General features: G+C 70.1%; 59 protein-coding genes, 1 tRNA gene, 1 pseudogene and 1 riboswitch (1 of these 62 running past the window's edge). Of the genes and pseudogenes, 16 read left to right on the top strand and 45 right to left on the bottom strand.

Features of this window, described 5'->3' with window-relative positions; translation table 11 throughout:
* On the top strand, positions 1-380 hold the end of the coding sequence (locus Q0Q47_RS22020; protein ID WP_293864863.1) for an MATE family efflux transporter. 970 nt of this gene lie to the left of the window's left edge; the window shows 380 of its 1,350 coding nt (coding positions 971-1,350); its start codon lies beyond the left edge, outside the window; its stop codon occupies positions 378-380.
* Here the strand turns inward: Q0Q47_RS22020 and Q0Q47_RS22015 are convergent.
* Entirely contained in the window at positions 368-1,462 is a 1,095-nt protein-coding gene (locus Q0Q47_RS22015; RefSeq protein WP_293864926.1) for a quinone-dependent dihydroorotate dehydrogenase, read from the bottom strand. The genes Q0Q47_RS22020 and Q0Q47_RS22015 overlap by 13 nt on opposite strands.
* A gap of 2 nt (positions 1,463-1,464) precedes the next feature.
* On the bottom strand, positions 1,465-1,809 hold the full coding sequence (locus Q0Q47_RS22010; RefSeq protein WP_293864861.1) for a DUF952 domain-containing protein: 345 nt from the start codon (positions 1,807-1,809) through the stop codon (positions 1,465-1,467).
* A gap of 166 nt (positions 1,810-1,975) precedes the next feature.
* Here Q0Q47_RS22010 and Q0Q47_RS22005 point away from each other — a divergent pair, with 166 nt between their 5' ends.
* Positions 1,976-2,605 (top strand): helix-turn-helix transcriptional regulator, encoded by a 630-nt coding sequence (locus Q0Q47_RS22005; protein ID WP_293864860.1) that lies wholly within the window; start codon positions 1,976-1,978, stop codon positions 2,603-2,605.
* 44 nt (positions 2,606-2,649) lie between these two features.
* On the opposite strand, the gene Q0Q47_RS22000 is transcribed toward Q0Q47_RS22005, so the two are convergent.
* Together Q0Q47_RS22000 and Q0Q47_RS21995 are read right to left on the bottom strand one after the other, a co-directional pair.
* Complete coding sequence (locus Q0Q47_RS22000; protein ID WP_293864859.1) at positions 2,650-4,353, bottom strand: lysine--tRNA ligase; 1,704 nt, start codon at positions 4,351-4,353, stop codon at positions 2,650-2,652.
* A gap of 113 nt (positions 4,354-4,466) precedes the next feature.
* Positions 4,467-5,300 (bottom strand): transporter substrate-binding domain-containing protein, encoded by an 834-nt coding sequence (locus Q0Q47_RS21995; RefSeq protein ID WP_293864858.1) that lies wholly within the window; start codon positions 5,298-5,300, stop codon positions 4,467-4,469.
* Between the two features lie 144 nt (positions 5,301-5,444).
* On the opposite strand from Q0Q47_RS21995, the gene Q0Q47_RS21990 reads away from it, so the two are divergent.
* Entirely contained in the window at positions 5,445-7,331 is a 1,887-nt protein-coding gene (locus tag Q0Q47_RS21990; protein WP_293864857.1) for a glycosyltransferase, read from the top strand.
* On the top strand, positions 7,318-7,896 hold the full coding sequence (locus tag Q0Q47_RS21985) for a hypothetical protein (RefSeq protein WP_293864856.1): 579 nt from the start codon (positions 7,318-7,320) through the stop codon (positions 7,894-7,896). Before Q0Q47_RS21990 ends, Q0Q47_RS21985 begins: the two co-directional genes overlap by 14 nt.
* Here Q0Q47_RS21985 and Q0Q47_RS21980 read toward each other — a convergent pair.
* The 15 genes from Q0Q47_RS21980 to Q0Q47_RS21915 form a co-directional block, all read right to left on the bottom strand.
* Positions 7,871-8,131 carry a hypothetical protein gene (locus Q0Q47_RS21980; RefSeq protein ID WP_293864855.1) on the bottom strand — a complete coding sequence of 87 codons (261 nt, stop codon included), beginning with the start codon at positions 8,129-8,131 and terminating at the stop codon, positions 7,871-7,873. The genes Q0Q47_RS21985 and Q0Q47_RS21980 overlap by 26 nt on opposite strands.
* 134 nt (positions 8,132-8,265) lie before the next feature.
* Positions 8,266-8,721 carry a hypothetical protein gene (locus Q0Q47_RS21975; protein ID WP_293864854.1) on the bottom strand — a complete coding sequence of 152 codons (456 nt, stop codon included), beginning with the start codon at positions 8,719-8,721 and terminating at the stop codon, positions 8,266-8,268.
* A gap of 62 nt (positions 8,722-8,783) precedes the next feature.
* A complete protein-coding gene (locus Q0Q47_RS21970; RefSeq protein WP_293864853.1) occupies positions 8,784-9,029 on the bottom strand; it encodes a hypothetical protein in 246 nt (81 codons plus the stop codon).
* 126 nt (positions 9,030-9,155) lie between these two features.
* Positions 9,156-9,362: a hypothetical protein gene (locus Q0Q47_RS21965; RefSeq protein WP_293864852.1), complete on the bottom strand. Its 207-nt coding sequence runs from the start codon at positions 9,360-9,362 to the stop codon at positions 9,156-9,158.
* A 298-nt stretch (positions 9,363-9,660) separates the two neighbouring features.
* Entirely contained in the window at positions 9,661-12,126 is a 2,466-nt protein-coding gene (locus Q0Q47_RS21960) for a phage tail tape measure protein (RefSeq protein WP_293864851.1), read from the bottom strand.
* A gap of 284 nt (positions 12,127-12,410) precedes the next feature.
* Entirely contained in the window at positions 12,411-12,797 is a 387-nt protein-coding gene (locus Q0Q47_RS21955; RefSeq protein WP_293864850.1) for a hypothetical protein, read from the bottom strand.
* Positions 12,798-12,858: 61 nt separating this feature from the next.
* The gene (locus Q0Q47_RS21950) at positions 12,859-13,251 is read right to left on the bottom strand and encodes a hypothetical protein (RefSeq protein ID WP_293864849.1); all 393 of its coding nucleotides are present in this window, start codon (positions 13,249-13,251) and stop codon (positions 12,859-12,861) included.
* Positions 13,252-13,262: 11 nt separating this feature from the next.
* The gene (locus Q0Q47_RS21945; protein WP_293864846.1) at positions 13,263-13,520 is read right to left on the bottom strand and encodes a hypothetical protein; all 258 of its coding nucleotides are present in this window, start codon (positions 13,518-13,520) and stop codon (positions 13,263-13,265) included.
* A 63-nt stretch (positions 13,521-13,583) separates the two neighbouring features.
* Positions 13,584-14,171, bottom strand: coding sequence for a hypothetical protein (locus tag Q0Q47_RS21940; RefSeq protein ID WP_293864843.1), 588 nt, complete (start codon positions 14,169-14,171; stop codon positions 13,584-13,586).
* 249 nt (positions 14,172-14,420) lie between these two features.
* On the bottom strand, positions 14,421-15,140 hold the full coding sequence (locus tag Q0Q47_RS31195; protein WP_367278288.1) for a helix-turn-helix domain-containing protein: 720 nt from the start codon (positions 15,138-15,140) through the stop codon (positions 14,421-14,423).
* A gap of 178 nt (positions 15,141-15,318) precedes the next feature.
* Entirely contained in the window at positions 15,319-15,954 is a 636-nt protein-coding gene (locus Q0Q47_RS21935; protein WP_293864840.1) for a hypothetical protein, read from the bottom strand.
* Positions 15,954-16,235, bottom strand: coding sequence for a hypothetical protein (locus Q0Q47_RS21930; RefSeq protein WP_293864837.1), 282 nt, complete (start codon positions 16,233-16,235; stop codon positions 15,954-15,956). The genes Q0Q47_RS21935 and Q0Q47_RS21930 overlap by 1 nt, the downstream gene beginning before the upstream one ends.
* Positions 16,236-16,237: 2 nt before the next feature.
* Positions 16,238-16,477 (bottom strand): helix-turn-helix domain-containing protein, encoded by a 240-nt coding sequence (locus Q0Q47_RS21925; RefSeq protein WP_293864834.1) that lies wholly within the window; start codon positions 16,475-16,477, stop codon positions 16,238-16,240.
* Positions 16,478-16,650: 173 nt separating this feature from the next.
* A complete protein-coding gene (locus Q0Q47_RS21920) occupies positions 16,651-17,271 on the bottom strand; it encodes a hypothetical protein (RefSeq protein WP_293864831.1) in 621 nt (206 codons plus the stop codon).
* Entirely contained in the window at positions 17,268-18,539 is a 1,272-nt protein-coding gene (locus tag Q0Q47_RS21915) for a tyrosine-type recombinase/integrase (RefSeq protein WP_293864828.1), read from the bottom strand. Before Q0Q47_RS21915 ends, Q0Q47_RS21920 begins: the two co-directional genes overlap by 4 nt.
* A 168-nt stretch (positions 18,540-18,707) precedes the next feature.
* Here Q0Q47_RS21915 and Q0Q47_RS21910 point away from each other — a divergent pair, with 168 nt between their 5' ends.
* Positions 18,708-19,139: a hypothetical protein gene (locus Q0Q47_RS21910; RefSeq protein WP_293864825.1), complete on the top strand. Its 432-nt coding sequence runs from the start codon at positions 18,708-18,710 to the stop codon at positions 19,137-19,139.
* On the opposite strand, the gene Q0Q47_RS21905 is transcribed toward Q0Q47_RS21910, so the two are convergent.
* The 6 genes from Q0Q47_RS21905 to Q0Q47_RS21880 form a co-directional block, all read right to left on the bottom strand.
* Positions 19,130-19,756: an SCO family protein gene (locus tag Q0Q47_RS21905; RefSeq protein WP_293864822.1), complete on the bottom strand. Its 627-nt coding sequence runs from the start codon at positions 19,754-19,756 to the stop codon at positions 19,130-19,132. The two genes, Q0Q47_RS21910 and Q0Q47_RS21905, sit on opposite strands and share 10 nt — an antisense overlap.
* Positions 19,757-19,773: 17 nt before the next feature.
* Positions 19,774-19,971, bottom strand: coding sequence for a hypothetical protein (locus Q0Q47_RS21900; protein ID WP_293864819.1), 198 nt, complete (start codon positions 19,969-19,971; stop codon positions 19,774-19,776).
* A gap of 129 nt (positions 19,972-20,100) precedes the next feature.
* Entirely contained in the window at positions 20,101-20,487 is a 387-nt protein-coding gene (locus Q0Q47_RS21895) for a hypothetical protein (protein WP_293864816.1), read from the bottom strand.
* Positions 20,488-20,642: 155 nt separating this feature from the next.
* The gene (locus Q0Q47_RS21890; protein ID WP_293864813.1) at positions 20,643-21,179 is read right to left on the bottom strand and encodes a hypothetical protein; all 537 of its coding nucleotides are present in this window, start codon (positions 21,177-21,179) and stop codon (positions 20,643-20,645) included.
* A gap of 137 nt (positions 21,180-21,316) precedes the next feature.
* Entirely contained in the window at positions 21,317-22,786 is a 1,470-nt protein-coding gene (locus Q0Q47_RS21885; protein WP_293864810.1) for a cell wall metabolism sensor histidine kinase WalK, read from the bottom strand.
* Positions 22,783-23,403 (bottom strand): response regulator, encoded by a 621-nt coding sequence (locus Q0Q47_RS21880; protein WP_367278287.1) that lies wholly within the window; start codon positions 23,401-23,403, stop codon positions 22,783-22,785. Before Q0Q47_RS21880 ends, Q0Q47_RS21885 begins: the two co-directional genes overlap by 4 nt.
* 304 nt (positions 23,404-23,707) lie before the next feature.
* On the opposite strand from Q0Q47_RS21880, the gene Q0Q47_RS21875 reads away from it, so the two are divergent.
* Both Q0Q47_RS21875 and Q0Q47_RS21870 read left to right on the top strand, forming a co-directional pair.
* On the top strand, positions 23,708-24,259 hold the full coding sequence (locus tag Q0Q47_RS21875) for a Spy/CpxP family protein refolding chaperone (protein ID WP_293864807.1): 552 nt from the start codon (positions 23,708-23,710) through the stop codon (positions 24,257-24,259).
* Between the two features lie 28 nt (positions 24,260-24,287).
* Positions 24,288-24,713, top strand: a complete 426-nt coding sequence (locus tag Q0Q47_RS21870) for a hypothetical protein (RefSeq protein ID WP_293864804.1) — start codon at positions 24,288-24,290, stop codon at positions 24,711-24,713.
* Positions 24,714-24,736: 23 nt separating this feature from the next.
* On the opposite strand, the gene Q0Q47_RS21865 is transcribed toward Q0Q47_RS21870, so the two are convergent.
* The 4 genes from Q0Q47_RS21865 to Q0Q47_RS21850 all read right to left on the bottom strand — a co-directional run bounded on the left by Q0Q47_RS21865 (position 24,737) and on the right by Q0Q47_RS21850 (position 29,171).
* Positions 24,737-25,453, bottom strand: a complete 717-nt coding sequence (locus Q0Q47_RS21865; RefSeq protein ID WP_367278286.1) for a substrate-binding domain-containing protein — start codon at positions 25,451-25,453, stop codon at positions 24,737-24,739.
* Positions 25,454-25,480: 27 nt separating this feature from the next.
* The gene (gene katG, locus Q0Q47_RS21860) at positions 25,481-27,694 is read right to left on the bottom strand and encodes a catalase/peroxidase HPI (RefSeq protein ID WP_293864798.1); all 2,214 of its coding nucleotides are present in this window, start codon (positions 27,692-27,694) and stop codon (positions 25,481-25,483) included.
* A gap of 169 nt (positions 27,695-27,863) precedes the next feature.
* Positions 27,864-27,938: transfer RNA gene (locus Q0Q47_RS21855), tRNA-Gly, on the bottom strand.
* A 147-nt stretch (positions 27,939-28,085) separates the two neighbouring features.
* Positions 28,086-29,171, bottom strand: coding sequence for a 2'-deoxycytidine 5'-triphosphate deaminase (locus Q0Q47_RS21850; protein ID WP_293864923.1), 1,086 nt, complete (start codon positions 29,169-29,171; stop codon positions 28,086-28,088).
* A gap of 89 nt (positions 29,172-29,260) precedes the next feature.
* A riboswitch (SAM riboswitch) is annotated at positions 29,261-29,340 on the top strand.
* A 57-nt stretch (positions 29,341-29,397) separates the two neighbouring features.
* On the opposite strand from Q0Q47_RS21850, the gene Q0Q47_RS21845 reads away from it, so the two are divergent.
* Positions 29,398-30,591 carry an O-succinylhomoserine sulfhydrylase gene (locus Q0Q47_RS21845; protein ID WP_293864795.1) on the top strand — a complete coding sequence of 398 codons (1,194 nt, stop codon included), beginning with the start codon at positions 29,398-29,400 and terminating at the stop codon, positions 30,589-30,591.
* A gap of 9 nt (positions 30,592-30,600) precedes the next feature.
* Here Q0Q47_RS21845 and Q0Q47_RS21840 read toward each other — a convergent pair whose 3' ends face one another.
* The 6 genes from Q0Q47_RS21840 to Q0Q47_RS21815 are packed head-to-tail and all read right to left on the bottom strand — an operon-like array spanning position 30,601 to position 36,129.
* On the bottom strand, positions 30,601-31,446 hold the full coding sequence (locus Q0Q47_RS21840; protein ID WP_293864793.1) for an amidohydrolase family protein: 846 nt from the start codon (positions 31,444-31,446) through the stop codon (positions 30,601-30,603).
* Positions 31,443-32,438, bottom strand: coding sequence for an NAD(P)-dependent oxidoreductase (locus Q0Q47_RS21835; RefSeq protein WP_293864791.1), 996 nt, complete (start codon positions 32,436-32,438; stop codon positions 31,443-31,445). Before Q0Q47_RS21835 ends, Q0Q47_RS21840 begins: the two co-directional genes overlap by 4 nt.
* Before the next feature lie 7 nt (positions 32,439-32,445).
* Positions 32,446-33,462 (bottom strand): hydroxyacid dehydrogenase, encoded by a 1,017-nt coding sequence (locus tag Q0Q47_RS21830; protein ID WP_293864789.1) that lies wholly within the window; start codon positions 33,460-33,462, stop codon positions 32,446-32,448.
* 35 nt (positions 33,463-33,497) lie between these two features.
* On the bottom strand, positions 33,498-34,229 hold the full coding sequence (locus Q0Q47_RS21825; RefSeq protein WP_293864786.1) for an SDR family oxidoreductase: 732 nt from the start codon (positions 34,227-34,229) through the stop codon (positions 33,498-33,500).
* A gap of 3 nt (positions 34,230-34,232) precedes the next feature.
* A complete protein-coding gene (locus Q0Q47_RS21820; protein ID WP_293864783.1) occupies positions 34,233-35,039 on the bottom strand; it encodes a sugar phosphate isomerase/epimerase in 807 nt (268 codons plus the stop codon).
* A 37-nt stretch (positions 35,040-35,076) separates the two neighbouring features.
* Complete coding sequence (locus tag Q0Q47_RS21815; protein ID WP_293864780.1) at positions 35,077-36,129, bottom strand: LacI family DNA-binding transcriptional regulator; 1,053 nt, start codon at positions 36,127-36,129, stop codon at positions 35,077-35,079.
* Positions 36,130-36,316: 187 nt separating this feature from the next.
* Here Q0Q47_RS21815 and Q0Q47_RS21810 point away from each other — a divergent pair, with 187 nt between their 5' ends.
* The 3 genes from Q0Q47_RS21810 to Q0Q47_RS21800 all read left to right on the top strand — a co-directional run bounded on the left by Q0Q47_RS21810 (position 36,317) and on the right by Q0Q47_RS21800 (position 39,492).
* Positions 36,317-37,606 carry an ABC transporter substrate-binding protein gene (locus Q0Q47_RS21810; protein ID WP_293864776.1) on the top strand — a complete coding sequence of 430 codons (1,290 nt, stop codon included), beginning with the start codon at positions 36,317-36,319 and terminating at the stop codon, positions 37,604-37,606.
* 97 nt (positions 37,607-37,703) lie between these two features.
* On the top strand, positions 37,704-38,618 hold the full coding sequence (locus Q0Q47_RS21805) for a carbohydrate ABC transporter permease (protein ID WP_293864920.1): 915 nt from the start codon (positions 37,704-37,706) through the stop codon (positions 38,616-38,618).
* Positions 38,605-39,492, top strand: coding sequence for a carbohydrate ABC transporter permease (locus tag Q0Q47_RS21800; RefSeq protein WP_293864773.1), 888 nt, complete (start codon positions 38,605-38,607; stop codon positions 39,490-39,492). The genes Q0Q47_RS21805 and Q0Q47_RS21800 overlap by 14 nt, the downstream gene beginning before the upstream one ends.
* A 12-nt stretch (positions 39,493-39,504) precedes the next feature.
* Here Q0Q47_RS21800 and Q0Q47_RS21795 read toward each other — a convergent pair whose 3' ends face one another.
* On the bottom strand, positions 39,505-40,122 hold the full coding sequence (locus Q0Q47_RS21795) for a CDP-alcohol phosphatidyltransferase family protein (RefSeq protein WP_293864770.1): 618 nt from the start codon (positions 40,120-40,122) through the stop codon (positions 39,505-39,507).
* 116 nt (positions 40,123-40,238) lie between these two features.
* On the opposite strand from Q0Q47_RS21795, the gene apaG reads away from it, so the two are divergent.
* Both apaG and argE read left to right on the top strand, forming a co-directional pair.
* Complete coding sequence (gene apaG / locus Q0Q47_RS21790; RefSeq protein WP_293864767.1) at positions 40,239-40,631, top strand: Co2+/Mg2+ efflux protein ApaG; 393 nt, start codon at positions 40,239-40,241, stop codon at positions 40,629-40,631.
* A gap of 31 nt (positions 40,632-40,662) precedes the next feature.
* Positions 40,663-41,817 carry an acetylornithine deacetylase gene (gene argE, locus Q0Q47_RS21785; protein ID WP_293864764.1) on the top strand — a complete coding sequence of 385 codons (1,155 nt, stop codon included), beginning with the start codon at positions 40,663-40,665 and terminating at the stop codon, positions 41,815-41,817.
* 3 nt (positions 41,818-41,820) lie between these two features.
* On the opposite strand, the gene Q0Q47_RS21780 is transcribed toward argE, so the two are convergent.
* The 4 genes from Q0Q47_RS21780 to Q0Q47_RS21765 all read right to left on the bottom strand — a co-directional run bounded on the left by Q0Q47_RS21780 (position 41,821) and on the right by Q0Q47_RS21765 (position 45,359).
* On the bottom strand, positions 41,821-42,126 hold the full coding sequence (locus tag Q0Q47_RS21780; RefSeq protein ID WP_293864761.1) for a hypothetical protein: 306 nt from the start codon (positions 42,124-42,126) through the stop codon (positions 41,821-41,823).
* A 42-nt stretch (positions 42,127-42,168) separates the two neighbouring features.
* Positions 42,169-43,839 (bottom strand): cisplatin damage response ATP-dependent DNA ligase, encoded by a 1,671-nt coding sequence (locus tag Q0Q47_RS21775; RefSeq protein ID WP_293864758.1) that lies wholly within the window; start codon positions 43,837-43,839, stop codon positions 42,169-42,171.
* Positions 43,836-44,894 (bottom strand): ligase-associated DNA damage response exonuclease, encoded by a 1,059-nt coding sequence (locus Q0Q47_RS21770; protein ID WP_367278285.1) that lies wholly within the window; start codon positions 44,892-44,894, stop codon positions 43,836-43,838. Before Q0Q47_RS21770 ends, Q0Q47_RS21775 begins: the two co-directional genes overlap by 4 nt.
* Positions 44,895-45,029: 135 nt before the next feature.
* Positions 45,030-45,359, bottom strand: coding sequence for a hypothetical protein (locus tag Q0Q47_RS21765; protein ID WP_293864752.1), 330 nt, complete (start codon positions 45,357-45,359; stop codon positions 45,030-45,032).
* 154 nt (positions 45,360-45,513) lie between these two features.
* Between Q0Q47_RS21765 and Q0Q47_RS21760 the strand changes: the two genes are divergently transcribed.
* From Q0Q47_RS21760 to pdeM, 3 genes are all read left to right on the top strand, one after another.
* The gene (locus Q0Q47_RS21760; RefSeq protein WP_293864749.1) at positions 45,514-46,461 is read left to right on the top strand and encodes a methyltransferase; all 948 of its coding nucleotides are present in this window, start codon (positions 45,514-45,516) and stop codon (positions 46,459-46,461) included.
* A 128-nt stretch (positions 46,462-46,589) separates the two neighbouring features.
* Positions 46,590-49,115 (top strand): ligase-associated DNA damage response DEXH box helicase, encoded by a 2,526-nt coding sequence (locus Q0Q47_RS21755; RefSeq protein WP_293864746.1) that lies wholly within the window; start codon positions 46,590-46,592, stop codon positions 49,113-49,115.
* A complete protein-coding gene (gene pdeM / locus Q0Q47_RS21750) occupies positions 49,112-49,834 on the top strand; it encodes a ligase-associated DNA damage response endonuclease PdeM (RefSeq protein ID WP_293864743.1) in 723 nt (240 codons plus the stop codon). The genes Q0Q47_RS21755 and pdeM overlap by 4 nt, the downstream gene beginning before the upstream one ends.
* A 44-nt stretch (positions 49,835-49,878) precedes the next feature.
* On the opposite strand, the gene Q0Q47_RS21745 is transcribed toward pdeM, so the two are convergent.
* From Q0Q47_RS21745 to Q0Q47_RS21725, 5 genes and pseudogenes are all read right to left on the bottom strand, one after another.
* Positions 49,879-50,160 carry a type II toxin-antitoxin system ParD family antitoxin gene (locus Q0Q47_RS21745; protein ID WP_293864917.1) on the bottom strand — a complete coding sequence of 94 codons (282 nt, stop codon included), beginning with the start codon at positions 50,158-50,160 and terminating at the stop codon, positions 49,879-49,881.
* Between the two features lie 82 nt (positions 50,161-50,242).
* Positions 50,243-50,740, bottom strand: a complete 498-nt coding sequence (locus tag Q0Q47_RS21740; protein ID WP_293864740.1) for a DUF3429 domain-containing protein — start codon at positions 50,738-50,740, stop codon at positions 50,243-50,245.
* A gap of 20 nt (positions 50,741-50,760) precedes the next feature.
* Positions 50,761-51,516, bottom strand: a complete 756-nt coding sequence (locus tag Q0Q47_RS21735; RefSeq protein ID WP_293864737.1) for a TIGR02186 family protein — start codon at positions 51,514-51,516, stop codon at positions 50,761-50,763.
* Positions 51,516-52,439 (bottom strand): sulfite exporter TauE/SafE family protein, encoded by a 924-nt coding sequence (locus tag Q0Q47_RS21730; protein ID WP_293864734.1) that lies wholly within the window; start codon positions 52,437-52,439, stop codon positions 51,516-51,518. The genes Q0Q47_RS21735 and Q0Q47_RS21730 overlap by 1 nt, the downstream gene beginning before the upstream one ends.
* A gap of 185 nt (positions 52,440-52,624) precedes the next feature.
* Positions 52,625-54,134: pseudogene (locus Q0Q47_RS21725) on the bottom strand (hypothetical protein); the annotation flags it as partial.

Below are 54,134 nucleotides of genomic sequence, written 5' to 3'. Positions count from 1 at the left end.
TGCTCAGCCTGGTGACCGGGCTCGCCGTCGCGGGCATCTTCCTCGCCGGGGGATCGGCCTTCGTCCACTTCGTCACGACCAACCCGCAGGTTCGCGAGGCGGGTCTCGCGTTCCTGCCGTTTGCCGCGCTGACGCCGCTGGCCGGCGCGGCCGCCTTCGCCTTCGACGGGATCTTCGTGGGGGCCACCTGGACCCGCGCGATGCGCAACCTGATGCTGGTTTCGCTCGCGCTTTACCTGACCACGTGGTGGGCGGCGGCCGGATGGAGCAATGCCGGGCTTTGGCTGGCGTTCCTGGTCTTCCTGGGCTCACGCGGCATCGGCCAGGCCATCGCCTATCCGAGCCTGTTCCGCCGGACCTTCGGGCCTCAGCCCGGGTAGGGCTGCGCGCAGAGGTCTGCCGCCCGGCGTCCCACCAGGCGCGCCAGTCCCCCCGGCCCCGCCGCCTTCGCGGCCCTGGCGAGTTCCGCCTTGATCTCGTCGACGAGCGGCATGCCGCGATAGACGAGGGCGGAATAGAGCTGGATCAGGGTCGCCCCGGCCTCGATCTTCTGAAGGGCGCTCGCGGCGGAGTGGATGCCGCCCACGCCGATCAGGGGAAACTGCCCCTCGGCCCGCACGAACACCTCGGCCAGGGTTCGGTTCGCCAGCGGCAGGAGCGGGCGCCCGGAAAGGCCCCCCTGTTCACGGGCCGTCGCCGTCTCGCGCAAGCCGTTCGGCCGCGAGATCGTGGTGTTGGAGACGATCATGCCGTCGACCTGCCGCCGGCGCATCACCGCGACGATGGTGTCGAGGTCGGCCGGAAGGAGATCCGGCGCGATCTTCACGAGCACCGGTCGCCCGGTCGCCGCGCGGGCGCGGGCGTCCATCACCCTGGCCAGCAGTTCGTCCAGCGCCGCCTCGTGCTGCAGGTCGCGCAGACCGGGCGTGTTCGGCGACGAGACGTTGACGGTGAAGTATGCGGCCACGGGCCCGAACAGCTCGATGCCCTTCACGTAGTCGGCAATGCGGTCCGTGCTGTCCTTGTTCGCGCCGATGTTGACGCCGACGATCCCGGGCCGGGCTCCCCGCAGCTTGAGCCGTGCCAGCGCCGCCGCATGGCCTTCGTTGTTGAAGCCCAGCCTGTTGATCACCGCCATGTCGGCAGGCAGGCGAAACATGCGCGGCCGTGGATTGCCGGCCTGCGGCAGCGGCGTCACCGTGCCCACCTCGGAGAACCCCAGCCCGAGCCCGAGCAACGCGTCGGGAACTTCCGCGTTCTTGTCGAACCCGGCGGCGATGCCGACCGGATTGGGAAACGACAGGCCGAAGGCCTCGACCGCGAGCGCGGGATCGCTCGCCGGTGCCGGCGTGGGCGGAAGCGTTCTCAGGGCCGCTATCGTCATGCCGTGCGCCGTCTCGGCGTCCAGGCGATGCAGCAGGGGAAGTGCCAGTGCGCCGAAGCGCCCGACGAGTGACGACAGGATCACGGAACCTCCGCGGGGAACACGTGCTCGCCGCTGGAATCGAGCGGAAGCGGATCGACTTTCGTTACAGCCGAGACGGGCAGGGGGCCATAGAGATGCGGGAAAAGATCGCCGCCCCGCGACGGTTCCCATTTCAGGGCGGGGCCCAGGACCCGCGCCTCGACGGTCAGCAGCACCAGGCCCGTTTGCGCCTTGAAGTGGCGACGAACCGTCTCTCGCACCTGCAATGGTGACGAAAAATGGATGAAGCCATCGGCCTCATCAACGGCCGACCCTTCGTATGTCGACGCGTTTTGTGCTGCATTCCATTCCGCGATGGGGCATACCTTATATATGATTGTCACGATACGAACCTCACGGACACGGCCGGACCGCTCATAAACCGGCCTGAAGCAGGTTCTAGCAGCCTGCCCACCGCGATGCTCGCATCAAGACGATTTCCATTCGGCGGCGGTCTGGATTACCGCAGGGGGCGGTGATCCTGGGCGCTGTCGGCCTATTGGGGGGGCCATGCTTTCGCACGGTCAAATCTGGTCGGCGATTGACGCGATCGCCGCACGCTACGGTTTGACGGCTTCCGGACTAGCCAAAAAGGCCGGTCTGGACCCGACGACCTTCAACAAGTCCAAGCGGGTGTCGGTAGACGGACGCCTGCGCTGGCCTTCAACGGAATCGCTGGCAAAGGTGCTCGACGCCACGGGTGCCTCGCTGGACGAATTCATGACGCTCGTGTCGAACGGCACGGGCGGACCGGACCGCAAGACCATTCCTCTGCTCGGCATCGCCGAGGCGGGAGAAGGACACTTCGACGATCGGGGCGTGCCCGCCGGCACGTCCTGGGACGAGGTCAACTTCCCGGACCTGCCCGGCAACGACGCCTACGCGCTCGAGGTCAGCGGGGACTCCATGCTGCCGCTCTATCGCGACGGCGACATCCTGATCTGCTCGCCATCGGCATCGATCCGGCGAGGGGACAGGGTCGTCGTCCGCACCGTTGCCGGAGAGGTGATGGTGAAGGAGCTCAAGCGGCGGACCGCCAAGCTGATCGAACTCGTCTCGCTCAATCCCAGCCATCCCGACCGCGCCATCCCGGCGCAGGACGTGATCTGGGTCGTCCGGGTGATGTGGGCCAGCCAGTGACCGCGTGAGATCGCTCGATCTCACGCCGCCCTGTCAGGATCGCCTCACGCCTTGCGCGCCGCGAGAAACGCGGCGTGCTCCGCCATGAGCGCTCCGCTGAGCCCCTTCTCGATCAGCTGCCGCGTTTCCTCGACGCCGTAGAGCGCGACGAAGGATCCGAACCGCGGGCCGCGGTCCTGTCCGAGGAGGATCTGGTAGATGGTCTGGAACCACTGCTGCGACACGCCGGGGCGGCCGTCCGGGCTCTTTGACTTGCCGCTGGTATCGGGGAAGTGCCTGCGGCCGACCTCGTAGACCACCGCCTGAAGCGCCTCCGGATCGACCGATCCGGCCTGGGTTTCCAGCGACGCCGACAGGTCGGCCAGGGCCGCGGCCTCGGCCTCGCTCGGTGCGCGATAGGTCTTCGACGGGCGCACGAAGTCGCGGAAATACGCGACCGCGTAGCCCACCAGCTGGTCGAGCCGCGGGTGGTTGTCGGGCGTGACGCCCGGCGCGTAGCGCCGGATGAAGCCCCACAGCACCTGCTTGTCCTCGCTGTTGGCCACGGCCACCAGGTTCAGCAGCATGCCGAACGAGATCGACGCGGCGGGCGCATTGCCGCCGGCCGCCACCGTCTCCGGCGCGGGCGGGTCCCCGGCATGGATGTGCCACACCGGGTTGGCCAGCCGCTCGCGGGCGGCCTGCTGGGGATACTTGTCGAGGAAGGTCAGGTAGTCGTCCGCCATCCGCGGGATGACGTCGAAGTAGAGCCGCTTGGCCTCCCGCGGCTTCTGGAACATGAACAGCGACAGGCTTTCGGGGCTGGCATACTGCAGCCACTCGTCGATGGTCAGGCCGTTGCCCTTCGACTTCGAGATCTTCTGGCCCTTTTCGTCCAGGAAGAGCTCGTAGTTGAAGCCCTCGGGCGGCGCGGCGCCCAGCGCACGCGCGATCTCGCCCGACAGCTTCACGCTGTCGATCAGGTCCTTGCCGGCCATCTCGTAGTCGACGCCGAGCGCGACCCACCGCATGGCCCAGTCGGGCTTCCACTGCAGCTTGCAGTGGCCGCCGGTCACGGGCGTCTCGAAGCGTTCGCCGGTGGCCGGATCGCGCCAGACGACGGTGCCTGCCTCACGCCGGATCTCGTCGAGCGGCACCTGCATCACGATGCCGGTCACCGGATGGATCGGCAGGAAGGGAGAGTAGCTTTGCGCCCGCTCCTCGCGCAGCGAGGGCAGCATGATGCGCATGACCTCGTCGTAGCGCTCGAGCATCAGCAGGAGCGTCTGGTCGAAGCGCCCGCCCTTGTAGCACTCGGTCGACGACATGAACTCGTAGTCGAAGCCGAAGTGGTCGAGGAAGGTCCGCAGGCGGGCATTGTTGTGCTCGCCGAAGCTCGCATGGGTGCCGAACGGGTCCGGCACCTGCGTCAGCGGCTTGCCGAGGGCCGCGGCGAGCAGCTCCTTGTTCGGCACGTTGTCGGGCACCTTGCGCAGGCCGTCCATGTCGTCGGAAAAGGCGACCAGCCGCGTGGGGATCGTGTCGTGCGTGAGCACGCGGAAGGCGTGGCGCACCATCGTCGTGCGGGCGACCTCGCCGAAGGTGCCGATGTGCGGCAGGCCCGAGGGTCCGTAGCCGGTCTCGAACAGCACCTGCGTCTGGCCCGTCCGTTTGACCCGCTCGATGAGCTTGCGCGCCTCCTCGAAAGGCCAGGCCGTCGCCTGGGCGGCGGCCTCGATCAAGGATTGCGTCGTCTCGGGCGCGGTCATGGGCGCTGTGTCCGTCGGGTTGCCGATTGAGGGTGCGTCAAGCAAACGCGGGCCCTGACGGGCCCGGAAGCGGCGCGCACACTAGGAATGCAGAGGCGCGGGGTCAATCCGCGTCAGTAGAAGCCGACCGGGAACCAGCGCAGATAGAGTTCGGCGTGGACGCCCGTCTCCGCCGCCCGCTGCAGGGCATAGTCGAGGGCCCGGCGCAGCAGCGGATCGTTCGAGCGCAGCGCGATCACGACGCCTTCGCCGAACCAGCGGGACTCGGTGTAGGGGCCGCCGGCGAAGCTGCAGCAGCGTGCCCCGTCCTCGGTGTTGAGCCACACGGCGAGCGTCAGGCCATCGCCGAACAGCAGCTCCGCGTCACCGCGCTGGAGCGCGGACTTGGCGCGCTCGAGGTCGTTCACCGGCACCAGCGTGGCCTTGGGAAAGAAGGTCCGCAGGAAGGACTCGTGCGCGCTGCCCTCGACGACGGCGACGGTCCGCCCCGCGAGCGCGTCGGCGGTGAGGGAGCCGGGCGCGTTCTGCTTGCCGACGAAGCGGGCGGGCGTGCGCAGGTAGGGGGTCGTCAGCCCGAACGAGGAGCGCAGCTCCTTGGTCGCGCGCAGCGAGGCGATGACGGCATCGCCGCGGCCCTCTTTCAAGGCATCCAGGAGCGTGTCCCAGCGCCGGGCCTGGATGGTGCAGGCCACGTTCAGGATGTCGCAGAGCGCGCGCGCCAGATCGACGTTGAAGCCCGACAGCCGGCCGTCCTCCGACAGGAAGTGCATCGGGGGATAGTCGTCGTCGGTCAGGAAGCGGATCGCCTTGAGGCCGGACATTTCCGGCTTTTCCAGCCGCTGGTTGGTTTCCCAGAAGCCGGGGATGAAGACGTCGGCGGCCCGCACCACCGGCGTCGCGGCGACGAGGGCCCATAGGGCGGCGGCGAGCGCGATGGCCCGGCGCAACCCTTTCGATCCTCGCAGACCCATCGAGTTCAACTGCGGCTCCGTGGCACCGGCGCGACATCCGTCCTTCACTGACTCGCGTCCTCTCCTGCGTAGCACCGTCGCGGTCGCGACGGGAAGTCCCGAGGGAGATCGGAGGCGCCGATGATCCACGATCCCGATCCCGATCCCCATCGCCTGCACGCGCGAGACCTGATGTTCCTCATGGGCCACGGCGTCTCGGCCCTGCAACTGGCCGGCGCGGCCATCGAGGCGCGCAAGACGGGCGCCAGCACCGAGAGGGTCCTCATCGCGTCCGGCGCGATCTCGGAGGACGGTTTCTACCGTGCCCTTGCCGGCGAGTGCGGGTTTCCGTTCGTGGCGACGCCGAGGGTCGTCTGCGAGGCCGCCGACGTGCCGGTCATCATCGCCACCGGCCATGCGCGGGCGGTGCCCGGCCTGGGCCATCGCGTCGTGGTGGCGCCCCGCGCCGCGGCGATCAGGGTGCTCATCGGTCTCTCCCTGGCCGGGCGCGCGCCGCGGGACTTCGCGGTCACCACGCCCGGGCGCCTCGAGGCGGCCGTGCTGGCGGGGTCGGCCGCTGCCGTGGCGAGCCACGGCGCGGACGGCCTGCCGGAGGCATCGGGCAGCGCGTCGTACAGGAGCGAGGCGACCGCGCGCGAGGCCCGGACCGGCCTCGCCTGCGTCGCGCTGTCGGCCGCGGGGTCGGCCATCGACCCCGGCGCGGCGCTCGCCATCCTGCAGGCCGTCCTCGGTCTTCTGTTCCTGTCGGCGATGTCGCTGCGCCTGGCCGCGGCCGGCGAGCCACGGGTGCGCGATCGGGCCACGGCGCCGCACGACCGCCCTGTTCCCACCTACACCGTGCTCGTGCCGCTCTACCGCGAGGGGGACGCGGTCGTGCGCGGGTTGGTCGCGGCCCTGGCGCGGCTGGACTATCCGCGGGCCCGCCTGGAGATCCTGCTTCTCGTCGAGGCGGGAGACCGGCTGACCCGGGCGTCCCTGTCGCGCCTCCTCCTGCCGACGGGCATGCGCACCGTGACGTGCCCGGACGGCACTCCGCGGACGAAGCCCCGGGCCCTGAACATCGGCCTCGCGTTGACGCGTGGGGACCTGCTCGTCGTCTACGACGCCGAGGACCGCCCCGAGCCGGCGCAGTTGCGGCTTTCAGCCGCCACCTTCGCCCGGCTGGGCGAGGACGTCGGCTGCCTGCAGGCCTCGCTGGCCATCCACAATGGCGGCGACGGATGGCTGGCGCGCCTGTTCCGCCTCGAATACGCGATGCTTTTCGACGTGACCCTGCCGGGGATGACACGGCTCGCGGTGCCCGTTCCGCTCGGCGGCACCTCCAATCACTTCCGGCGCCGGGCCCTGATCACCGCGGGCGGCTGGGACGCCTGGAACGTGACGGAGGACGCCGACGTCGGGCTCCGCCTGGCGCGGCGCGGGTTCCGGACCGCGATGCTGGCGTCGACCACGCTGGAGGAGGCGCCCGCGACCCTGCGGCGATGGTTTCCGCAGCGCGTGCGGTGGATGAAGGGCTGGATGCGCCTTTGGCGACGTCAGAAATTTCCCAATCATTGCAGTGCGATCGTCCCGATGTTGCCGCCGAGCAACGCCCCCGTCGCAACGCCGTCGCAACAACTGCACAAGCTCGCGTCTCCCGGATCGACCCCTTCGGGAGCAGCGGGAGCCCCCCGCGCTCGTCCTACCCCGGGCGCGGGGGCGCTTTCCTACGCCCGCCCGAGCGGCATACCTTCGGCCACCAACCCAAGGAGACGGAATGGACACTGTCGACTTCGACGTCGCCTTCGACTTCGTCTGCGAGAGGTTGAAGAGCGCGCCCGACCCCTATGCCCTGCGCCGCCCTCAGGGCGATCAAGGCTTCGACCTTTTCATCCCCAGCGTCGCCGATGCTCTCTGGCGATCAGGGGGAGGGGTGGGGAATTGGCACGACGACACGGATCGCCAACGCCCCTACCTGATCAGCGTCGCCGACGCGGTCGCCGAGCTATGCCGAATGGGCGTCCTTAGACCCGGCCCCGTCATCGTCGACGGCGGGCGCATAGGGGGGACGATAGACGGCGGCTTCGCCCTGACGGCCCTCGGCCGCAAGTGGATCGCGGCTCGCCCGGAGAGCGTTCCGCGAGACCCCTCCCGGTTCATGGACGTGATCGCGGGTCCCGGCCGGCGGTTCGGCCCCGGCTTCATGCAACGGGCCGAGGAGGCGATCGGGTGCTACCGCGCCGGGAGATACCTCGCGGCCTGCGTCATGTGCGGGGCGGCGGCGGAGGCGATCCTCCTCGCGCTGGCAATCGCGAAGACGGGGGACGAGGACGCGGTCCTGCGGGACTACCGCTCGGCGCAGGGGCGGAAGAAGATGACCGACCTCATCGGCTCCCGCCTCAAGGGCAGTCTGCGCGAGCCTCTCGAAAGCTTCGTCGGCCTGCTTGCGGTCTGGCGCGACGAGGCGGGGCACGGACGCGCCACCGCGATCACCGACGCCGAGGCCGATACCTGCCGAGTTCAACTCCTGCGGTTCGCGCTGTTCGCCGACGCGGAGTGGGACGCTCTCACCGCCCCGACAGGTTCGCCCTGATCCTCGCCCCCTGCTGCTGCCACTCCCCGGCCGCCGTGAGGTCCTGCAAGAGCCCGAGAGCGGCGTCACGCTCCTCGGGCGATCGGGGGACGATCGAGGCCACGGCGTCGATCGCCGCCCGCGAGGCGTCGATCGCGGCGTGGACCTGTTCGTGCGTGGCGTTGGGATCGTCCCGGAGGCGGGCGTCGCGGCGCTCGGAAAGGTAGAAGGTGGAGATCGCGGAGATGAATGACATGGGATCGCTCCTGTTCGAGACGATCCAAAGCATCGAGTGAGCGCAGCCGTTGCGCAATATGGAGATTTCGGGGGATTTCAGGTGGGGGAATACTGGGGGATTTCGGGTCCGAGGACCGCGTTCCCCCCAGAATGTCATGCGTCGTCGTCGAGCAGGTTCGCGAGCACGGTCGGCTCGGCCGCGAGAGCGGCCAGCGCGGAGGCCATGACGATTTCCGGTGTCTCGTCTCGATCGACGGAGATCCGGGCGAGGGCGTCGAGGGAAGACCGGGGAATGACGACGCGGACACACGCCTCGCTATTGCGCTTCGGCACGAGCCGGATGCCGTGCTTGTGGCAGAGGGCCGCGACCCTGCGGGCGGTGGTGCCGCCAAGCTCCGTCGCGATCTCGGCGGCAGAGCGTCCCTCACCGGCAAGCATCGCCGCGCGGATCACGTCGGGGGCGAGGTAGCGGCGGCGGGGAGCCTCGCGCTGCCGGGACAGTCGGAGCCTCGCCGAGAGCTTCGTCGCTCGCGCCTCCGCCTCGGCCGCGCGGACCCGCTTGCGGGCTCCGGCGACCTCAAGAGCGGCGACGGCCTTGTCGAGCTTCATGATGGGTGGCTCCCCAATGAAGGGTGTGAAGTGGAGCGGGTAGGCCCAAAGCCTCCCCCCGTCTACATTCGCAAGACGGCGTTCAACGCCCGGGCGAGGCGGATCGCCTTCGACTTCGCCTCGCCCTCCGGCTTGCCATCCGGGTGCGGGAAGCTCTGGACGACTGTGTCGAATTCCGGCCGGGTCGGCGGAATGTGAGAGGCGGGCGTGTGGAGCACGACGTGCCACTCGTAGCCTACGTGCGCCACCCGGAAGCGCGGAGAGATCAGGTCGAGGAGTTCGTCGAGAGGATCGAGTTCGTCGGTCATTCCCCACCCTTTAAGTTGCCGGGCAAACCCCGAGGCCCTTGATCGAGACCTGTCCCCTGAAAGTCTTCCAAATCAGTGCGCGACCATCGACGGAACGAGCAAGTCCTGCGGGAACATGGCGCGACCTCAAGTTTCGAGCAACACAGTAGCCTTCCACTCGGGCTCCGGGAGCTTCGCGAGGGCGTCGAGCTTCGAGCCCTTGTCGAGGCTCGTCCCGGCGACCCGGTCGAGGAGAGCGGGGCCGAGGATCTTCCCGCGCTGGGCGTCGCGGCGGACGCTCTGCTCCGACCGGCCGGTCCGGCGCGAGACCTCGCGAGTGAAGCGGTCCGTCACGTTCAAGTGCTCAACTTGAGCACTTGAACGCCGATCCCCACCGTGCTTCGTCTCCGGATGCTCCTCCTCGAAGATCGCCTTCCGCTCGTCCGTCAGGCGCGAGCGGATGGCGGGGGAGAGGCTCCGGCGGATCAGGTTTTCGTCGATCTCGGCGGTGATCCCGGTTCTGCTTAAACGCCTCTCGCAACGGAGGCCCGTGGGGGCCGCGTGGGCGATCCGCCACCCGAGTAGCCGAGGCACTGTCCGAGCCCGCCAGCGCCCGCGCCTGCGAAGGCGCGGGGCTATCCGGGAGCAGGGGTCAGAGGTCCCCACGTCCCCGACGCGGAGGGGCGGCCTCGGGCATCGTCGTCCCGTTCGACCCGGGACCGTTTGAGATCGCCATCTTCCCGGCGCTCTCGGCCCGCTTGAGGAGATCGCTCAAGGCTCCCGAGGGCTCGATCGTCACCTTCACTTCGGCGGTCCCCTGCACCTTCACCTCGGAATTGAGGCGGTTCCGGATGTCCTGAAGCTCCGACCTCATCGGCCCGGTGACGACCGCCGCCACGTCCGGGAGCTTCGACCGCTCCTCGGTGTTCTTGATCATCATTTCGAGCTTCGCGGCCCGCTCCTTCAGGTCGGCGCGCTCGGCGTCGCCCTTCGGCGTCCAGTGCTTCCCGGCAGCGGCCTCGCCGACGACCGAGAGACCCTCGCCGGCCTTGTTCCCGAGGTAGTAGCCGGTCGCCGCCGCCCCGAGGGGCGGGACGAGCGCACCAACCACTCGGCCGCCGAACGCGAGGATGCCGCCGGCCGCCGCTCCGACCGTGGCCGCGCCCGGGATCCCCGCGAAGGCCGCGATCCGGGAGGCTCCCGCCAGAGCCACGAGGCCGCCGGTTGCCGCCGTGACCGCCGTTCCGAACGCGACGATCGGGTTCGGCAGGTTCGAGATCGCGTCGATCGCGTTCCCGAGCTTGTCGAAGCCGACGGTCATGATCCGGTCGTTCGCCTCGCCGAGCCGGGTCGTGAAGGTCTCGATCGAGCCGATCATCCGCTGATAAGCGCCATAGGCACCCGCGTTGATGTCCTCGCCGATCTTCGCGGCCCGGTTCCCCGGCGTGTCCTTCATCGTCTGCTGGTCGCGGAGCAGTTGCTCGTAATTGAGCGACTGCGCTCGACCGCCGTGCTCTTGCCCGAAGAGGTATCGAGCGACGGCCGGCGAGAGCCCCTGCTTGACGAGGTCGGCCATCAGGCGCTCGGATTGAACGCCCTGCGCGTTGAGGGTGTAGAACTGGTCGGCGGTCTTCGCGATCCGCTCCGCGTCCTGCGCGTTCACCTTCCCGCTTTTGGTCTTCCGGGCGAAGCTCTCCCCGAGGACGCCCGAGACCCGCGAGACGAACTCGCCCCGGTCGCCCGTGACGGTCTCGTCGTCGAAGATCTCGTTCAGCTTCGAGATCTGATCGCCCGAGATCGCTCGGCCGAACTTGAGTTTCAGCATGTCGGAGAGGCCGCCGGCCGAGAAGTTCGTCCCCGGCTTGACGTAGTCGTCGTACCGAAGGCCGCTCGCCGCGATGGCCGCGAGCCCCTTCGTCGTCGGCGTCGAAAGCTTCATGGCCGCTGCCCGGGCGAAGTTGCCGGTCATCGAGCCCTCGTAACCGATACGCTGAAGTTGCGCCTCGAACGCGTCCTGAAACTCTTCCGAGAACCCGGCGACCTGCCCCGGGGCCGCGCCGAACTTCGTCGAGCCCATCAGGTCGTCGTGCTTCGCGCCCGAGATCTTCGCGCGCTGGACGAGCCGGTTCGCGGCGTGCCGCGCGCTCGCGCCGGCCGCCTCGGGCGTGCTCATGTCCATCCGACGAGCGAGCATCCGGGCGATGATCGCCTCGGCTCCCTCGTCCATCGTCGTGCCCATCGCGAGGGCGTAGTCGCGCGCGGCCTCGGTGATCCCCGAGACGACGCCGACGGTCTGCGCTTCTTTCGGGAGACGGGTCGAGATCGTGGTCTGCGCCCGGACCACGTCAGGGTTCGTAAACCGCGTGTCCTGACCGATCCGGAACGCTTGCGCCTTAAGCGGGCCCTGCGTCTCGGGCGAGATCGACATGATGGCCTGTTGACGCCGAAGCGCCTCGTCCATCGTCGTCCAGCCCTCGACGGCCCTCCCGGCGACCTGACCGAGCTTGCCGGCTCCGACCACTCCGGCGACGCCGCCGACGAGGTCACCCGCCCCGGAGCCGACGCCGGCGCGGGTCGCGACGGGCGAGCGGACGTCGGGCGAAGCCTGAATGAGCCGCCGGTAGGACGCCTGCCTCGCGAGGCTCGCATTCGCGCTGTCGATCGACTTGCGGAGGTGATCCTGCGCGCTCGCGAGACGATTGATCGGGACCCCGGCAGACCCGAGTTCGCGCTTCGCCGCCGAGACCGCCTCGGCCTGTTGCTTGAACGCCTGCGATGCTCCCTTGACCGCGCGCTGCGCCTGTTCATAGGCGCGAGCCAGATCCCGGCTCGGCTTCGCGGCCTCCCCGACCGCCCGCCCGAGCCGCTCGACCTCGCGCTGCGCGTCCCGGAACTTCGTCCGAGCCTCGACGAGGCCGGTGTGCATCGCCCTGAAGTTTTGGATCTTCGCAAGCTTGTCCTGCATGAGACCAATCTGCCGACCCATCCCGGACATGCTCTCGCCGACGACTTTCCCCGCTCTGGAGATGTCCGTCAGCTTCTTCGAGACGGCGGCAAACGCCCCGCCCGTGTTGTCCTTCGCGGAGATGATCGCCTGTGCTTCAATAATCTTCGTCACGGTGTTCCTGTCCTTTCCGAAGTTGCCATTTGGGGACGCTAAGTCGCTGTTTTTGCTGATGACGAGCGTCGATCTCGCTGAATAAAACCGCGGTTTTCATTTCCCCAAAAACGCTCGAAAACTGCGGCCGCCTACGCCCGCACCCGACCGAGACCGCCGGGAGGACCCGTCCACTTCCGGGGGCCTCCCCCTCCGGCCGCCCCGCCGTCGCTGAGGGGGCGTGAGTGAGGGGCCTCGAGCACTCGGCCCGCTACGGGGCTACCCGCCGAGACCCCCAGCCTGCCTCAGGGCCCGCTCTGCGGCTGCGCCAGCCGGGCGTTGATGCGCTCGACGGCCCGCGCCCACGCGTCGCGTCCGTCGGCCCCGTCGTCGCGCTCGGCGGGGGACGGCGGGGGAGGAGCAGGGGGAACGGGGCGGGGAAGGGCGTCCGTGGCCGGAGCGGCGAGGAGCGGGAAGATGTCGTGCGCCTCGAACGCCTCAAAGCCCACCGCCCCGGTGATGAACGCCTCCCGGATCTCGGCCGCGTTCAACCTCGGCGTGTTGAAGGCGAGCCGAACCTCGGCCAGTCGGTGGCCCGCCGCGACCCTCGCATCGAATTCGTGAGCGCGATCGGTCGGCGTCATCGCCGCCACCTGCGCGAGCCTCTCGTCTGTCCACATGTCGTCGATCATGTGCGTTCTCCATTCGGTGAGACAGGGGGACCGCCGCCCGCGAGGCGGACGGCGGTGGAGGTCAGTGCTGGCGGCGGTCGCCGAAGGAAGGCCATCCGGTCTGCGGGCTCGTGCCCTGACCGGCCGCCTTCGGCGCGCTGTAGATCGCGAACACCGTCTCGATCACCTCGATGGCGACGCCCTTGCCGAGCAGCACCTTGAATTCGTCGAACCGTCCGGCGGCGAGGGCGACAGCGCCGACGTCGCAGAGGCGCGTTCGGGTTTCGAGGACGCCACGCTGGAAGTCGAGACCGAAGTCGACGATTTGCTCGGCCGTGAAGCCGGGGGAGTGCTCGGCTCCGGCGGAAAGGCCGCTCATGAGTTCGGGGGAAAGGGCGTGCCCCTGCTTGGCGGCGAGGGCGATGGCCGCGCCGACGCGGGCGGCGTTGTTGGCGGTGATTTCGAGGGTGGTCATGTTGTGTTCCTTCAGCGGTGGTTGCGGCTCGTGATGATGGTGAAGTCACCGCTCCGTTCGGTCTTGCCGAAGTCGACGGGGACGTCCGCTTCGGCGCAGAGGCCGGCGGCGAAGAGGTTTTCCGCGAGCGCGTCGGGCTTGACGCGGAGCAGGGCGAGAGCCCCAGCGATGAACTCTTTCGAGACGGGGCCACGGGTGGTCGTGGCTCGCATCTCAAGGGCTCGCCCGAGCGTCCCGGAGGTGAGTTCGTTGGCGGTGATGGGCTGCAAGTTGCGGCCTCCTTTCAGGCTATGCCGCGCGCCCCTCTGGCGCGCGATCGGGTTGGTGGTGCGTTAGTCGAGATCCCAGACGCCCGGGGCGTCCGGGTCCGTCTTGGCGGCCAGCTTCTCGAAGTAGCGGGCCACCGAGAGGTCGTGGATCAGCGCGAGACGGACGGCCTTGCAGGCTTCGAGGACAGCGGCGGGCGGAGGCAGCCATCGCTCGCTCGCAAGGATGTTCGTCGCCGCGACGTGAACGATCGCGGCCGAGAAGCCGCCCGCAACGTCGTACCAAGCCTCGGCGCTGTCCTCGTCGACCTCCTCCTCGGAGAGAAGCTCGACCGTGTGCCGGGCCCACGCGACCAGATCGACGTTGGCACGAGGCAGCGACGTCATTCGCTCCACGAGGACGGCGAGCAGCGAGACGGGCGGGGACGGCGTGTAGATCGCGGTGGTCAAGGTCGCGACCGTCGTCTGCATGCCGGCGCGGGTGACTTCGCCGGAGCGGACCAATTCCAGCGCCCGGATTTCGTTGTACCGGTGACCTCCGTCGACGCTGATCTCCGCCTTGAGCTGGCGTAGACGGTGCGCAGTCGCGATGTGAGCCTTGATGTACGGCGCGAGTTCTGTCCGGGAGTTCGACGAGACGATGTCAGTGGCCATTGCGGCGAGCCCTCCAATTGGCGTCCATTTCTTCGAGAGCATCGGGGGTGAAGGCGGAGAGGATTTCCTCGGCAGGTGTCATGCGCCGACGAGGTGCGGCTTGCGCCGTAGGCGGGACGGCGACGATGTTGCCGTCGCCGTCCAGTGTGATGGGGTCGGGGCCGGTAGACGGGGCCGGCGGCTCGTCCGTCCAGCGACGCTCGGCGAGCCAGCGGGCAGCACCCGCGACGTACTTCGGCTCGCTCCCCTTCACAGACCGGGCATAGGCGCGGACCCCGTGGATGAGGTCGGCGGGGTCCGCGCCGTTGGCGACCGCCTGAGCGAAAGCAGCCTCGGCCGCCCCGACGCGCTCACGGCGCGGATAGATCGACCAGAAGAGGGAGAAGTCGGCCCGGAGTTCGTCCGGCAGTCCGGTCGCCCGGTCGCGCGAAGAACGAGGTGAGGGGGAAGGGGGATAAGTGTTTCCCGTTCCCGGTTTCTCTTCCCGGTAGACCTGTTCATAGTTTGTGTGCGGATTTCCGCACCCCGGGGGGGTGCGGAAATGACCACCGGGGGGGTGCGAATTCCCGCACGGGGGGAGGTGCGAACTTCCGCACCCCCCGGGGTGCAAGTTTCTGCACGGGGGGGATCGTCGTCCCGTCCGGCCTCGGGAACCTCGCCGAGCCTCTCCACGGCGAACTGATACGAGTTCGTCGAGTAGCCGTTCGGGGCGTTCGGATCGCCGCCGCCACGCTCGACCCGCAGCCAACCGGCCCGTTCAAGCGCGTGGATTGCATCGACAACGGTGCGGCGGCCGATGCCAAGGGCGGCACCGATTGTCGCGTGGGCGGGGTCGCAGCGGCCCGTCTTGCCGTTCAGGTGGTCGAGCAGCCGGAGGGCGACCCGGAGAGCCGACGGAGGCGTGTTCGGGTCAGCCGCAATGGCCTGCGCGAGACGCCACTTTGCTAAGAGGGTGATGGGCTCGGTCATCGCGTCCGTTCTCGTTGGAAGGTCTGGCCGGCGGCACGCCACGCTCGTCGCGCCGCCGGCCTGCACCGTTCGCCCCCTTGACCCGTCCAAAGAACGTGGCCCGGCCGGGAGGGGGCGTGCCGTTGTTGGCCTCGATGCGAAGGCCTCCGGAGGGCTGCCGGGCCGGATGGGGATAGGTTCAGGCGGTGACGCGGATCTGCCACCGCACGGGTTCGAGCGCCTCGGCGATGGCCCGAGCCTCGGCGTCGGGCTCGGGCGGGGTGAGGCGCTCGTGGCTGATGGGGTCGATGATCTGGGGACGCTCACCGACGGGCAGACCGAGGGCAGCGGCGAGGTCGTGCGCCCGCACGTGCGCGGCGACGGTCTCGCGGAACTGCGCCAACGCCTCCTCGCGGAGCGGGGCGATCTCGGCCTCCATCGCCTCGTGGAGCGCGCGGCCGGCGTCGCGGCGGCGCTCCTCGGCGATCCTGACGACGTCCGCGTCGGCCTGCGCCGCGACCTTCCCGGCGAGGGCGGTGGTCCGCTTCACGCTCGCGTCCGCCCGCTTGGCCTCGACGGCGCTCGCGTCCGTCGTGAGCCCGACGGCGAGCAGGCCAGCCTCGCGGATCGCCGCCCGCTCGGCCTCGTCCGCTTCCGCGTCGAGTTCAGCCTGCTGCTTCGGCCGCTCCTCGGCAACCTGCCGCGCCAGACCGACGATCTCTCCCGCCTTGGTCACGGCGGACGCCTTGGGGGTCAGCGACGCCACGATCGCGGCGACGCGCTCGGCGAGCGACACAGCGCCGCCCGGGATCGACTTGAAGAACCGGGAGGCCATCACTGCTGCCCCCCGTTCACGGCCGCCTGCGCGGCGGCACGCTCGTCGCCGAGCTTCGCCAAAGCGATCCGCGCCTCGTCGGCCGCCTCGCGGGCGGTGAGCACCTCGTCCCAGTCCGGACGCTGATGGATGGCCTCGATGGAATGCAGGTCCCACATCGCGAGCAACTGGCTGTAGATCGCGGCGGCGGCGAGGACGGCCCGCTGGGCTTCGACCTTCGCCGCGTCGAGCCGGGCGAAGACCTCGCCGGCCGTCTCGGTCTTCTTCACGGTGCGCGCCATGATCAGGCCACCTCGCGCGCGGCCGGGAGGGCGGCAATGACGCGGTCGATCTCCTCGACCGGCACCATGTTCAGGCGTCCGAGCTTCACGACGCGGATGCGCCCGCCGACCATCATGCGATGCATCGTGGTGCGGCTGATACCGCCGAGCGCGGCGCGCGCCTGCTCCTCGGTGAGGAGGCGCGGGGCGATGGCGGAACGGCTGTCGCCGCCGCTGTCGCTGATCTTGTTCGAGTGGTTCATTTTGCTTCCCTTCGAGCCGCGAAACGGCGCGGCGACATCGGGAAGGTCGCGGAACTCTGAGCGCCTGTAACGACGGCGAAAAATTCACCGACGAAGTTTTTTCCCAATCGAGCCGCTACACCAATCGCGGCAAGGGATTTTCCGAGTTGCAGACTGACCGCTCGTCTCGCCGATTATTTGTCCACATCGGATAGGGCGTGCTTGATAGCTCGCGCAGCGTTCTTCACCTCGACGCCAACGTCAGCCAGTGCTGCTTCGGCAAACGGAAGGAACAGGGCGCGGGGTGAACGCCGCGAGGCGGCAGCGCGCGAAGCCTTCGCGGGCGGCAGCCGAGTGACCTGCGTCCATTCCCGGGCGAGCGCCTTGAGGAACTCAACCTGCCAGACCTTCCCCGGCGTGCCGCGCTTGCCTTCGGAGACGTGCTCGACCACGGCCAGCGTGGCAGGGACGGTCAGGAGCGCCGCGACTATCCCGTCGATCACTTCGGCCTGCCCGTGCCCTGCTCTCCGAAGGGCCGCCGACGCTCGGCGTAGGTCGCGGAGCGTCTCAGGCTCGTCGAGGATGCCTTGCAACCGTTCGAGAACCGGACGAGCGGCTGACGCCATCCGGACGGCGCGACGCCTGCTTGCGGCGTCGTCCGCTCGCAGTGCCTGCATGTTGCACGCGTACACGACGGACCGCATTCGGTCCCGCAGGACGCCTTCGGGAAGGGAGAGGAGCCGTTCGAGATCCGCGACCGGGACATCGATGGCCCACCGCGCGGCCTTGTCGGTGACGAGCGGAGGGCCTCTCATGCGACGCCCCGGGCAGAAGCGAAGTCGACCACCTTCGACGCCGGCTGGCGGTCCTCGACGATCTCACGCACTCGGGCATCCCACGCGAGAAGCGCCGTAGCCTTTCTCTCGATCTGGTCGGTGTGAACGTAGTGGCGGACGAGCGTCCGGACGTTCTTCCCGCCCGCCTCGTGACCGACGATGGCCGCGACAAGGTCGAGTTGTATGCCCATCTCGGCGAGCTTCGTCGCGGCGGTTCTCCTGAGATCGTGGGTTGTGAACTTTGCGATCGGGAGCCGGTCCTCTCGGTTCAAGAGGCTCTGGCCCACGTTCGATGCGCGCATCGCGCGCCCCGTCTCGGTCGTGAAAAGCGGCCCGCGTCCGCTCGCCGGCCAGTTGGCCTCGACGATCTCCCGGGCGAGACCGACCAGCGGGGTGAGGCGCTGCCTCTTGTTCTTCGAGCGCGCGGCCGGGAGCGTCCAGACCCACGTCTCTCGATCAACCTCGCCGGCCTCGATGCCGGCGACCTCGCCGCAGCGCGCACCAAGCAGGAGTTGCAACCGGAGGACCTCCGGGTGGCCTCCGGGGAGGTCTGCTGCATCCAACCAAGCCCACAGGGCGCGGACCTCGTCGTCCGACAGGACCCGGTCCCGAGGCGCCCCGGTGTCGTACGCCTTCAACCCTGCCGTGGGGTCATTCTCGATCAGGTCGCGCCCAACTGCCCACTTGAACATCGCGCCAATGACCTGCCGGCGCTTCTCAGCCTCTCGTTCGAGGCCCTCGTCCGACACTGCGTCGAGGACGTCCCGAATGTCCCGCCGCTTCACGTCGGCCGCCCGGGTGTCGAGGAGCGAGGCGAGCGCCCGCTTCAGTCGGCGCTCGATCTCGTCCGCTGTCCTCAACCCATTCTTCCGAACGGACCGCTTCATGTACTCCGCGATGAGGGCCGAGACCGTCACCCGCCGCGCGGCCTCGATGCGAGCCTCCTCCTCGTCCGCGAGCAGGTCGACCCCCTTCCGGGCTGCCGAGGTGAGGGCATGTGCGCGGTCGCGGGCCTGTTCGAGCGTGGTCCCCGGCCACTCACCGAGCGAGGTCCGCCGGACCTTCCCGTGCTTGACGCGGAACGCAAGGTCGAAGGTCCTCTTGCCGTCAGTGGCGACCCGCACCGCAAGGCCCTTCGTCCGTGCATCCGGGACCCGATAGGGGGCCGCCTCCGGCAGCATCGCCTCAATCGCCCGGGAGGTGAGAGGCCGGGCCTCCCGCGTCGCTCCGGAACCGCTTTTCGGCATCGCGTCGATCCTCCGAGATCCCTCCGTCGCAACACGGTCGCAACAGAATTCCGGAACCGACCGGAACATCGGGAAACGCGGACGAACAATTACGTGCTTGAAAACGCTTGGCAATCGAAACATTCAGCAACAGGCGGATCACTTCCGAAACCGAAGCGAAAAGGTTGGATGCAGACTGCCCTGGTCCACAGTCGGGAGTGGCGCAAGCCCTGGCCGGGCGGGCCGGTGGCGCGGCTGGCCGTGGTCACGCACGGGTGGGGCACGGTGCTCGCCGCCATCGGCGCCCCGCTCTTCATGGGATCGCTGGTCGTCCGCCTCGTCGACGGCAGCAGCCTGCACCCCGACGGCATGCTCGACCTCTCGGGCGTGGCGCTGTCGTGGGTGGTGCTGGCGGCCGGGGCGGTGACGGTCGCCGGACCCGCCTGGATCGCCGCCAGGCGAAGGGCGATCCGGCTGGGCGCGCTCGACGCGCTCCTCGCGCTGCCCTACCTCGCCCTGATTTCCGTCGCGGCCTGGGTGGCGCTGTGGGAGCTGCTCGATGCCCCGTTTCGCTGGAACAAGACCGAGCACGGGCCGGCGGGCCCTCCCGGCTACATGTAGCGCTCGAGTTCCTTCGCCGCTTCGGCGGGGGACTTCTGGAGATTGAACGCCCCCACGAAACGCCCCTTCGCGTCCATCAGGTAGACGAGGGCGGTGTGGTCCATCGTGTAGTTGCCGTTCTCGCCGGGCACCTTCCGTGCGAAGACACGATAGGCCTTCATGATGCCGTCGACCGCGGCCTGGCTGCCGCTGAGGCCGACGATGTGCGGGTCGAAGCTCGACAGATAGGTCTTCATGAGCTCCGGCGTGTCACGCGCGGGATCGACGGTCACGAACACCGCCCGGACCTTGTCTCCCTTGGCGGCGAGTTCGGAATAGACCTGCGTGATCTCGTAGAGCGTCGTGGGGCAGACGTCGGGGCAATGCGTGAAGCCGAAGAAGACGAGGCTCGGCTTTCCAAGCAGGTCCTTCTCGGTGAACGCCTTGCCGTCCTGATCGACCAGGCTGAACGGACCGCCGACGGCGGCCACCTGCTGGCCTTCCCGGGGCATGAACACGACGGCGACGGCCATCAGCAGGGCCACGGCCCCGAAGACGAAGGCGAGGAGGGGCAGCGCCAGCCGGCGTGCCAGGGCTTTTTCCTTGGCTGACGGGTCTGGGCCAGGCTTCACGGACATGGGGAACGATCGCTCTCTCAAAAGCACCAGGCGATGGCCGCGGCCAGCACGTCGGTGAACACGCCAGCGCCGCGGGCATTCCACAGCACGAGACCCGCCGCCACGAGGCATACGGCCGCGCCCGCCCACAGCACCAGTCCCAACCGGCTGAAGCCGGATGAAGGACCGGCTGTCGGCGCGTCGGATTGCGGGCCCGGCGATGGAACGGCCGTCATGGCGGGGTCCTGAACTGCCTCTGCGGCGTTTTCGTGAACGGCCGCGCCCGGTCCACCGGGCGACGTGCCGTCACGTCGCGGCGGCGCAAACTGCCATGGGGCGTGCGCCTTGGCCAGCCCCGTCCGGGATCACACGAACATGGGCAGGATGCCGCGCCGGTACTGTTCCAGGCCGACGGTGTGCTGGATGATCCTGCCCTCGTGGACCACGAGGAACCGGGGGGTTCCGTCCGTGTAGGGGATCTTCGCCAGCACGGGCTTCAGGTCCGAGGGCCAGGCACCGTCCTCGCGGATGTCGGTGAAGCGCAAGACCTCGACCTCACGGAAACGCACCCGCGCTTCCCGGCACAGCCGCTCGAGGCGGGCGCGCTCATAGGCATTCCACTCGATGCAGAAGGGACAATCGCGCGCCATCACGGCGAGGATGAAGACGTCCTTGCGCAGGCCGTCGGCCAACGCGGCCGTCGGCGCGAGCAGTGCTGCGGAGGTGGCGAGTACGAACTGCCTGCGGTCCATGGGGATCGTCCGTTCCAGGAGCGTCCGGGACATTAGCGCGGCCAGTGTAAAGGAAATGCCGCCGTTTCGCCAACAAGGCCGACGAGGCGGATCTGCGTCCTCCGGCGCGGCGTTGGGGAGTGCCGGAGGACGCAGGGTCGCCGACGCGGAGCGCGTCAGGCGCTCGTGTCGACGAGAAGGGACTTGAGGACCGACTGCAGGTCCTGGCTGCCGCTCGAGCCGTAGCTGGAGCCGCTCGACTGCTTCTCCTTCAGGAGCTTCATGAAGTCCTGCAGCAGCTTGGTGGTCTGGTCGGTGTCGGAGCTCTCGTCCGTGGAGGAGGTGTCCTCGTCGGGCCGCGGCCCGCCGGCTCCGCCCGGACCTCCGGGCCCGCCGGGGCCGCCCTTGCCGCCGGGTCCCTTGGCGAAGAGCTGCTTCAGCTCGCTCGCCTGGTCGTCGGTCAGCTTGCCGCTCTTCACTTCCTGGTCGATCAGGCTGTCGATCTTGGCCTTCATGGCCTTGGGATCGGGCCGTCCCGTTCCCGCGGCGGCCTGCGACGGCAAGCTCTTGTCGATGTCGTCGAGAGCCGAGGTCAGTGCGTCCTTGTCCGAGGCGCTGATGCTGCCCGACGAGATCGCGTCGGTGAGCCGGTCCTGCATCATGTCGCGAGGCGAGGGCCGTTGGGTCGAAAAGGACCCGGAAATCGAGGTCATTGCCATCTCCATCATCCGGTCATTGGCGACCGATGCGGTCATCCACGGCTGGCAGCCTTAACTGGGCGTTGAAAATGCGAGTCGAACCGTAACGTGGAGTTACAAACGCCGGCGACGAAACACGCCGTTACAATGTTTCATGGATCGAGCGGCTCGTCCGGCAGGCGCACCCTGACGACCAGGCCCTTTCCGAGCCGGCCCTCGCCACCGCGCTCCAGGTCGATCGTACCGCCATGGCCGAGGATCAGGTCCCGGCTGATGGTGAGCCCGAGGCCGGTGCCGCCGGTGTCCCGGTTGCGCGACGTTTCACCCCGCGTGAACGGCTGGAACACGCGCTCCAGGTCCTCCTCGGGGATGCCGGGGCCGTCGTCGGCGATGGTCACGATCGCGTCGGCCCCCTCGACCACGAGGGTGATGCGCCCGCCGCCCGCATAGAGCGCCGCGTTGCGCACGAGGTTGGAGAACGCCCGGCGCAGCGCCACCGGCCGGGCCGAGATGATGGCGTGCAGGGGCCCCTCGTAGGTGAAGGGCGTGCCGTTGTCCTCGGCTTCGTCGCACAGGCTGGCCAGAAGGGCGGCGAGGTCGACGAGCCTGTGCTCCTCGCGCTTGGCATCCTGCGAGGCGAAGGCGAGGGTCTCCTCGAGCATGACCTTCATGTCGTTCAGGCTGGCCTGCAGCTCCTGGCGCTGGCGCGGGTCCGTCACGTATTCCGCCGCAAGCGTGAGCCGGGTGAGCGGCGTGCGCAGGTCGTGCGAGATGGCCGCGAGCATCTGGGTCCGCTCGTCGACGAAGCGCGTCAGGCGCGCGTGCATGGTCGAGAACGCGGTCGCGATGCTGCGGAACTCCGGGATGGCGAGGTCGTCCATCTGCACGGGATTGCGCTCGCGGCCGAGGCGATCGGCCAGGGCGGCGAGCTTGCCCAAGGGCGCGAGCAGCGACCTGGCGGTCAGGATCGCCATCAGCGCGATCAGCATCGCCGCGCCGGCGAGCGTCAGGTAGAGCGGGATGCCCTGCCGGGGTCGCGGCCCCCCGTTGGGGCGGGAGTCGACGACCAGCGCCCGCCCATCGGGAAGCTGCACCGCGAGGGTGAACCCCTCGGGCGTGAAGAGATCCGGCTCGTCCTCGCGCAGCGGTCCTCTCGGCAGGGACGCGCCGGCGTCCGGCGGGACCGTGGCGACGTGGCTCGGCCCGCCCCCCGGCATCGGCCCGGCGCCGAGCATGCGCACCGGGATCGCTCCGCCGAGGGCCTGGGACACGATCGGCCCGAGCCGCTGCTGCGGCCAGAACCCGTCGCCCGGCGGGTTGCCGGGGGGCGCGGGGGGCAGGGAGGGGGCGATCGAAAAGTCGAGATGCGAGGCCGAGGGCAGGCGACGCAGGTCCTCGGCCGTGCCGCCCGCGGCCGCGACGCGATAGGCCTCCTGCACGGAGGATGCGACCCAGCGTGCGCTCAGCAGCACGAAGCGGGGCGGCGGCGTCAGGATGAAGACGAGGCCTGCCAGGAGCTGCATGGCCGCCAGCGCCAGCAGGATCGCCAGGCCGATCCGCGTGGCGAGGCGCCGCGTGCGCCAGCGATGCCGGATCCAGCCGAAGGCCGCACCGGGCTTCACGGGCCGTCGTCCTGGTCGACCGTGTCCACCTGCGGCGTGAACATGTAGCCCCCGGCGCGCACCGTGCGGATGAGCAGGGGGTCGGACGGGTTGACCTCGATCTTGCGCCGCAGCCGGCTCACCTGGACGTCGATGGAGCGGTCGAAGACGTTGGCGGCCCGACCATGGGCGAGATCCAGCAACTGGTCGCGCGTCAGGATCATGCGCGGATGCGTGACGAAGGCGAGCAACAGGTCGAACTCGCCGCTGGTGACTTCCACCAGGGCTCCGGCCGGCGACACCAGCGTGCGGCGGGCGGGGTCCAGCGTCCAGCCTTCGAAGCGGTAGCACGAGTTGGGCACCTGCCGCCCCGCGCCGGGAGCGGCCTGCGCGCGGCGCAACTGGACCCGGATGCGGGCGAGCAGTTCGCGCGGGCTGAACGGCTTCGTCACGTAGTCGTCCGCGCCGATCTCCAGGCCGACGACGCGATCGGTCTCGGTGGCCGCGGCGGTGAGCATGATGACCGGCGTGGCCGATTTCTCACGCAGGCGACGGCACAGCGTCAGCCCGTCGGTGCCGGGCATCATCACGTCCAGGACGATGACGTCGAAGCGACCGGCCTGCAGCGCGCTCTCCATCTCGCGGCCCCCCCCCCGCCTGGGTGACGCGCAGGCCATTGTCGCCCAGGAAGCGGGCCAGCGACGAGCGGATCTGGCGATCGTCGTCGACGACCAGAACATGGGGAAGCGGGGGCTGCGACATGGCGGGTCCGTGTGGCGCTGTGGTCGGGCTGGCAGTGCCCCATCGTCGCCGGATGCTCAAGCGCCACCTTGTAACGGAGCGTTACAAACGGCAAAGCCGCCGTCACTCTCCGCGGCCCGCCCTCCTGTAAACCGCTGCACATGGCCGGTCCGCCCGGTCGTGTCCACAGGAGTGCTCACCATGAACAGACTGTTGCGCGCCGCCTTCGCGACCGCAGTCCTCCAGATCGCCGGCCAGGGGCTTCTCTCCGCCGCGCCCGCCAGCGCGCAGGGTTTGCCCCCCGGCCCGCCGCCGCGCTGCGAAGATGGTCCCGCGATGCTCGCCGGCCGCCTGGCCTTCCTCGAGACCAAGCTCGAGATCCAGGGGGACCAGGCGCGCGCCTGGTCGACCTTCGCCCAGGAGATCAAGACCGCCGTCGCCCCGCTCGACGCCATCTGCCGCAGCGGGCCGCGCCCGGGCGAGCCGGCCCTCGGCACCGATCCGGTGCAGGTGCTGGATCGCAGGCAGTCGCCGCTCCTGGCGGCGGCATCGGCCGCGGGCGGCATGCGGGAGGCCGTGCGCCGCCTCTCCGACCAGCTGACGCAGAACCAGCGTCAGGTGTTGGCCCAGGAACTCGGTCGCCCGGGTCCGGGCCTCGCCTTCCTGCCGCCTCCCCCGCCTCCGCCTCCCCCGGGTCACGGCCCTCACGGCGGTGGACCCGAGATGCGGGGCTTCGGCCCCGCCCCCCGCTGACCTCGTTCTTGAACACGGAGACTTGACGATGCGCCGCTTGAAGCATGCAGCCTTGCCGCAGTCCGGATCAGGCAGTGAGCATCCTGCCCTGACCGGGGCGTCCCGGCTGGTTGGCCGCATGCCCGACGGCAGCATTCAGGAGGGCCTGGAAACCGGCGGGCCGCTACTCGCCGGAGCGTCGATGGACCTCCTGATCCGCGCGCCCGCTTCGGGCGCGCGGTACCCCTCGCGCCGGGTTGCGCCCCATGGACCCGGCGCGGGGGCTTCTTCCCCGCGCTTCAGTTTCGCTGTCGCGGGGATCCTGCTGATGGGCCTGGTCATGCTCGGCGTGGCGACGTCGTTGATCGCGCGCGACCTGCTGGTGCCCGCCTTCGCCGGCGCCGCGGTCGCTGCCGACGAGGCCCCCGACTATGCGGCCCGCCCGCTCTGGCCGGCCTGGACCCGCAGGTCCTGACGTCGCCCGCCGCGAAGGTTTCGTCAGCGGCCCGGGCTGTCTGCCCGAACCAGTGACATGCCGCACCGCGCGTAGACCGGGGCGAGCGCATCCGCCCCCATGTCCCGCAGGACCTGCGCGGCAAGATCCGGCTCGGCGGAGGTCGATGCGACGGCGCCCGTGAACACCGTCGTCGCAGTGGCCTCCGGCGCGACGGCCGTGACGACGTCGATCCCCGGCACTTCGAAGAGTTCGCTGTACTGCTGGAAGCCGAGGGATGCCCGCCCGTCCGCCACGAGGCCGCCGACGGGCACGCCCGGGGGCGCCTTGACGAGCTTGCCCTCGAGGGAGGCCCGCAGCCCCCAGCGCTCGATCAGGCCGATGAGATGGTCCCCGCTCGGCCCCGTCGAATAGGCGATCGCAGGCGCCTCCAGGAGCGCGCGCTGCAGCGCGTCGCGCGACGACAGGTCGGGCCGCGCGGCGCCCGCGGCGACCGCGAAGGCCGTGGACGAGCGCGCCAGCGGGACGAGGCTGCCGCGAGCGACGTGGCCTTCGTTTTCCAGCGCCCCCATCACCGTGTGCGACAGCACCACGAGGTCCAGCGCCTCGCCGGCCCGGACCCGCCGGGCCGCGTCGACGCCGCCGATCGACTCGACGTCGATGGCGCCGCCCGCCCGTTCGCCGAGCAGCCGCGCCAGCTCGCCGAGCAGCGTCTTCGTCGCCATGGAGGAGATGCACCTCAACGCCACATCCCGCTCCATGGCCCGCCTCCTGTTGGACCGGCGCGGTCAGTGCCGCGCGAGGTCGAAACGATCGGCGTTCATAACCTTGGTCCACGCGGAGGCGAAGTCCCTGACGAACTTTTCCTGGGCGTCCGCGCAGGCATAGACCTCCGCATAGGCGCGCAGTTGCGAGTGCGACCCGAACACCAGGTCGACGCGCGTCCCCGTCCACTTCACCGCGTCGGTGCCGCGGTCGCGGCCCTCGTACACGCCCTCCTGGCCGGCCACCGGGCCCCACTGGGTGTTCATGTCCAGCAGATTGACGAAGAAGTCGGTGGTGAGCCGTCCGGGCGTCCTGGTGAACACCCCGTGCTGCGAGCCATGGGCATTGGCGCCGAGCACCCGCAGGCCGCCGAGCAGCACCGTCGTCTCGGGACCGGTGAGACCCAGCAGCTGTGCCCGGTCCACGAACGCTTCCTCGCCCTTCATGAACTGGGTCTTGCCCGGGTTCACGTAGTTGCGGAAGCCGTCCGACCGGGGCTCCAGGGGGGCGAAGGACTGGACGTCGGTCTGGTCCTGCGAGGCGTCCGTCCGGCCCGGCGCGAAGGGCACCTCGACCGGCGTGCCCGCGTCCCGCGCCGCCTTCTCCACGCCCGCATTGCCGGCGAGCACGATCAGGTCGGCGAGCGAGACGGCCTTGCCCCCGGACGCCTGCGCATTGAACCGGTCGCGGATGGCGCCAAGCTTTTTGAGCACGGTCTGCAGCTCGCCCGGCGCGTTGACGTCCCAGTCCTTCTGCGGCGCGAGGCGGATGCGGGCCCCATTGGCCCCGCCGCGCTTGTCCGACGCCCGGAACGTCGATGCCGAGGCCCAGGCCGTCGACACCAGCTGCGGCACCGTGAGGCCGGATGCCAGGATCTGCTCCTTCAGGGACGCGGCGTCCGCCGCATCGACGAGCGGATGGTCGGCAGCCGGCACCGGGTCCTGCCAGATCAGCGTTTCCTTGGGCACGAGCGGCCCGAGATAGCGCGCCACCGGGCCCATGTCGCGATGGGTGAGCTTGAACCAGGCGCGCGCGAACGCATCGGCGAACTGGTCGGGGTGCTCGAGGAAGCGCCGGGAGATCTTCTCGTAGGCGGGGTCGAAGCGCAGCGCCAGGTCCGTCGTTAGCATGGTCGGCAGGCGCTTCTTCGCCGGATCGAAGGGATCCGGGATCGAGGGCTCCGCACCCTTGGCCTGCCACTGCTTGGCTCCGGCCGGGCTGGTGGTGAGTTCCCACTCGAACCCGAACAGGTTTTCGAAGAAGGCATTGCTCCAGCGGGTCGGCGTCTGCGACCAGATCACCTCCGGGCCGCCGGTGATGGCGTCGCCGCCATGGCCCTTGCCGTGGCCGCTCTTCCAGCCCAGGCCCTGGTCCTCCAGCGCACCCATCTCCGGATCGGGCCCGACGAGCGAAGGATCGCCCGCGCCGTGCGTCTTGCCCAGCGTGTGGCCGCCGGCGATCAGCGCGACCGTCTCCTCGTCGTTCATGGCCATGCGGAAGAACGTCTCGCGAATGTCGCGGGCCGCCGCCACCGGGTCCGGATTGCCGTTCGGGCCTTCCGGGTTCACGTAGATGAGGCCCATCTGGACCGCGCCGAGCGGCTCGGCCAGCTGGCGTTCGCCGCTGTAGCGCTCGTCGCCCAGCCACGTGCCCTCGGGGCCCCAGTAGAGCTCTTCCGGCTCCCACACGTCGGCGCGGCCGCCGGCGAAGCCGAAGGTCTTGAAGCCCATGGATTCCAGGGCGACGTTGCCGGCCAGAATCATCAGGTCGGCCCAGGAAATCCTGGCGCCGTACTTCTGCTTGATCGGCCAGAGCAGCCGGCGGGCCTTGTCGAGGTTGGCGTTGTCCGGCCAGGAGTTCAGGGGCGCGAAGCGCTGCTGACCGGCGCCGGCGCCGCCGCGGCCGTCGGTGATGCGGTAGGTGCCGGCGCTGTGCCAGGCCATGCGGATCATCAGGCCGCCGTAGTGGCCCCAGTCGGCCGGCCACCAGTCCTGCGAATCCGTCATCAGCGCGGTGAGGTCGCGGATGACGGCGTCGAGGTCGAGCGTCTTGAACGCGGCCGCGTAGTCGAAGTCCCGGCCCATCGGATCGGACTTGCCGGAGTTCCGGTGCAGAACCTCGATGTCGAGGGCCTCGGGCCACCAGTCGCGGTTGCGGCGGGCCTTGGCACCGCCGCCCGAGACGGGGCACTGGCCTGCGGTCGCTGCGGAGGTTGCTTCTTGGGACTTCGCGTCCATGGGCATTTCTCCTGTCGCGGGCTGGCCACGGTGGCGCCTGCCCTCGATGTGGCACTTCGGGTTGGTGATGTGCGGGCGGGCAAGTGGCACGCCGCGGGTCAGACAGCCGGTTCGGGTGTCTTCGCGGATCGAGGCGATCGATGCTCTGGCGCGGCGCCGGATAAGGACTTGGAGCGGGCGAAGGGAATCGAACCCTCGACATACAGCTTGGGAAGCTGTCGTTCTACCACTGAACTACGCCCGCGCACCGGGGGCCGTCCGAGTCAGCGGCGACCATAGCGGAGCGCGTCGCGGCGGGCAACGGGGGCGATGCGGCCGGTTTGCCGCGGCGCGTCCGGATCACCGCTACCACCCCGTGCAGGACGCGGATCATGCAACCCACAAGGACGGCTCAGGCCGCCTTGAAATGCTTGGACAGCTTCAGGCCCTGCGCCTGGTAATTGGAGCCGAGGTCGCGGCCGTAGAGCAGGGCGGGCTCCTCGGACATGCGCTCATAGACGAGCCGGCCCACGGTCTGTCCGTCCTCCAGGATGAACGGCACGTCGCGGGAGCGGACCTCCAGCACGGCCCGGCTGCCGGCGCCTCCGGCGTCCACGTGGCCGAAGCCGGGATCGAAGAAGCCGGCGTAGTGGACGCGAAACTCGCCGACCAGCGGGTCGAAGGGCGTCATCTCTGCCGCATGGTCCGGCGGTACGTGCACCGCTTCCTTGGAGGCCAGGATGTAGAACTGCCCCGGATCCAGGATCAGCTCGCGCGACCCGCGCACGTGCAGCGGATCCCAGAAGTCGAGCACGTCGAAGGCCCCCACGCGATCGACGTCGACGACCCCCGTGTAGCGCTTGGCCCGGTAGCCGACGAGCCCGCTGGCATCGAAGGGCGAAAGGTCGACGCTGACCGCGATGCCGCTCTGGATGTTCGGCTCGGCCGAGGTGACCAGTCGCGAGCGGGCGTGCAGGGCGGCGAGTTCCGCGTCGTCCAGGCGCACGGCCCCGGTCCGGAAACGCAGCTGCGACAGGCGCGAACCCGTGCGCACCAGCACCGGGAACGTCCGCGGGGAGATCTCCAGGTAGAGCGGGCCGCGATAGCCCGGCGCGATCTGGTCGAACTCGCGCGAGCGGTCGGTGATGACGCGCGTGAAGACGTCGAGACGCCCCGTCGAGCTTTTCGGATTGGCCGCCGCCGCCAGGTCCTCCGGCAGGTCCAGGCCCTCGAGGAGCTCGGCGATATAGACCGCGCCCGTCTCCAGGACGGCCCCGTGGGTGAGATCGATCTCGAAGAGCGACAGCCCCGCGATGCGGTCGGCCACGGGGACGTCGCGCCCCGGCAGGAAGCTCGCCCGCACGCGAAAGCACCTTCGGCCGAGCCGCAGGTCCAGGCTCGCGGGCTGCACCTGGCCATCCGCGAACGGCCGCTCGATGCGCACGTGCCCCTTGGCGGCGAGGGCCTCGATGGCCTGGGAGGGAAGAATGCCGGGCATGGGGGCCACGAGAGGATCCGTTCGACAGAAATTGACCTTCACTCCTAGCCGAACGGCGCGGTTGACGCCAACGCCAGCGGGGCGTAGATCACAGCCAACGTGGTCCTTTGTGCCGGCCGGCTTGCAGCCACGTGTCATCAAACTGCTAAAAGGCCGGGGTTGTGGACAGTTTCGATCGTCCAGACACCCGGCCGTTTGGCCGGGTTTTTTCGTTCGGGGGTCCACGATGGCTCAGCAACTCGATACCACCGGGCTCCGGCCCGACACGCTCCTGGTGCACGGCGGCACGGCGAGGTCCCCGTTCGGGGAGACGTCCGAGGCCCTGTTCCTGACGCAGGGCTTCGTCTACGACACCATGGAAGCCGCCGAGGCGCGCTTCAACGGCACCGATCCGGGCTTCATCTACTCGCGCTTCTCCAATCCCACCGTGGCGATGTTCGAGCAGCGCATGTGCCTGCTCGAAGGCGCGCCGGCCGCGCGCGCCACCGCGAGCGGCATGGCCGCCGTCACGGCCGCGATGCTGGGCCAGGTGAAGTCCGGCGACCACGTGGTGGCGGCCAAGGCTCTCTTCGGGAGCTGCCGCTACATCGTGGAGGACCTGCTGCCCCGCTTCGGCGTCGCCTCGACCCTGGTCGACGGGACGGACCTGGCGCAGTGGCGGGCAGCCGTGCGGCCCAACACCAAGTCGTTCTTCCTCGAGAGCCCAACCAACCCGACGCTGGACGTCATCGACATCGCGGCCGTCGCCGCGATCGCCCACGAGGCCGGCGCGACCCTCGTCGTGGACAACGTCTTCGCCACGCCGCTGCTGCAGTCGCCCCTGGCGCTCGGTGCCGACTGCGTCGTCTACTCGGCAACCAAGCACATCGACGGCCAGGGGCGCTGCCTGGGTGGCGTCATCCTGGCCTCCGAGGCCTTCATCACCGACAAGGTGCACAACCTGCTGCGCCAGACGGGGCCGTCGATCTCGCCCTTCAACGCGTGGGTGCTGCTGAAAGGTCTCGAGACCCTGCCCGTCCGGGTCGAGCGGCAGGGGCGCAGCGCCGAGGCGCTCGCCGACCACATCGCCCGGCTGCCGGGCGTGAAGCGGGTCCTGTACCCATTCCGCGAGGATCATCCGCAGGTCGCCATCGCCCGCAAGCAGATGAAGGGCGGGGGCACGCTGGTGGCCTTCGAGATCGAGGGCGGCAAGGCCGGCGCGTTCCGCTTCGCCAACGCGCTCCAGCTCGTGAAGATCTCGAACAATCTCGGCGACGCCAAGAGCCTCATCACCCACCCGGCGACGACCACCCACCAGCGGCTGACGCCCGAGGCCCGCGCCGAACTCGGGATCTCCGACGGCATGCTGCGCCTGTCGATCGGCCTCGAACATCCGGACGATCTCGCCGACGATCTCGACCGCGCCGCCCGGGCGCTGTGAGAGCGGAGCTCAGAACCCGTAGAGCCGTGCCGGATTGTCGACGAGGATGCGGTTCCGCACGGCGGGATCCGGCGCCCAGGCGAGCAGGAGATCGAGCAGGTCCGTGTCGTCGGGGCGATTGCTGACGGAGACGTGCGGCCAGTTGCTGGCCCACACGAGGCGGTCGGGTGCAGCCGCGACCGCCGCCTTCGCCAGCGCCGCGACGTCGGCATAGTCCGGCGCGCCGGCGCGCGAGACCTCGTAGGGGGCGCTGAGCTTGAGCCAGGTCCGGCCGCCGTCGAGGAGGCGCAGCAACGCCTGGAAACCGGGATGGCCGACCGGCACCGGCTCGAGGAACTTGCCCACGTGGTCGATGACCAGCGGGCAGGGAAGGTCGCGAAGAAGCGCCTCGCGTTCGGCCAGGAGCCGCCCGTCCATCTGCAACTGGATGTGCCACCCGAAGGGCGCGATGCGGCGGGCGACCGGCGCGAGGCTGTCCCACCCCAGGATACCGCCCGGCAGCATCTGGAACCGGGCACCGCGAATGCCCGCGTCGGTGAGGGCCCTCAGATCCGCGTCGCCGACCCGGTCGTCGATCACGGCGACGCCGCGCGTGTGAGCTAGGCCCAATTCGGCGATGGCGCCGAGCGTGCATCGGTTGTCGGTCCCGTAGGCGGTGGGCTGCACCACGACGCTGCGGGTGATGCCGAGACGCGCGCGCAGGCGGACATAGGCCGCCGCGGTCGCCCAGTCCGGCCCCGGCGTCAGCGCCGCGGGGATCGTCGGCCACTGCGCACCGTAGACATGGATGTGGCAGTCGCAGGCGTCTGCCGGCGCCTGGAGGACGGGCCTGCGATCCGAGGCGGGGCTGCTCATGCCGGTGGTCCCGGTCGCGGCCTGCGGGACCACGTCTCGCCGTTGACCCCACCCGTCGGCACGGCGCCGGAGAGGATTGCCCGCACCTGCTCGACCGTTTCCAGCGACTGGGCCTCGACGGCCTGCGGCGTGAGCCCGCCGATGTGGGGCGTGGCGATCACGCCGGGCAGCCGCGCCAGATGCGGCGACGGCATCTGGTCGGGGGCCCGGCCGACGTCCATGGCCGCGCCGGCGATGCGGCCCGCCGCGAGGGCGCCTTCGAGCGCGGCCTCGTCGACGAGATTGCCCCGCGACAGGTTGACGAAGACCGCATGCGGCCTCATCCGGCCGAGCGCCGCGGCATCGATGAGGTTCTCCGTCTCGGCGGTGGCGACGGCGAGGCAGATCACGTAGTCCGCTTCGCCCAGGAGCTGATCGAGGGGCATGGCGGTCAGGCGAGGGTCGTCGACGGATGCGTAGGGATCCGCCACGACCACGCGCATGCCGATCGCGAGCAGGATCGGGGCGAGGTGACGCGCGATGCTGCCGTAGCCGATCAGCCCCGCCGTGGCGCCCGAGAGCTGGCGGCCCATGCGCACCTCGGGCGCCCGGTCGGCGCGATAGGCCGCGGTGGCGGCGGAGACGCCGCGCGACAGGTCGACCATGAGGCCCAGGGCGAGCTCCGACACGGCGGCCATGAAGCCGGGTCGCGCGCGTGTCACCAGGACACCGGCCCTGCCGGCCGCGGCGACGTCGATGTTGCGGATGTCGACGGCCACCCGCACGACGGCCTGGAGCTGCGGCAGTCGCTCGAACACGGTGGCGGGGACCGCCGTCGCCCTGTCCGCCACGATCACCGACGCGGCGGCGGCGGCGGCGGCGAGGCCGTCCGGGTCGAGGGGCTGCGGCCCCTCGTGCAGCATCACGGGCGCCAGGGCCCGCAGGCCGGCCAGCGCGCGCTCTCCGTAGTATTGGATGCGGGCCTCGGGCACGTGGGTGAGGAGGATGATCATCGCCGGGTCAGGCCATGGTTCGCAGCATCGGCGCGGTCACCTCGCACTGCAGGCCTTCGTCCCGCATGAAGCGCTCGATCTCGTCGACGCAGGCCGAGCCCTGGAGATGGTACGTGTCGCGCGTGTGGCCCGCCGCATGGGGTGCGATGACGACGTTGGGCAGCGTGCGCAAAGGGTCGTCAGCCGGCAGCGGCTCCGTCGCGAACACGTCCAGCATCGCGCTGATCCGGCCGCGGCGCAGCGCATCGAGCTGCGCGGCCTGGTCGACGATGAGCGAGCGCGCCGTGTTGATGAAGAGCGCGCCATCCTTCAGCAGCGCGAACTCCCGCGCGCCGATCATGTTCTCCGTCTCCGGGATGACCGGTGCGTGGAGCGAGACGACGTCGCTGGTGCGCAGGAGCTCGTCCAGGGGGACGACCGTCACGCCCAGGGCGGCGGCTCCCTCAGGAGACAGCAGCGGGTCGGCGACGACGATCCGGCAGCCGAACCCGCGCAGCAGGCGAATGACCGCGCGGCCGACATAGCCCGCGCCGACGAGGCCGACCTGCAGCGCGCCGAGCAGGCGGCCCAGATGGCGCTGGCGCAGGACGAACCAGTCCTCTCCCTGCTTCATCCCTGCATCGTGCCGGTGCGGCTCGCGCAGATGCATCAGGATCTCGGCCACCACGAACTCCGACACGGCGGCGGCGATGGCGTGAGCCGAATGGGTGACCCGGATCCGGCCGTTCTCGATGGCATCGAGCGGCACCAGCCGGCGGATCGAACCGGCCGAATGGGCGACGAGGCGCAGGCGCGGGTGGGCGGCCAGCAGTTCGGCCGAGAGCGGCGGCGTGCCCCAGCCCGTCAGCGCGATGTCCGCGTCCGCCACCAGCGCGGGCAGGTCCGCCCGGGTGAGGGCGGAGGCCTGCGTCATGCGAAGCTCGGCGAGCCCGCCCAGGCGCTCCAGCGCGGCGTCGCTGAGCATCTTGGCGCGAAACTCCGGCGTCAGCAGCACGGCGACGGTCGGCCGGTTCTTCTCGGGCATGGCGTCCTCCTCGGACCTACGTCGTCCAGGCGACGTCAGGTGCGTGCGGGCTGCAGGATGATCTCGGGGATGTGCACGCGGGCGGGCTGGCACAGGACGTAGAGACAGGCGGCGGCCACGTCCTCGGGTTTGAGCGCGATGCGCAGCATCTCCGGCGTGGGCGGCGTCGGGCGGCGTTCGAGCAGGGGCGTGTCGGTCATCCCGGGCATGATCGCGGTCACCCGGATGCCGTTCTCGCGCTCCTCCTCCGTCGTGCCGTGGGCGAGTGCGACGACGCCGGCCTTGGTGGCCTGGTAGGCGATGCCGGACTTGTCCGCCTTGCGCGCCGCCACCGAGGAGATGTGGACCAGCAGACCCCCGCCTGCCGCGCGCATCACGGGGACTGCGGCACGGGTGATGGCGAAGGCCGCCGTGAGATTGTCGGCCAGCATGCCGGACCAGCTCTCGGCCGTGAGTTCGCCCAGGCTGCGCCGCGGGATGTTGGTGCCCACCGAGTTGACCACGGCGTCGATCCTGCCGGTCGTGCCGGCGACCTCGGCGAGGGCGCGCTCGACCGCGTCCGTGCGCGTGGCGTCGACGGTGAGGACGAGTGGGCGCGCCCCGCCCTCGGCCTGGATGTCCGCGGCCAGGGCGTCGAGAGCGTCGCGACGGCGCGCCATGACGGCAACGGTGGCGCCGGCGGCGGCCGCGGCCAACGCGGTGGCGCGGCCCATGCCGCTGCTGGCGCCCAGGACGACGACGGTCTGTCCGGCGAGGGGACGCGGCATGGTTCAGCTCTCCAGCTGGCGCTTCACGTAGCGCAGGTCGAGAAGGGTCTGGTCCAGCGCCTGGCCGAGCGGCATCTCGTAGTGGCTGTGCAGGGTGAGATAGCCGCCAAAGCCCGTCTCGCGCAGATGGCGGATGACGGCGTCCCACGGCACCATGCCGTCCGGGATGCCGGTCCAGTCCGAATGCCATTGCCGCTGGCCCATGGGATTGATGGTGCCCGGATACCAGCCGCCGTTCTTCACGCCGACGCAGGACAGCCAGGGCTTCAGGACGTCGAAGGTGAAGCGCCAGTCGTCCCGGCCATCCTGCACGACCTGGTTGCCTGGGTCGGGGTAGGCCGAGATGCGCGCGGGATCGTGGTCTTCGAGCAGGCGCAGGGTTTGCGCCCCGGAGGCGTGGATGGTGTCGCCGTGGAGCTGGATGGCGAGCTGGACGCCGGTGCGGCCCGCCAGCGCGTCGAGGCCGTCGAGCTTGCGGCGCGCGTCGTCGAAGATCTCCCGATAGCCCTGGCCAGCATACTTGTAGTAGCCGAGCCGGATCGTACCGATGCCGGCTTCACGGCACGCCGCGAAGACGCGCTCGGCCTGCGGGGTCGCCTCGACGACGTCGGTGGTGGCCATCGGCACGGCGAGGCCGGCACGCATCAGGAGCGCCACGGCGGGCGCGATGCCTTCGGGCTGTGCGGGCGTGACCTGGTGGCCGTCGCGGATCAGGAGGTCCACGCCGGGGAAGCCGACCTGGTTCAGATGCGTGGCGACCTCGTCGAGGGTCAGTCCCTTGAACAGCTTCGTGAACATGACGATCTGCACGGGCGGTTCTCCCTTGTCGCCGAGCCGTTCGCGCGGCTCAGCCTGGCTGGTTGATCGGCGCGGCCGAGCCGCGGACGACGAGTTCCGGCAGGGCGGTGAGGTGGATGGGATCCCCCTCGACACCGCCCTGGATCCTGGCGAGCAGCGCGTCGACGAGGCTCGCGGCCATCGGCGCGATCGGCTGCCGGATGGTGGTGAGCGGGGGCTGCGCGATCTCCGACAGGAGGATGTCGTCGAAGCCCACGATCGACAGGTCCGCCGGCACCGAGCGCCCCATGTCGCGGGCGCCCGCATAGGCTCCCAGCGCATAAAGATCGTTGATGACGAAGACAGCCGTCGGCGGCTCGGCGCGGGTCAGCAGCTCGCGCATGCCGGCGCGGCCGAGATCGGCACCCTCGCGGTCGCCGAAGCCGCTGATCCCGGCGCCCTCCCAGATGAGGTCCGCGCCGACCGGCAGGCCGGCGGCCTGCAGGGCCTCGCGATAGCCCTCGATGCGCGCGATGCGGCTGGCGGTGCGCACCGGGCCGGAGATGGCGCCGATGCGGCGGTGCCCCAGGCCGATGAGATGCTGCACGGCGAGCCGCGCGCCGAGGCGGTTGTCGACGCTCACGCTGCAGCCGAGCGAGATGTCCGCGTCGGCGGCGGACCGGTCGAAGGCCGCGATCACGAGGCCGCGTTCCACCAGGCTGCTGAAGTGGGAGAAGGACAGCGGGGACGAGCCCAGGATCAGCCCGCGGACGCCATAGGACATGAGCTTCTCGGCGTAGCGGCGCTCGAGCTCCGGATCGCGGTCGGCGTTGCAGAAGACCACGTTGTAGCCGCGCGCCATGGCGGCCTTCTCGATCTCATGGGCGGCCAGGCCCCAGAAGGGGTTGGCGACGGACGGAACGATGAGGCCGAGGGTCTCGCTCTTGCCGGTCTTGAGCTGGCGCGCGCTGGTGTTGGGAGAGTAGCCCAGCGCCTCGATGGCCTGCATGACCCGCTGGCGCGTCTCGGGGCTCATGCGCTCGGCCCGGCCGTTCAGCAGGTTCGACACGGTCGTCACCGAGACGCCCGCCATCTTCGCGACACTGCCGATTCCGACGCCCACACCGGTCCCCGAGTGCTCGTGTGTAACGATAAACCGTCTACGCGCCCAATCGACGCCGCGTCAAGCGGGAATTCTTTCCAGGCGAGAGCTTGGCCCAGATCGAACGCCGATTGACAGGTTTTCGGGCTGGTGTAACGTTGCACTAGATAAGGTCGAAGACCACACAAATCCACTGGAGGAAGCAGCGATGGGCATGATCAGCCGCCGTGGTGTGCTGGCGGGTGGACTGGGAGGGGCGCTGAGCCTGGCGATGCCGGCGGTGCTGCGCGCCCAGGGCAAGCAGCGGATCCGCTATGCGGGCTTCGTGCAGTCCGACGGTGAGCTGAAGACGCTCCTGGCGTCCCTGAACGCCTACATGGCCAAGCATCCCGAGGTCGAGATCGTCGCCGAGATGACGAATTTCGGCTCCTTCATCGACAAGCTCGCCACCGAGACCTCGGGCGGGAACGCGCCCGACATGTTCAGCTGCAACGTCGACATCACGGACGAGTACAGCCGTCGCGGCGTGCTGCGGCCGCTCACCGCCTACGTGCCGCAGCCGATGGACCTCACGGACTACGCCCAGGGTGCCGTGAAGGCCGCGACCGTGAACGGCCAGCTCTTCGCCTTCCCCAACGACGCGATCGGCCCCGCGCTGGTCTGCCGCTCCGACGCCTTCAAGAAGGCGGGGATCACCATGTCCAACCAGATGTGGACGTGGGAGCAGCTGGCCAAGGCCGCCACCGACATCACCAAGGCCAACGGGCCGCGCTATTGGGGCCTGGAGGACTCGGGCTCGAACTACATCCCCTGCGAACTCTTCATGCGGGGCCGCGGCAAGACCCTGTTCACGCCCGACCGCCAGATCGGCTTCACCCGTGACGACATGGCGGAATGGTTCGCCTATTGGGATCGGCTGAGAAAGTCGGGCGGCTGCCCGCCGGCCGACATCCAGGCGAGCGTGAACGGCAGCGACATCACGACCTTCCTGGTGTCGCTCGGCCGGGCGGGCATGACGGCCGCCCTGACCGACAAGTTCGCCGGCATGCAGGCGCTGGTCTCCAACTCCGACCTCTTCCTGCAGATGCTGCCGAACGGTTTCGACGGCGGGCCGATGAAGCAGACCCATTTCGTCTATGCCGGCAACTCGACGGGGCTCACGGCCAAGTCCCCCCATGCCGACCGCATGGTCGACATCGTCCGCTTCACCCAGAAGGACCCCGAGGGCAGCAGGCTGCGCTACATGGGCAGCGGCATGATTCCCTGCTCCCGCGCCACCCGCGAGCTCGTCGGTGCGCAGGGCACGGACGTGGACCGCAAGATCATCGCCTATGTCGAGGTGCTGCAGAAGGAACAGGCCGCGCCGCGCTCGCCGGGCGTCGTCGGCATGTCGAACATGCTGCGGCGCATGAACGAGGCGGTGGCCTTCGGCCGGCTGAAGGCGCAGGACGCCTCGGCGCAGTTCATCGAGGAAGCCGAAAAGCGGCTGAAGAGCTGACGGGGCGGTGGCGGTGTCGGTCGCCCAGGACGCCGGGACGAAGGCTGGACGGGCGCCGCCGCGCGCCCGCCGCGGCATCGGCGCGGCGCTGTCCGCGCTGTTCGGGCGGGCCGGCGGAGCCGAGGCGCCGACCGCCGGTCGCTCGCGACTGGTCGGCTACCTGTTCCTGTCGCCCTGGCTCGTCGGCTTCGTCTGCCTCACGGCGGGGCCGATCGTGGCCTCGATGTATTTCTCGCTCACCGACTTCAACCTCTTCAGCAAGCCGGTCTTCGTCGGCTTCTCGAACTACCACCGCCTGCTGTTCGAGGACCCGCGCTATAGGACCGCGCTGGGCGTCACGCTCACCTACGTGTTCACCTCAGTGCCGCTGAAGCTCACCTTCGCGCTGCTGGTGGCGATGCTGCTCAACCGCGCCCTGGCCGGCATCGGCGTCTACCGCGCCATCTACTACCTGCCGTCGCTGCTCGGCGGCAGCGTCGCGGTCGCCGTGATGTGGCGCAAGATCTTCGCCTATGACGGGGTGGTGAACGACGTCCTGCTGTGGTTTGGCGTCGACGGGCCGAGCTGGATCTCCAATCCCGACTATGCGCTGTCGACCATCGTGATGCTGGCCGTGTGGCAGTTCGGCTCGCCGGCCATGATCTTCCTCGCCGGGCTGAAGCAGATCCCGCGCGAACTGTACGACGCGGCCTCCATCGACGGCGCGGGGGCGTGGCAGCAATTCTGGCGGGTCACGCTGCCGCTGCTGACGCCGATCATCCTGTTCAATCTCGTGATGCAGATGATCGGGGCGTTCCAGGCCTTCACGCCATCGTTCGTGATCAGCAACGGGACGGGCGGGCCGGACGACTCCACCCTGTTCTACACGCTCTACCTCTACGAGGAGGGCTTCTCGCATTTCCGCATGGGCTATGCGTCGGCGATGGCGTGGGTCCTCGTGGGGATCATCGGCACGGCGACGGCCGTCACCTTCATCACCTCGCGCTATTGGGTCCACTATGGCGACCAGTGACGACGACCGCGTCAACCTGCCGGCGACCCTGGCCGAGACGGGGCGCATCGTGCTGCGCTCGCTGGCGCCGCACCTGATCCTGATCGCCGGCGCGCTCCTGATGATCTACCCGCTGATCTGGCTGTTCTCGAGTTCATTCAAGTCGCCGGCCGAGATCTTCTCCGGCAACGGCCTGCTGCCGTCCAGGATCCAGTTCGACAACTACGTCACCGGCTGGCAGGGCACGGCGGTGAGCTTCGGCCGATTCATGACGAACTCGCTCGTCATCTCGGTGCTGGCGGTGATCGGCAACACCTTCGCCTGCTCGGTGGTGGCCTTCGCCTTCGCGCGGCTCGACTTTCCGCTGAAGAAGCTGTGGTTCGCGCTGATGATGGGCACCATCATGCTGCCCCACCACGCCACGCTCATTCCCCAGTACATGCTCTTCTTCAACCTCGGCTGGCTCAACACGTTCCTGCCGCTCGTGGTGCCGAAGTTCCTCGCCGTCGATGCCTTCTTCATCTTCCTGATGATCCAGTTCATCCGCGGGATCCCGCGCGAGCTGGACGAGGCGGCCCTGGTCGACGGCGCGTCCATGGCCCTGATCTACGCCAAGATCATCTTTCCGCTGATGCGACCGGCCCTGGTGGCGACGGCCATCTTCACGTTCATCTGGACCTACGAGGATTTCCTCTCGCCGCTGGTCTACCTGACCGAGATCAGCCTCTACACGGTGCCGCAGGGGCTGCGGCTGATGATGTCGACGACGGGGCAGGGATCCTGGGGGCCGCTGCTGGCCATGTCCTTCGTCTCCCTCATCCCGCTGTTCGTGATCTTCCTCTTCTTCCAGAAGCGGCTCATCGACGGAATCGCGACGAGCGGGCTGAAGGGCTGACGCCCGCCACGGTCAGCGCGGCGGATCGGCGAAGTCGCGCCAGGCGAGCGCCACTCGCGACAGGGCGGTGACGACGCAGGCCAGGCCGAACACCCAGGCGACGAGCGGGAAGGCCGATGGCCAGAGGATCATGGCGGCGAAGGCCAGGATCGTCTCGGTGCCCTCCGCCAGCCCGGCCGTGTAATGGATGGCCTTGGGTCCTCGCGGTGCCGTGGTGAGCCCCCGCTTGGCCGCGATCGCCGCATAGGCCAGGAAGCTCGCGCCGTTGACGTAGAAGGTGAGCAGCAGGAACGCGGCCGGCAGGGCGTTGACCTCCGGCGCACGCCAGGCGAAGGCGAAGGGCACCGCCCCGTAGAAGACGAAGTCGCCGACGATGTCGGCATAGCCGCCCCGGTCCGTGGTGGCGGTGCGGCGGGCCAGTGCGCCATCCAGCCCGTCACAAAGCCGCGATGCCGCCAGCAGCAGCAGGGCGGCGAGGTCCCACCGCGCGCCGATCGCGGCCGCGCAACCGATGCCGGCCAGGAAGGCCGCCAGGGTGATGCTGTTGGCGCCGATGCCGGTCCGCGCCAGGCGGTCCGCGAGGGCGTCCAGGGCAGGATCGACGAGCTTGCGGGCGATACCGTCAAGCATCAGCTTGATCGATGATGAATGCACGCCCCGATTGACGCGGCTTGCTGTCCCGCTTATGGGGCACACACCATGGGCCATGTGCTGCGCGGCGGCCGGCGGAGTTGGATTCCTGAGCGATGTATCGGGCCGTCACGAACCAGATCCAGGTCACGGTCACGCCGGCCTTCATGGAAGACCAGTCGTCGCCCGACGAGGGCCGGTATTTCTGGTCCTATACGGTGGAGATCGTCAACCTCGGCAAGGACACCGTCCAGTTGCGCTCCCGCTATTGGCACATTCGTGACGAGCAGGGGCGCGTGCAGGAAGTCCGTGGCGAGGGCGTCGTCGGCAAGCAGCCCAAGCTGCCGCCGGGCGAGAGCTTCAACTATACCAGCGGATGCCCGCTGCCGACGCCGCAGGGCATCATGTCCGGGCACTACGTCATGCAGTCCTCCTCGGGCGAGTCGTTCACGGTCGTCATCCCGGCCTTTTCGCTCGACAGCCCGCATGCGGCCCGGGTCGTCCATTGACCGCAAGCCGGCCGCGGCGGCAGGGTAGGGCATGATCGATCCGTCTCCTCTCGCCCTCCTGTCCCGGCTCGTCGGCTTCGACACGGAGAGTTCGAAGTCCAATCTGCCGCTCGTGGATTTCGTCTGCGCCTATCTCGACGAGCAGGGCGTTCCCTACGTTCGGCTGCCGAACGCGGCGGGCGACAAGGCCGCCATCTATGCCACCCTCGGGCCGATGGTCGACGGCGGCATCGTGCTGTCGGGGCACACGGACGTCGTTCCGGTCACCGGGCAGGCCTGGACCACGGACCCCTTCACCCTGCGGATCGCGGATGGTCGGGCCTACGGCCGCGGCGCCGTGGACATGAAGGGCTTCGACGCGATCGTCCTGTCGCAGATCCCCGAGATGAAGCGGCTGCCGCTGCAGCGGCCGATCCACATTCTGCTGAGCTACGACGAGGAGACGACCTGCCTGGGCGTCATCGACGCCATCCGCAGGATGGGCGCCGAGGCGCCGCGCCCCGGTGTCGTCTTCGTGGGCGAACCCACCGAACTCGAGGTGGCGGACGCGCACAAGAGCGTGGTCACCTTCGTGACGAGCGTGCACGGGCACGAATCGCATTCCTCCAAGCCCTATCTGGGCGCCAACGCCGTTTCGGGCGGAGCGGCGCTCGTGGCCGAGCTCGACCGTCTCGGCGACGTGCTGCGAGCTGCGGGCGATCCGTCGGGCCGCTTCGACCCGCCCTACGCCACCGTGCACGTGGGCACCATCCACGGCGGCACGGCGCGCAACATCGTGCCGAAGCTCTGCACCCTGCACTGGGAGGTGCGCGGCGTGCCCGGGACGGACGAACTCGGCGTCGCCCGCGACCTCACCGCGTTCGGAGACCGTGTCGTGCTGCCGCGGCTGCGCGCCGACGGGTGGCCCGCCTCCATCGAGACGGTGATGGACGTCAACGTTCCGGGCCTGAAGCCCGAGCCGGGCTCCGCCGCCGAGACCCTGGCGCTGCGCCTTGCAGGCCGGAACCAGACGGTGACGGTGCCCTATGGCACCGAAGCGGGCCAGTTCCAGCGCCAGGGCCTGCCGACGGTGGTGTGCGGGCCGGGCTCGATCAACCAGGCCCACCAGCCGGACGAATACATCACCCTGGCCGAGATCGACCGCGGCGTGGCGTTCATCCGGCGCCTGGTCGAAAGCTGCCGCTGACGTTCAAGCAGTCGCGAAGCGCTGTCGCAGCAGGGGCCAGGCGCGGGCGGCCAGCCACAGCAGCGTGACCACGTTGCCCAGGACCATCAGGGCGACGAACAAGGCCGCCGCGCGGCCGGGCTTCTCCACCACGAAGAACAGGGCCGTGGTGGCCAGGAACCCGGCATAGAGATCGCCCAGCATCACGAGGCCCCACGGGTCGGCCACGACCTTTGAGACGCTCGCCCAAAACGGCGCTGCGCCGAAGGCCCAGCCGATGAGACCGAGCAGGGCGAGGGCGACGGCGGCGAAGAGGATGCGAAGGGGCATGGGCGCTCCGGAAACGAGGGGCCGGGCCAACCGGCGACCTGTCTACGCGCTGCGCGCCTGTCCGGTTTCATGCCGGGCGATGAGCCGTTCGAGGGTGGGCAGGCGGTCGGCCTCGCCGGGCGGCTTGTCCCATCGGATCCGCGAGACGCGCGGGAAGCGCATGGCGACGCCCGACTTGTGGCGGGCGGAGCGGGCGATTCCTTCGAAGGCGACCTCCAGGACCAGACCCTGGTCCGGGGCGTGCACGACCTCCCGCACCGGACCGAAGCGGTTCACCGTGTTGCGCCTGACGAAGCGGTCGAGCTCCTGCAGCTCGGCGTCGGTGAAGCCGAAATAGGCCTTGCCGACCGGGACGAGGTCGCCCGGTCCCTCTTCCCCGGTCCAGACGCCGAAGGTGAAGTCCGAGTAGAAGGACGAGCGCTTGCCGTGGCCGCGCTGGGCATACATGAGCACGGCGTCGATGACGAAGGGGTCGTGCTTCCACTTGTACCAGAGACCCTTCGGACGCCCCGGCACGTAGGGGCTGTCGGCCCGCTTGATCATGCAGCCTTCGACCGCCCCGGCGTCCTCGCCCGCCCCGGCCGAGCCGGGGTCGGCCCGCGCGGCGGCGAGTTCGTCCCAGCTGCCGAAGCCGATCAGCGGCGAGACGTCGATGCGCGGCTCGGCGAGGCCCGCGACGAAGGCCTCCAGGCGCGCCCGCCGCTCGCGGAAGGGCAGGGGACGCAGATCCTCGCCGTCGAGGTGCAGCAGGTCGTAGGCCCGGATATGGGCCGGATAGTCGACCAGCATCTTGGGCGAGACGGACTGCCGGTTGAGGCGCTGCTGCAGCACGTTGAACGACTGGACGCGGCCTTCGCGCAGGATGAGGAGCTCGCCGTCGATGGCGGCGTCCATCTGCAGCGCGTCGGCGAGGTCCGGGAAGCTCTGGGAGATGTCGTCGCCGGTGCGCGAGTAGAGCCGCGACACGAAGCGCCCGTCGGGCCTGCGGCCGGCCACCGCCTGCACGCGGATGCCGTCCCATTTCCACTCGGCCGTCATGGCCGACGGGTCGAGCGCGTCGAAGTCGCCATCCTCGATCGGATGGGCGAGCATGGGCGGCCGGAAGGGAGCCGGGTCGTCGGCCTCCGGCCGCGGGCCGTGCCCCTCGGCCCAGGCGAACAGCGCCTCGTAGGGCGCCTCGAGGCCATGCCAGACCTCCTCGATGTCGTCGGGCTGGAGCGGGCCGAGCGCCGCCACCGCGCTCTTGGCGAGGCGCGCGGACACGCCGATGCGCAGCGAGCCGGTGATCAGCTTCAGAAGCGCCCACCGCCCCGTTTCGTCGAGACCGTCGAGCCAGCGCGCGAGCAGCCCCGGCAACTCGCTCTTGCCGACGTTCTGCAGCCTCTCGACCACCTCCGCCAGGGTCGGCGGCGGCTGGTTGTGGCCGGGGCCGGGCCCCGCCGGCGTGGGCCACATCAGGGCCACCGTCTCGGAGAGATCGCCCACGTAGTCGTAGCTCAGCCCGAACAGCACGGGGTCGGTCCGCTCGGCGATGAGGGCGCGGATCAGGCCCGGCTTGGCATTGGCGAAGACGAGGCTGCCGGCCGTGGCCGCGAGCGCGAAGCCGCGCTCCGGATCCGGCGTCGAGCGGAAATAATCCGTCAGGAGCCGCAGCTTGGCATTGCGACCGGATTCGTAGGCCAGGCGATCGAGCAGGGCGGCGAAGCGGTTCATGTGCCCGTCTCCGGTGTCGCCGGCGTGGGCGCCGGCTCGTCGCCCGGCTCCGCCTCTCCCTCGTCGCCGTAGCCCACCAGATGCAGCGGCCGGGCGCGGATGCCGTGGGTGATGCACCAGTGGACCAGGGCGTCCTCCTGGCCGTGCGTGACCCAGACCTCCCCGGCGCCGGTCTCCCCGATCGTCGCGATGAGGTCGTTCCAGTCCGCGTGGTCGGAGACGACGAGGGGCAGTTCGACGCCGCGCTGGCGGGCGCGGGCCCGCACCCGCATCCAGCCCGATGCGAAGGCCGTCACGGGATCGGGGAAGCGACGGGACCAGAGGTCCTGGATCTGTCCGGGCGGGCAGATGACGATGGCGCCGGCGAGCGCCGCCTTGGGCAGTCCCGCCGTCTTGACGACCGGGCCGAGCGGCACGCCGGACGCCTCGTAGAAGGCGGTGAGCTTTTCCAGTGCCCCGTGGATGTGGATGGGCCCGTCCCAGCCTGCCTCGCGCAGCAGGCTCATGAGCCGCTGGGCCTTGCCCAGGGCATAGGCGCCGACGATGTGGCAGCGCTCCGGAAAGAGGCGCACCGACGCCAGGAGCTTGTCGACCTCGGCCCGCGTGTCGGGATGGCGGAAGACGGGAAGCCCAAAGGTCGCCTCGGTGATGAAGACGTCGCAGGGGACCGGCTCGAACGGCCGGCAGGTCGGATCCCGGGCCCGCTTGTAGTCGCCCGACGCGACGATGCGCAGTCCGCCCGATTCGACCGCGATCTGCGCCGAGCCCAGCACGTGGCCGGCGGGGTGAAAGGTCGCGGTCACGCCGCCGAGGTCGATCGGCTTGCCGAGATCGGCGGCCTGGGTCGATCCGGCGAAGTCCTCGCCATAGCGCACCGCCATGATGGCGAGCGTCTCGGCCGTGGCCAGGACGGCGCCGTGGCCGGAGCGGGCATGGTCGGAATGGCCGTGGGTGATGAGCGCGCGCGCCACCGGACGCACCGGGTCGATGTGGACGTCCGCCGGCGGGCAATAGAGGCCGGCGGGCGTGGACACGAGCAGATCACTGGGTCTCATCGGGGAAGAGATAGGGTGCGTCATGCCCCGTGACAAAGCGCGGTGCCAACAAAAAGGGCCCCGCGGGTGGCGGGGCCCAGTTGGGCGTTGCGGAGGGGAGGAAGACGCAACGCGAAGTCTGGAGGGATAACTGGCTCAGTCGCAGACGGTTTCGCGGACCCGGCGCCAGCCGTAGGGGGTCATCACGCGGTGCCGCACGACGTAGCAGGACGGATAGGCCGGACCCGCATAGTAGGCCGGTGCGTAATAGCCGGGGCCGTAATAGGCCGGGCGGGCCGCCGAGGCCGCGATGGCGCCGAGCGCCAGGCCGCCGACGATGCCGGCCGCCACCGCGCCGCCACCGTAGCCATAGCCATACCGGTAGCCGGCTTCCGCGGAGGTGGAGGAGGCGAGGGCGACACCCGCGAGAGCCACGGCGGCAACGGCCGAGGCGGTCAGGCGGCGCGACAGCGAAATCGTGGTCATGACGGGCTCCCTTTGCGAGCTGTTGTCCGGAGTGGCGTCCGGCATGGGTGTCACCATGCGCCTCATCGCGCCGGGCGTATGTGCGAAACCGCACATGGCCTCGGCGGCCCCGCTTTCTCTTGCCAGCAGGCCGGCGCGCAGGCAGGGCTAGGGGATGGATGACCACAGCCCGTTTCCAGCCACCCTGCGCAGTTCGGGCGATCTCGCGGCCGATCGCCGCTATGCCTGGGCGATGGCCGCCCTGAAGGACGGTGCCGCCGCCGAGGCGATCGACCTCTTCGAGCAGGCGGCGGAGATCGTGCCCGGATGGGCCCCGATCTGGCTCGGGCTGGGCGATGCGCGGGAGGCGTCCGGCGATCGCGCGGGCGCGGTGGAGGCCTTTCGTCGCTGCCTGGTGCTCGATGCCGCCGATCGGCTGGGCGTCGGGCCGCGGCTCGCCCGCCTCGGCCAGGGCTCCCCGGGGCAGGCGATGACCGATGCCTATGTCGCGAGCCTCTTCGACGACTACGCGCCGCGCTTCGAGCGGCATCTCACCCGGCATCTGGACTACCGCGGACCGTCGCTGATCGTGGACGCCCTGGACGCAGTCGGTGCCCCGGGCTCCGGCCTGCGCGTCCTCGACCTGGGCTGCGGAACCGGGCTCATGGGCGAGGCCATCCGTGCCCGCGCGTCCTGGCTCGGGGGCTGCGACCTCTCGCCGGTCATGGTGGCCGCCGCCGACCGCCGCGGCATCTACGACAGGGTCGAGGCCGCGAGCCTCTTCGACGTGCTGGGCCGCGAACCCGCGGCCTCGCTGGACCTGGTGACGGCGGCGGACGTGCTCGTCTATGTGGGGGATCCGGACGGGCTGTTCGCCAAGGTCGCGGCGGCGCTGAAGCAGGGCGGCCACTTCGCCTTCACCAGCCAGACCTTTGCGCCGGGCGAGGAGCCGGAGGACGGGATCGGGGTCGGCGCCGACCTGCGCTTTCGCCACGGCGAAAACCGGCTACGCGCGCTCGGCGCCGCGCACGGGCTGCCGGTGATCCGCTGCGTCCGGACCTGGGAGCGGCGCGAGCGCGGCGAGCCGCTGCCGAGCCTCGTGGTCGTCTGCCGGCGCTCCTGAGCGGGCCTCTCCGCGTCCCCTTGTCGCGCTCCCGCGCGGCACCGACACTTTTCGGCCTCAGCAGCCTCTTTTCCTCGCCAAGCCGGATTCCACCTTCTGGCCGCATGCGTTAGCTCTGGACCGTGAGCGTGATCGACGACACTTCCCCGCCACCGGACGTCCTGCCGCCGCGCTTCGCGCAGTGGTTCGCCGGGCGTGGATGGACCCCACGGCGGCACCAGCTCGACCTGCTGGCCCTTGCCCGGCAGGGGCAATCGGTGCTGCTCGACGCGCCGACCGGGGCCGGCAAGACGCTCGCGGGGTTTCTGCCGAGCCTCGTCGACCTCGCCGAGGGCCAGCCCCCCAAGGGCCTGCACACGCTCTACATCTCTCCGCTGAAGGCGCTCGCCGTCGATGTCGCGCGCAACCTGGACATGCCTGCGGCCGAGATGGAGCTGGGGCTTCGCATCGAGACTCGGACCGGCGACACGCCGGCCCACAAGCGCACGCGGCAGATGGAGCGCCCGCCGCACATCCTGCTCACGACGCCCGAGCAACTCGCCCTCCTCCTGGCCCACCGCGAGGCGGAGGAGTTCTTTTCCGGCCTGAAGCGCGTCGTGCTCGACGAACTCCATGCCCTCGTCACGTCGAAGCGCGGCGATCTGCTCGCCCTCGGGCTGGCGCGCCTGCATCGCCTCGCGCCCGGCCTGTCGGCGATCGGCCTGTCGGCCACGGTGCGCGAACCGGACGACCTGCGCCGCTTCCTCGTGCCGCAGCAGCTTCGCCCCGACGGAACGATCGGACCCGCCATGGCGGCCCATGTGGTGGTGCGGGGCGGGGCCCGCGCCGACATCCGCATCATGGAGGCGGCCAATCGTCTGCCGCTCGCCGGGCACACGGCGCTGCACGCCATGAAGCCGATCTACAACGCGATCCTCGCCCACCGCACGACGCTGATCTTCGTCAACACGCGCATGCAGGCCGAGTTCGTGTTCCAGGAGCTCTGGCGCATCAACGACGAAGGCCTGCCGATCGCGCTGCACCACGGGTCGCTCGACGTCGGCCAGCGTCGCAAGGTTGAGGCGGCGATGACGTCGGGCGCGCTGCGGGCCGTGGTCTGCACGTCCACGCTGGATCTCGGCATCGACTGGGGCGACGTGGACCTCGTCGTGAACGTCGGCGCGCCCAAGGGTGCGAGCCGGCTCATGCAGCGCATCGGGCGCTCGAACCATCGGCTCGACGAGGCCTCGCAGGCCATTCTCGTGCCGGCCAACCGCTTCGAAGTCATGGAGTGCCGGGCGGCTCTCGAAGCCGTGGCGGACGCGGCGCAGGACACACCGGAGGCGCGCAAGGGCGCGCTCGACGTCCTCGCCCAGCACGTTCTCGGCATGGCCTGTGCGGGGGGCTTTTCCATCGACGCTCTCTATGCCGAGGTCGTGTCGGCCGCCCCCTATGGCTGGCTGCCGCGCGAGACCTTCGACCGGGTCGTGCGCTTCGTGGCGACCGGCGGCTACGCGCTGGCCACCTACGAGCGCTTCGCCAAGATCCGCGAGGGCAAGGACGGGCTCTGGCGCGTGGCCAATCCACGCATCGCGCAGCAGTACCGCATGAACGTCGGCACCATCGTCGAGGAGCCCATGCTCAAGGTGCGCCTCGGGCGCATCCGCCGCAGCGCGCCGGGATCGCCGGGAGCGCCGGTGCGCGGCGGCCGGGTGCTGGGGGAGGTGGAGGAGTATTTCGCCGAGACGCTCCTGCCCGGCGACACCTTCGTGTTCGCCGGCGAGGTCCTGCGCTTCGAAGCGATCGCCGAAACCGACGTGATCGTGTCGCGCACCTCGCCGGGCACGGATCCGAAGATCCCGTCCTATGCCGGCGGGAAGTTCCCCCTCTCCACCTTTCTGGCCGAGCGGGTGCGGGGGATGCTGGCCGATCCGGCCGTATGGGGGCGGATCCCGGGCGGGGTCGCCGACTGGCTGGAGACGCAGCGGCGCAAGTCGGTGCTGCCGCGGCGCGACGAGATGCTGGTCGAGACCTTCCCGCGGTCAGGTCGCTATTACATGGTGGCCTATCCCTTCGAGGGCCGGCTGGCGCACCAGACGCTCGGCATGCTGATCACCCGGCGGCTCGAGCGGGCGCGCCTGAAGCCGCTTGGCTTCGTGGTCACCGACTACGGCCTCGGTGTCTGGGGCCTCGCCGACATCGGCGCCGCGCTGGCGCAGGGACGCCTCACGCTCGACGGCCTGTTCTCGCAGGACATGCTGGGCGACGACCTGGAGGAGTGGCTGGCCGAATCGTCGCTGATGAAGCGGACCTTCCGCCATTGCGCCATCATCGCCGGCCTCATCGAGCGCCGCTTTCCAGGGCAGGAGAAAACCGGCCGGCAGGTCACCATGTCCACCGACCTCGTCTACGACGTGCTGCGCCGGCACGAGCCCGACCACGTCCTGCTCGAGGCGACGCGTGCCGATGCGGCCACGGGTCTCCTCGACCTGCGGCGGCTCGCCGATTGCCTCTCCCGCATCCGGGGGCGAATCGTGCACAAGAACCTCGACCACGTGTCGCCGCTGGCCGTCTCCGTGCTTCTGGAGATCGGGCGCGAGGCGGTCTATGGCGAGGCGGCCGAGGAGATCCTCGCGCAGGCCGAGGCGCAATTGTTCGAAGAGGCCCTGGCGTGAGCGCGGCACCGGAGAGAGCGGAGGACGAGGCGATGGCCGCGACGACGTCGCTTGCCGTCGGGCCGCTGGCGTTCGTCGCCGATGCCTGCGGCGCGCTGGTGGATGCGGACGAGCGCGTCCTGCTCGTCGCCGACCTGCATCTGGAGAAGGGGTCGGCCTATGCCGCGCGCGGCATGCTCCTGCCACCCTACGACAGTCGCGCGACGCTGGCCCTGCTGGCGCAGGCCGTGCGGCGCTGGCAGCCACGCCTGGTGGTCGCGCTGGGCGACACGCTGCATGACCGCGGCGCGGCCGCGCGCATCGCGCAGGACGATCTCGCCACCCTGGCCGGGCTTCAGGCCGGCCGCGACTGGATCTGGCTGACCGGCAACCACGATCCCGACCCCGTTCCGGCACTCGGCGGCACGGTGGCGGCCGAGCTGGCGCTGGGGGGCGTGATGCTGCGGCATGAGCCGCGTCCTGGCGAGACGGGCCCGGAAATCGCGGGCCATCTCCATCCTGCCGGCAAGGTGCGGCTTCGCGGCAGGGCGGTGCGCCGGCGCTGCTTCGTGTCCGACGGCCGGCGCTGCGTGATGCCGGCTTTCGGAACTTATGCCGGAGGCCTCAACGTGCTGGACGGCGCCTTCTCGCCCCTCTTCGCCGGCCGCCGCTTCACCGCCCACATGCTGGGGGCAGGCCGTGTCTACGCCGTGGCAGGTCACCAGCTTTCGCCGGATTGACCGGCGGCACGGCTACCCCAGCAGGTCGTCGACGGTCCTCGACCTCATGTCCCGGACGTCAGACGCTTGGCGTGCAGCGCACGGACGCTGTTGAACACTTCGCTTGCCTGGCAGGTCCGCGACGGATCGGCTTTGGTCAAGTCGAACGCGGTGGCCACCTCTGCCGCCAGCCATCTCTCGACGGCAGCGTCGCGTTCCTGCAGCGCCCGCAGGCCTGCACGCACGACTTCGCTTCCGGAGGCGTAAGCTCCCGTTGCGACGAGACGATCGATGAAATCCGCATGCTCAACCGGCAGGCTGAAGCTTCTTTTCGTTACATCGGATATGCCAGCTACTCCGTTGGATCACTGTAGCATCTGGTAGGATAAATTCATACCGCCGCCATCGCGTCCTGCCGGTCCAATGGGCTCACTCGGGCTCGAACGGCAGGAACGCCAGCGCCACGATCAGCACCAGAACGACCGCGGCCGTGAGCAACAGGCGCAGCGTGGCGTACCAGGCCGGGGCGTGGCCGCGCCGTACCATCGCGAAGTCGGCGACCGCGAGGGCGAGATAGCAGGCGATCAGCAAGGTCAGGTCGTGGGGGCGTGGCAGCAGCAGCGCCAGCCAGGCGGCGAGCGAGGGCAGCACCGAAACCACCAGCAGGCCGGTCTGGTGCTCGGCACCGTGCTTCAGCGCCAGGCCCCAGCGTACGCCACCGAGGAAGGACAGGATCACCGCGCCGTAGCAGATCAGGCCGGTGCGTGCCGATCCCGGTGCGAAGCCGTAGCGCCATTCGAGGCCGAGCAGCGCGGCCACCGCCAGCGTCGCGAAGGGGAGGACGCCTCCTGCCCCGAGAAGGAGCGCCGGGAGCGGAATCGCGCGGGGATCGTCGGCGGCGGCATGCTGGTGCGTGTCGTGGGTCATGTCCTGTTCCGTGCTGGGCGTCAGTCACGCCGGAAGATGATGGTGGCCATCCACCCGAAGAGCAGTGCCATGCTGGCCGTCAACAGGCCATAAAGCCACGCCCTCGTGCGGGCGGCCTGGGCGAGCGCCTGCTCGAAGCCGACCTTGGTCACTTCGAAATGGGTGGACTCCCTGGCGAGTTGGACGCCTTCGGACAGCAGCGCGACGGTGACGTCGTAGGTTCCCACGGGCGCAGTCGCGGGAACCGGCACCGTGGCGCGAAAGAGACCGGGCGTGATGAAGGTCACCCCGCGCCCGTCCTCCACGTAGAGGCCGGCCTCCTGCTTGAGCCGGATCAACGCCTCGCGGAACGGCGCGTCCTCGACCTGGTCGGGCCCCGAACGCACGATGAGCGCGTCCAGTCCCAGGCCGTAGCGCGTCCGCAGGATCGGCTCCGCCACCTCGTCGATCTCGCGCGTGGCCAGGACGGCCAGCGTGGCGGGCACGTTGACGAACTTGCGCTGCGACAGGTTGGCCCAGATCGGGCCTGTCCGTACCTTCTCCCGGACGACCGTCGATCCCTTCGGCCCGCTGGCCGTCACGACCACGTCGTAGCGGCCCTGCCGGCCGGCACTGCTGGCATCGCGCATGATGGCGCCGAAGATCACCAGCTCGGCGCCCGTATAGGTCTGAGTGATCTGCACGCGATGGCTGGAGAGGGACAGCACGAGGCCTTCGGCGCGGGCCGGTTGCGCCGCCAGGACGGCGATGATCGCCAGCGCCGCGGCCCGGCCCATCAGCGCACCTCCATCACGCCGAGCGAGAAACGCTCCTCGGGCGGAAGGGCGATGTCGCTGGCGAAGCGGATTCCGACGGCCAGCACGATCAGGGCCAGCATCAGCCGGAAATGCTCGCCCTTGACGTTCTTGCCCGCGCGGGCGCCGAACTGTGCCCCGCACACGCCGCCCACCACCAGCAGCAGCGCGAGCACGATGTCGACGGCCTGGTTGGTGACGGCGTGGAGGATGGTCGCCGCGACCATCGTGAACAGGATCTGGAACAGCGAGGTGCCCACCACCACCGCCGTCGGCACGCGGAACAGGTAGATCAACGCCGGCACCATCAGGAAGCCGCCGCCGATGCCCAGCACCGCGCCCGCGAAGCCGATCGTCGTGGCCAGCACGGCGAGAGGGATGACGCTGAGATAGAGCTTCGAGCGGTGGAACCGCATGCGCAACGGCAGGCCGAAGTACCAGGGATGGGCCCCTCCGACGCGCCGCGGCGGCGGCGTGCCGCGCCGGGCCGAGATCAGCGCGCGCAGGCTCTCCACGAGCATGAGCCCGCCCACGGCGCCGAGCAGGACCACGTAGGAGATGACGATCACGAGCTCGAGCTGGCCGAGCCGCCGCATGGCGTTGAAGAACCAGACGCCGAGGACCGTTCCCGCGATGCCGCCGACGAGCAGCACCGTCCCGAGCTTCACGTCCAGCGCCCTGCGCCGCCAGTAGGCGATCGCGCCGGTCATCGACGACGCCGCGATCTGCGCGGATTCCGTGGCCACCGCGATGGCCGGCGGGATGCCGATGAAGATGAGCAGCGGGGTCATCAGGAACCCGCCGCCCACGCCGAACATGCCCGAGATGAAGCCCACGGCCGCGCCCAGGCCAAGCACCAGGAAGATGCTCACGGGCAGTTCGGCGATGGGCAGGTAGATCTGCACGCAAGCCCTTCCGTCCGGGACCGGGCATGCTCGCCTCGGGCGTTTGCTCAAGCGCAAGTCATGCGACCGCACGCATCAAGGGCAGAGGTGCGGCCCGCGTCAACGATCGACTGGCGCCGCAGCGGACGGAACGCGGCCGGTGTGGCCCGGCCGCCGCGCCGGGCCGTCGGCGCCGGCTCGCCCGATCAGCTCTTGGCGGACTTGCCCTTGTCGTCCCAGCCGCCCGGGGGCGGGCTCACGTCGTTGGCGCTCACGTCGGGGGTCTTGGGCCGGAAGCCGTCCGTCGCCGCCTTGGCGTTGGCCAGCGTGGTGGCGTCGAGGCGGGCCGCGACGTCCTCGCGCTTGCGCCCGGCGTCCTCGTCACCCTGCGCCGCGGCCAGGCTGAACCACATGTAGGATTCGGCCAGGTTCTGCGCGATCCCGAGGCCGCGCGCGGTGAGGATGGCGAGATTGTACTGGCTGTCGCGGACGCCGAGTTCGGCGGCCTGGCGGAACCACGCGGCCGCCGCGACGTAGTCGGGCTTGCCGCCCGCGCCGTCGGCAGCGAGCACGCCCAGATTGTGCATGGCCTTGGCGTTGCCCTTCACGGCCGCCTTCTCGTACCAGCTGCGCGCGATGGCGGCGTCGGCGGTCACCCCGACGCCCTTCTCGTACATGCTGCCGAGACGATACTGGGCCGGGGCGACGCCCATCGAGGCCGCGCGTTCGAACCAGCGGGCCGCCAGCTTGGGATCGCGCGGAATGCCCTTGCCCTCCTGGAGCCGGACGCCGACCTCGTAGGCCGCGGCCGGATTGCCGGAGGTGGCGGCCTTCTGCAGGCCGGTGGGCAGCAGGGCGCGGCCCAGGTCGCCGAGCGGCGGCACGGGCATCGGGGCGGGGTCGATGGCGGCGCCGGGCGGCTGGGGCGCGGTGCCCAGCGACGCGACCGCGTCCGGCGTCAGCCTGGGGGGCGTGACCTCGCTGCTCTGCCCGCTGGCCGGGCCCGGGTTCAACGCGCCGGGGGGGAGCGCCGGGACGGAGGGCGCCTTCGGCACGTTGCGCTGCGGGCTGGATGCCTGCGGCAGCGTGCCGGTGCTCACCGGGTCGTTGCCGTCGACGGTCTTGCCGGCATCGGAGCTGCGCTCGGGCGCTGCGGGAGCCGGCGTGCCGTTCGCGGGCTTGCCGCCCGTCGGCGCCGGCTCGTTGCCGGAGTTGAGAGCCGTGCGCAGCACCTGGGCCGTGCCGAGAGCCAGGACCACGACGGCAAGGCCGATCAGGATCGGCCGGCGCGTGCGCTCGATGAGGCTGCCGCTCTTGCTGGGTTCGGCGGCCGAAGCCGGCGCGGGGCGGGCGGCCGCCTTCTGGTCCCGCCGGCTGCGGCGAGACGTCTGGGCCGCAAGGGCGGCCTCGCGCGCGGCGGCGATGAAGCTGGACGCGCCCTTGGCTTCCGGCTGAGCGGCGGCCTCGGTGTCGGCCTCGACCTCCGGCGCCGGAACCTCGCCCGGGTTCGGGCGTCCCGTGCCCGGCTCCAGGGGAAGGTCGAGCGCGATCGTCTGGCTCGCCTGCGCCTCGGCGACGGCGGCTGCGACGATCGGCTCCACGGCGGCGGCGAGCTCGTCGGCCGTGGTCTCGGCCGGCGCGGACAGCACCGGGGGAGCGACGGCGGCGACCGGCATGGCCGGCGGCGCGAGCGGCTCGCGACGCGCGGGGGCGGCC

Origin of the sequence: uncultured Alsobacter sp., assembly GCF_945952055.1 — a bacterium.
Taxonomy (GTDB): domain Bacteria; phylum Pseudomonadota; class Alphaproteobacteria; order Rhizobiales; family Beijerinckiaceae; genus Alsobacter.
Note: the sequence above shows the minus strand (reverse complement) of the source record. Positions and strands in the feature narration are given on the sequence as shown.

Bases quoted from the DNA above. Each gene is read 5' to 3' on its own strand.
- Q0Q47_RS21735 (WP_293864737.1), bottom strand. From the start codon at position 51,516: ATGGGCCGGGCCGCGGCGCTGGCGATCATCGCCGTCCTGGCGGCGCAA.
- argE (WP_293864764.1), top strand. From the start codon at position 40,663: ATGATCGATCCGTCTCCTCTCGCCCTCCTGTCCCGGCTCGTCGGCTTC.
- Q0Q47_RS21900 (WP_293864819.1), bottom strand. From the start codon at position 19,971: ATGACGGCCGTTCCATCGCCGGGCCCGCAATCCGACGCGCCGACAGCC.
- Q0Q47_RS21895 (WP_293864816.1), bottom strand. From the start codon at position 20,487: ATGGACCGCAGGCAGTTCGTACTCGCCACCTCCGCAGCACTGCTCGCG.
- Q0Q47_RS21770 (WP_367278285.1), bottom strand. From the start codon at position 44,894: ATGAGACCCAGTGATCTGCTCGTGTCCACGCCCGCCGGCCTCTATTGC.
- Q0Q47_RS21760 (WP_293864749.1), top strand. From the start codon at position 45,514: ATGGATGACCACAGCCCGTTTCCAGCCACCCTGCGCAGTTCGGGCGAT.
- Q0Q47_RS21915 (WP_293864828.1), bottom strand. From the start codon at position 18,539: ATGCCGAAAAGCGGTTCCGGAGCGACGCGGGAGGCCCGGCCTCTCACC.
- Q0Q47_RS21800 (WP_293864773.1), top strand. From the start codon at position 38,605: ATGGCGACCAGTGACGACGACCGCGTCAACCTGCCGGCGACCCTGGCC.
- Q0Q47_RS21975 (WP_293864854.1), bottom strand. From the start codon at position 8,721: ATGAAGCTCGACAAGGCCGTCGCCGCTCTTGAGGTCGCCGGAGCCCGC.
- Q0Q47_RS21905 (WP_293864822.1), bottom strand. From the start codon at position 19,756: ATGTCCGTGAAGCCTGGCCCAGACCCGTCAGCCAAGGAAAAAGCCCTG.
- Q0Q47_RS21810 (WP_293864776.1), top strand. From the start codon at position 36,317: ATGGGCATGATCAGCCGCCGTGGTGTGCTGGCGGGTGGACTGGGAGGG.
- Q0Q47_RS31195 (WP_367278288.1), bottom strand. From the start codon at position 15,140: ATGACCGAGCCCATCACCCTCTTAGCAAAGTGGCGTCTCGCGCAGGCC.
- Q0Q47_RS21880 (WP_367278287.1), bottom strand. From the start codon at position 23,403: ATGGAGAGCGCGCTGCAGGCCGGTCGCTTCGACGTCATCGTCCTGGAC.
- Q0Q47_RS21795 (WP_293864770.1), bottom strand. From the start codon at position 40,122: ATGCTTGACGGTATCGCCCGCAAGCTCGTCGATCCTGCCCTGGACGCC.
- Q0Q47_RS21930 (WP_293864837.1), bottom strand. From the start codon at position 16,235: ATGGCGCGCACCGTGAAGAAGACCGAGACGGCCGGCGAGGTCTTCGCC.
- Q0Q47_RS21740 (WP_293864740.1), bottom strand. From the start codon at position 50,740: ATGACCCACGACACGCACCAGCATGCCGCCGCCGACGATCCCCGCGCG.
- Q0Q47_RS21850 (WP_293864923.1), bottom strand. From the start codon at position 29,171: ATGCCCGGCATTCTTCCCTCCCAGGCCATCGAGGCCCTCGCCGCCAAG.
- Q0Q47_RS22005 (WP_293864860.1), top strand. From the start codon at position 1,976: ATGCTTTCGCACGGTCAAATCTGGTCGGCGATTGACGCGATCGCCGCA.
- Q0Q47_RS21910 (WP_293864825.1), top strand. From the start codon at position 18,708: ATGCAGACTGCCCTGGTCCACAGTCGGGAGTGGCGCAAGCCCTGGCCG.
- Q0Q47_RS21865 (WP_367278286.1), bottom strand. From the start codon at position 25,453: ATGGAGCGGGATGTGGCGTTGAGGTGCATCTCCTCCATGGCGACGAAG.
- Q0Q47_RS21825 (WP_293864786.1), bottom strand. From the start codon at position 34,229: ATGCCGCGTCCCCTCGCCGGACAGACCGTCGTCGTCCTGGGCGCCAGC.
- Q0Q47_RS21925 (WP_293864834.1), bottom strand. From the start codon at position 16,477: ATGAACCACTCGAACAAGATCAGCGACAGCGGCGGCGACAGCCGTTCC.
- Q0Q47_RS21875 (WP_293864807.1), top strand. From the start codon at position 23,708: ATGAACAGACTGTTGCGCGCCGCCTTCGCGACCGCAGTCCTCCAGATC.
- Q0Q47_RS21835 (WP_293864791.1), bottom strand. From the start codon at position 32,438: ATGATCATCCTCCTCACCCACGTGCCCGAGGCCCGCATCCAATACTAC.
- Q0Q47_RS21870 (WP_293864804.1), top strand. From the start codon at position 24,288: ATGCGCCGCTTGAAGCATGCAGCCTTGCCGCAGTCCGGATCAGGCAGT.
- Q0Q47_RS21990 (WP_293864857.1), top strand. From the start codon at position 5,445: ATGATCCACGATCCCGATCCCGATCCCCATCGCCTGCACGCGCGAGAC.
- Q0Q47_RS21890 (WP_293864813.1), bottom strand. From the start codon at position 21,179: ATGACCTCGATTTCCGGGTCCTTTTCGACCCAACGGCCCTCGCCTCGC.
- Q0Q47_RS21985 (WP_293864856.1), top strand. From the start codon at position 7,318: ATGGGCGTCCTTAGACCCGGCCCCGTCATCGTCGACGGCGGGCGCATA.
- Q0Q47_RS21955 (WP_293864850.1), bottom strand. From the start codon at position 12,797: ATGATCGACGACATGTGGACAGACGAGAGGCTCGCGCAGGTGGCGGCG.
- Q0Q47_RS21830 (WP_293864789.1), bottom strand. From the start codon at position 33,462: ATGCCCGAGAAGAACCGGCCGACCGTCGCCGTGCTGCTGACGCCGGAG.
- Q0Q47_RS21840 (WP_293864793.1), bottom strand. From the start codon at position 31,446: ATGAGCAGCCCCGCCTCGGATCGCAGGCCCGTCCTCCAGGCGCCGGCA.
- Q0Q47_RS21950 (WP_293864849.1), bottom strand. From the start codon at position 13,251: ATGACCACCCTCGAAATCACCGCCAACAACGCCGCCCGCGTCGGCGCG.
- Q0Q47_RS21780 (WP_293864761.1), bottom strand. From the start codon at position 42,126: ATGCCCCTTCGCATCCTCTTCGCCGCCGTCGCCCTCGCCCTGCTCGGT.
- Q0Q47_RS22000 (WP_293864859.1), bottom strand. From the start codon at position 4,353: ATGACCGCGCCCGAGACGACGCAATCCTTGATCGAGGCCGCCGCCCAG.
- Q0Q47_RS21940 (WP_293864843.1), bottom strand. From the start codon at position 14,171: ATGGCCACTGACATCGTCTCGTCGAACTCCCGGACAGAACTCGCGCCG.
- katG (WP_293864798.1), bottom strand. From the start codon at position 27,694: ATGGACGCGAAGTCCCAAGAAGCAACCTCCGCAGCGACCGCAGGCCAG.
- Q0Q47_RS21845 (WP_293864795.1), top strand. From the start codon at position 29,398: ATGGCTCAGCAACTCGATACCACCGGGCTCCGGCCCGACACGCTCCTG.
- apaG (WP_293864767.1), top strand. From the start codon at position 40,239: ATGTATCGGGCCGTCACGAACCAGATCCAGGTCACGGTCACGCCGGCC.
- Q0Q47_RS21765 (WP_293864752.1), bottom strand. From the start codon at position 45,359: ATGACCACGATTTCGCTGTCGCGCCGCCTGACCGCCTCGGCCGTTGCC.
- Q0Q47_RS21980 (WP_293864855.1), bottom strand. From the start codon at position 8,131: ATGTCATTCATCTCCGCGATCTCCACCTTCTACCTTTCCGAGCGCCGC.
- Q0Q47_RS21935 (WP_293864840.1), bottom strand. From the start codon at position 15,954: ATGGCCTCCCGGTTCTTCAAGTCGATCCCGGGCGGCGCTGTGTCGCTC.
- Q0Q47_RS21970 (WP_293864853.1), bottom strand. From the start codon at position 9,029: ATGACCGACGAACTCGATCCTCTCGACGAACTCCTCGACCTGATCTCT.
- Q0Q47_RS21920 (WP_293864831.1), bottom strand. From the start codon at position 17,271: ATGAGAGGCCCTCCGCTCGTCACCGACAAGGCCGCGCGGTGGGCCATC.
- Q0Q47_RS21775 (WP_293864758.1), bottom strand. From the start codon at position 43,839: ATGAACCGCTTCGCCGCCCTGCTCGATCGCCTGGCCTACGAATCCGGT.